The sequence below is a fragment of the Candidatus Eremiobacteraceae bacterium genome (genome assembly GCA_036511855.1).
Classification (GTDB): domain Bacteria; phylum Vulcanimicrobiota; class Vulcanimicrobiia; order Eremiobacterales; family Eremiobacteraceae; genus JABCYQ01.
Genome location: DATCBN010000049.1, coordinates 1 through 43,586, shown reverse-complemented (window position 1 = coordinate 43,586; position 43,586 = coordinate 1). Strand labels below are relative to the sequence as shown.

Sequence of the window (43,586 nt, the reverse complement as noted above, 5' to 3'; positions counted from 1 at the left end):
CCGGCGTCGGCGAAAGGAACCTACTTGAGAAGCATCAGCGTGGCCTCCACTATGGGGCCCGGAATTCGAGTGGATTCCTCGCGGCTGAAGTCGGCCGCTGACGCCGCATAACATAAAGAATTCCGTGGATACGCGAGAGCGTTCCACGAATCGGGTCGTCCGATGACCGCAGGTCGCGCTTCCTGAAATGGAAGCCGTTAAGCCCTAAGTTGGGGCCTGCCGAGGAAGCGATAAGCGAAGAAGATTTTTTTCGCGGGCGCTTTCTTGAGAGATCGAGAGGGCGCCCGCATCATTATCTGAGGAGGTGACACTAGTCTAATGCCAACTGAAAAGAAAGACAAAGCCATCGCGGTTCTGCGCGAGAAGATCGCGCAGAGCTCGAACGTCTTTTTCACGGACTTCCGCGGTCTCACCGTCGGCGAAATGCGCACCCTGCGCACGAGCCTGCGTAAGGCCTCGGCGAGCTACGAAGTGGTGAAGAACACGCTGTTCGGCATCGCGATCGGCGACGAAAAGCGAGCGCAGCTCAAGTCCATTCTCGAAGGGCCCACCGGCGTCGCATTCACGGGACCGGATCCCGTGGGCGCGGCCAAGGCGCTCACGCAGTTCGCGACCGAAAGCAAAAAGCTGACCATCAAGGCAGCGTTTGTTGACGGCGAGTATTTCGATCGTCCGAAGATCGAAGCGCTGTCGAGGGTCCCGTCGCGCGTCGAGCTCTTGACCAGGCTCGTCGGAAGCCTCAAGAGCCCGATTCACGGAATCGTCGGCGTTTTGGGCGGCCATCGAGCCAGGATCGTGCACGTAATCAGCGCGATCCATAGGAAGAAATCGGAAGAACCGGCAGCTTAATTCATCAGCAATTTGCGAAAGGATATCAGGAAAGTATCATGGCGATTCAAGAAATTCTCGATCACATCGACAAACTCACCGTGCTCGAGCTGCACGAACTAGTCAAGACGCTGGAAGAGAAGTTCGGCGTCAGCGCTTCGGCGCCGGTGATGATGGCTGCGGCGCCCGGTGCGGCGGCCGCGGGTGCTCCCGCCGCCGAAGCCAAGACCGAGTTCGACGTCGTGCTGACGGCCGCCGGCGACAAGAAGATCAACGTCATCAAAGTCGTGCGCGAAGTCGTCGCCGGTCTCGGCCTCAAAGAGGCTAAGGATCTCGTCGAAGGCGCGCCCAAGGCTGTGAAGACCGGCGTGACCAAGGAAGAAGCCGACGCGATCAAAGCCAAACTCGAGGCCGAAGGCGCGAAGGTCGAAATCAAGTAGAACGATCGGAACGAAGAGAGGGCAAGCCATGCTTGCCCTCTCTTCGTATTTGTTCGCCGCCTGTCAGGACGGCGTGATGATCACTCTCGCATCCGATCCATTGGACGTGGCCAATCCGCTCTTGGACGTCATCGTGTTTTGCCACTTGCCGAACTGCGCCGGATCGCTATTGAAGAATTGTTGGATTCGAGTGATGCGGTCGTCGGTGGACGGGTGGTCCTGCACATATTGTTCGAACCCCGCGTTGCCGTACAACTTTTGGAGTTTCTGAAAAAACCACTCCATGCCGTAAGGATTGTAGTTGGCTTTGCCGGCGAGGATCACGCCTTCATGGTCGGCTTGGTACTCTTGCGCGCGCGAGAAGTTGAGAAACGCGTAGTTGCCGAGAAGATTCACCATGGTCGCCGTGGTCTGATTGCGGATGAAGATGCCGAGGATGGTGCCGACGACATTGGCCGTCTGTGCCTTGTGCAGTCGATCCATGACGTGGCCGAGCACGAGATGGCCCGTTTCGTGGCCGAGCACGTTCGCGAGCTCGTCTTCGTTTTCGCTGTCGTGCAGCAGTGCTTGGGTCACGTAGATATTGCCGCCGGGCACCGAAAAAGCGTTGGCGTCGGTCCCTTTCACCACGATGAAATTCATGGTATACCAATGCGGCGCCGCAGCTCGGCTTATGTTATCGCCGATCTTGCGCAAGACCGGATAATACGGCGATGAGTCCACGATAAGCCCTTGGCTCTTCTGTTGATTGTAGACTTGCTGTCCTATTTGGCGTTCTTGATCGTGGGCGTCTGCCGCCGCGGGCAGCGCGCCGGCCGGCAGCGCCGCCAGCGCGGCGAACGCGCCGGCGCCGCAGAGCAGGCAACGCCGTGAAAGAGTTTGGGGATCGGTGGGGGTCTGAGCGTTCATAGCAGTTCTATAACGTAAGGGGTCGGGGCGGCGTTTCTGTGGGACATTGGGCAAGCGATGCTTGCCCTCGTACTAGGGTGAGCAACGCTCACCCATCTTTGGGCAAGCGATGCTTGCCGTCGTACTAGGGTGAGCAACGCTCACCCATCTTTGGGCAAGCGATGCTTGCCCTAGTACGATTCAATTAGTGCAAGAACGGGACCAGGAGCAGCGACACGATGTTGAGCACCTTGATCATCGGGTTGATCGCAGGGCCGGCAGTGTCTTTGTACGGATCGCCGACGGTATCGCCGGTGACCGCGGCTTGGTGAGCGGGGCTTTTCTTGCCCCCGTAGTTGCCGTCTTCGATGTACTTCTTCGCATTATCCCACGCGCCGCCGCCAGAAGTCATTGAGATGGCGACGAAGATGCCGGTCACGATCGATCCGACGAGAACGCCGCCGAGCATGAGCGCCGCGTTTTCGCTGCTGATGATGCCGACCACGCCGAGCAAGACGATGAAGACCGGCGTGAGCACCGGGATGAGCGCGGGCACGAGCATCTGGCGAAGCGCGGATGAGGTCACGATGTCCACGCAACGGCCGTATTCAGGCTTGCCGGTCCCATCCATGATGCCTTTGATCTCGCGGAACTGACGGCGGACTTCCTCGACCACCGCGCTGCCTGCTTGACCGACCGCTTCCATGCACAGCGCAGCGAATATATACGGCAGCGCGCCGCCGAGCAGCAACCCGGCAAGAACGTACGGTTTGTCGAGCGCAAAGACGAGCGTTTGGGATCCGATGCCCGCCAATTCTTGTTGGAACGATGCGAACAAGACGATGGCGGCGAGCGCAGCGGAACCGATGGCATAGCCTTTGGTGACGGCTTTGGTCGTGTTCCCGACAGCATCGAGCGGATCGGTGATGCCGCGGATCTCCGGACCAAGTTTCGCCATTTCCGCGATGCCGCCGGCATTGTCGGTGATCGGCCCGTACGAGTCGAGCGCGACGATGACGCCCGCCATCGAAAGCATGGACATCACAGCGATGGCGACGCCATACAAGCCGGCGAGACCGTACGACACCAAAATGCCGAGTACGATCACGATCACCGGCAGCGTGGTCGCCTTCATGGAGACTGCAAGGCCGGTGATGATGTTCGTGGCATGCCCGGTCGTGGAAGCCCGCGCGATCGCTTGCACCGGCGGGAATTGAGTGCCGGTGAAGTATTCGGTGATGATCACCATGAGGCCGGTGATCACAAGACCGACGAGCGAACAGTACCAGAGATTCAGCGGGGTGAAGCGCTCGTCGACCTGAGCCGCATTCTGCATGATGTGGCCGGTGATGAAGTAAAAGGCGATGGCCGAAAGCACGGCCGCGATGGCCAAGCCGACATACATTGCGCCCATGATGTTCTTGTTCTTGACCTTGACGAATGCGGTGCCGATGATCGACGTGATTATCGAGGCCCCACCGAGGACCAGCGGAAACAAAGTGGAGATCAGCTGGAGTTCAGCGTTGCCTTTGAATACGAGAGCGCCGAGCAGCATGGTGGCGATGGTGGTGACGCAATAGGTCTCGAATAAGTCGGCCGCCATACCGGCGCAATCGCCGACGTTGTCGCCCACGTTGTCCGCGATGACCGCTGGGTTGCGCGGATCGTCTTCGGGTATGCCGGCTTCCACTTTGCCGACGAGATCGGCGCCGACGTCGGCCCCCTTGGTGTAGATGCCGCCGCCGAGACGCGCGAACACGGAGATCAGCGAACAACCGAAGCCTAGACCGACCATGGCGTTCAAAGCCGAGGGCAAGTCGTCGCCGTAGACGGAATGCATGATCGCGAAATAGCCGGACACCGCGATGATGCCGAGGCCGACGACAAGCAGACCCGTGATGGCGCCGCCCTTGAACGCGACGTCGAACGCCGCGCCCAGCCCGCCTTTCGCTGCTTCGGCCGTGCGGACGTTCGCGCGCACGGCGACGAACATGCCGATGAATCCAGTCAGGCCGGACAGGATCGCGCCGACGAGAAAGCCGACCGACGCTTCCCAACCTTTGAAGACGACGGCCAGCACGATGGCGAGCACGACGGCTACGACGGCGATGGTGCTATATTGGCGCTTCATGTACGCCATCGCACCTTCTTGGATGGCGGCCGCGATTTCGCGCATCTTGGGATTGCCGTCGGACTTGCGCAGAATCCACGAGATGAGGTACGCGCCGTAGCCGATGGCGAGAAGCCCGCACACGAGCGCGAATCCGATAGCCAGTTGCTCCATCGACATTGACGAATAGTGATTCATAGTGTTGCTTGCATATCTCCGTGAAGCGCGCCGCCGCCGCGCGGCAATAGGGTATACGCATACCTAAAGGCACTTGCTAGATAACCTTGCGGATTTTTCCGGTCCGTCCCGCTCCTCCTGCGCCATGCAGTCAAGATGCTGTGGGAAGGGTCGCTTCGGCCGGAACAACAAAGGCCCTAGGCGCGTGGCGAGATTCTTATTTGCGCGTGCGATCCGCTTCGTGGCCGTGCTGGTCACGATCACCGTTCTCACGTTTTTCTTCTTGCACGAAATCCCCGGGAATCCGGTGCAGATCCTCTTGGGCGAGCATGCCACGCGCGCCGACATCATCCGGCTCACGCAGCAATTGGGCCTCGACAGGCCATGGTACGTCCAGCTTTGGGCATACCTTGTCCAAGTCGCCCACGGCAATCTTGGGGTGTCGCTCGCCGACAACGAGCCGGTCGTCTCGAAGCTGCAGACGTATTTTCCGGCGACGCTCGAGTTGGCGCTTGCGGCGATGTTCGTCGCGGTCCTCGTCGGCATTCCGGCCGGCATCGTCGCCGCGCTCAATCACCGCACCTGGATCGACACCGCGCTTTCCGTCTTGGTTCTCCTCGGCGTATCGGTTCCCGTATTCTGGCTCGGATGGATGATGTTGTGGCTCATCGCGTACGAACCGTCTAAGTTATGGAATCTGGATCTGTTCCCGATCGGCGGACGAATCTCGCTGCGCTACGACGTGACGGCGCACACGCACTTGCTTACCGTCGATGCACTGCTCGCCGGAAATTGGCCTGCCTTCGTCGACGTTCTGCGGCATCTCGCGCTGCCCGCGATCACGCTTGGAACGATACCGATGGCGATCATCGCGAAGATGACCCGCGCCGGCATGCTCGAGGTGATGCAGACGGATTACATCAGGACGGCAAGAGCTAAAGGCTTGAGCTACTTTGCCGTTGTGATGCATCATGGGCTTCGCAATGCGCTGATCCCGATCGTCACGGTCATCGGACTGCAGACCGGACTTTTGCTTGGCGGCGCGGTGCTGACCGAGAGCATCTTTGCATGGCCTGGCGTCGGCAGGCTCGCTTTCGAAGCCATAAGCAATCGAGATAATCCGCTCATCAACGGGTCCATTTTGCTGTTCGCCACCACCTTCGTCGTCGTGAATCTGCTCGTCGATCTGCTCTACGCCGTCCTCAATCCAAAAATCAGATACGCGTGACAGCCTCGTTTGTAACCGCCATCACGCGACGAGCGTGACGCGAGCGTGGTACGATAGGATTCAGCGCGGGTATAAGTCACGGCCGCAATCCACTTCAGGGGAGACGACGATCAGCGACCGAACAACCGACACAACCGAGACCTACCGCCGCTCGCCGGCAACGGCGTTCCCCGGTAGAAGCACACCGCACGACACGCGCATCTGCGCCCGCTGCGAGGCCACCAATAGCCTCGGCGAGACTTTTTGCAAAGTGTGCGGGGACGAATTGCCGGCACCGATCGGCGGCGGAATCCCAACCGCGGTCCCGACGCGGCGCATCACACGTCCGACCGTGGACGGCGAATTGATCGTCCACGAGGACGGGGTTGGAAGCATCGGCTGCGTGGTGAAGCTCGACCGAGACGTGCTCCTTGTGGGCCGCGCGTCGAAGTTGGATCGGGTGTTTCCCGAGATCGACCTAACAGCGGCGGATCCGGAAAGCTACGTCTCGCGCCGCCATGCGCTCATCTTGCGCAGACACGGCGGATTCGCCATCGAGGACTTGGACAGCGCGAACGGGACCTATCTCAACGGGTCGACGCGCGTCGGCGCGCATATATTGGCGGCGCTGAAAGACGGCGACAGGCTGATGTTCGGTCAAACGCACTGTACTTTGCGGCTGTGCCCGGCCAAAGAATCTTAGCTAATTGCGTACTAATAAGATATTCGGGATATTAGGAGCAATACGGTCATTCGCGCAAAAAGGGAAAAAACGGTCCGCTAGGAAAACGGGAGGCGCCGAGCTATTCAGCGTTCGGCTTGAGTGTGCGGATGAGCGAGAGCCTCTATCCGATGGCTCGATTTTGAGTCTTCATGGAAGAAGGCCGCAATGGCAGGCGCACGGCGCGGTAGCGCAAGTCTTGCCGGAATCCCACCCAAGGACTGGATGACGTCCGGCGAAGTCGCGCGTGCCCTCAATATGACAAGGGCGGCTATTCGACGTTGGGCCCGCGAAGGGCTCGTCGATGCGATCAAGACGCCCGGCGGTCAATACCGCTTCCGGCGCGAAGCGCTCGCACGTCTCATGGATGTCAAACGCATAAACCGCAATGGGGCGACCGATTTGGACCGGCGGTCGACCGATCTGGGCCGGCGGTCGAAAACATGAGCTCGCGCACACCGGTCAGGGATCGATGTACGATCGCGGGTCTGACGCTGACGCGCGAAGAGATCATCCATAAGTATCTGCATCTCGTCAAATACGTCGCCGGGCGCATCTCGATCAATCTGCCCTCGCACGTCGAGATCCACGATCTCGTCAACGAAGGAATCCTGGGATTGATCGACGCCATCAACAAATACGACGATTCACGCGGCGTGAAGTTCGAGACGTACGCCATCACACGCATAAACGGTGCCATACTCGATGCGCTTCGCGCGCTCGACTGGGTGCCGCGCGCGGTGCGCCAAAAAGCGCGCGAGATGGAGAGGATCTTCGCGGAGCTCGAAGGGCGGATGGGGCGCGCGCCGGACGATGTCGAGGTCGCGGCCGCGCTCGGCATTCCGCTGAAAGACTACCATTCGCTGCTGCTCAAGGTGCGCAGCACCTCCGTGTTGTCGCTCGAAGAATTCTTGCCGAACGAGCGCGGTCACGATGTCGCGCTCGTCGACACGTTGAAGGACGGCGGCCCCGATCCCACGTTCCTCCTTGAATCCACCGAAATGAAAGGGTCGCTCGCCACTGCCGTCGACAGCCTGCCGCCGCAAGAACGCACGGTGATCTCTCTTTACTACTTCGAAGGGCTGACGCTCAAAGAGATCAAGAGCGTGCTCGATGTTTCGGAATCGCGCGTTTCTCAGATCCATGCCCAGGCCGTCATCCGCCTGCGATCCAAGCTCAAAGCCATGCACGTCGAGGGCACGTTCCGCGAGGGCGACCCCAACGTGAAGCAAAAATACGTGAGAAAGAAGCCGCAAACCGCAAGTTAGGGCCGCCCCGGGTCGGATTCCGACGAGGGGTTCGCCGGCGCCCCGGCATGCAGTAGAAGAACGCGCTGCCGAACGGGCGAAACCGCATGCGATGCAATGGCTCAACTCGTTTCGCGACGGTCTTGAAAAGACGCGCAATCAACTTGAGGGCCATTGGAATTCGCTCATCGGCCGTCAACTGGTGGATGACGCGTTCTGGCAAGAATTCGAAGAGACCATGATCGGCGCCGATTTCGGCGTGCCCACCACGGAAAAAATCCTCGGCCAGCTCAAGACCGCCGCGCAGCAGCGCAATCTGCGCGTCGCGGCCGATGTCGTCAAAGTATTCAAGGAAGATCTGGGCGACTATCTGCGCCACCCAGCGCTTGCCGGCATGATCGAGACCGGCCGGCCCCACGTCGTGCTGGTGGTCGGCGTCAACGGCTCGGGAAAGACCACGACGATCGGCAAACTGGCTGCCAAGGAGCACAAGCGGGGCAAATCCGTCATGCTCGTCGCGGGCGACACTTTTCGGGCCGCGGCAGCGGATCAGTTGGAGATCTGGGCTCGACGGGCCGATGCGGAGATCGTCCGGCGCGCGGAAGGGGCCGATCCGGCTGCGGTCATCTTCGACGGTCTCGCCGCGGCGAAGGCGCGCGGCATCGATGTGGTGTTCATCGACACGGCGGGGCGGCTGCAGACCAAGCACAATTTGATGGAAGAGTTGAAGAAGATGCGACGCGTGATCGCGCGCGAAGTGGCCGGTGCGCCCCATGAGACCCTGCTCGTTCTCGACGCCACCACCGGCCAGAACGCGCTTTCCCAAGCCCGGCTCTTTCACGATGCGACGCAAGTAACCGGGGTCGTCCTGACGAAACTAGACGGCACAGCGAAAGGCGGGATAATCGTCGCGGTGATGGATCAAGTCGATATTCCCATCAAGTATGTGGGGTTCGGCGAAACGGTGGATCAATTGAGCGCGTTCGACCCTCGGTCGTACGTGGACGCATTATTTTGAAGGAGAACGCGGTGTCCGAAAAAGACAAGGCGCTGGAAAACGCTGTCGCACAAATCGAACGGCAATTCGGCAAGGGCGCCATCATGAAGCTTGGCGAGGCGGCATCTGCCATCGCCATCGAGACGGTGTCCACAGGCAGCATCGCGTTGGACATCGCGCTTGGAGTCGGGGGTCTTCCGCGGGGCCGTGTCGTTGAGATCTACGGCCCGGAATCTTCGGGCAAGACCACCTTAGCGCTCCATTGCATCGCCGAAGCGCAGAAGAACGGCGGGGCCGCCGCGTTCATCGATGTCGAGCACGCTTTGGACCCGCTCTATGCCTCGAATTTAGGCGTGAATCTCGACAATCTGCTCGTCTCGCAGCCCGACACCGGAGAACAGGCCCTCGAAATCGCCGAGATGCTGGTCCGCTCGAATGCAGTGGACATCGTCGTCGTCGATTCGGTGGCGGCCCTGGTGCCGAAAGCCGAGATCGAGGGCGATATGGGCGACGCGCACATGGGTCTGCAAGCGCGGCTCATGTCGCAAGCACTGCGCAAGCTCACCGCAGCCATCAGCAAATCGCGCACCACGATGGTGTTCATCAATCAGATCCGCGAGAAGGTCGGCGTCATGTTCGGCAATCCCGAGACCACAAGCGGCGGCCGGGCGCTAAAATTCTACGCGTCCGTTCGCTTGGACGTCCGCCGCCTGGAGACCATAAAGTCGGGCACCGACGTCATCGGCAACCGCACACGGGTGAAGGTCGTCAAGAACAAGGTCGCTCCCCCGTTCCGCGTCGCCGACTTCGACATCATGTACGGCAAAGGCATCAGTAAGACGGGCTCGCTCATCGATGTCGGGCTCGAGTTGAACTTCGTCGGCAAGAGCGGATCGTGGTACACCTATGGCGACACCCGCATCGGACAGGGTCGCGAGAATTCTAAGACCTATCTTGAGGAGCACACCGACACCGCGGACGAACTGGAAGGGAAGATCCGCGCCACGCTGGTCAAGCCCCCTGTAGGGTCCATCGCCGTCGACAACGGCGCGGCCCGATTCGCAGTCGTCGGCGAGTAAGCCCGCTCCGTGGACGGCCATCCGGGCGCGCAGGCGGCGCGACCCGGCGGGAGCACCATCGCCGCAGCCGTGCGCCTGCTCTCAGGACGGCGCATGACCAGGTCGCAGCTCGCGCAGAAACTGCGCGACCGCGGACACGCTGCCGATGCCATCGAAGCGGCGCTCGCCGAATGCGAGCGCCGAAAATATCTCGACGACCGCACGTACGCCCAGTTGCACCTCAAGTCCGTGCTCGACCGCAAAGCGGTCGGTCGATTGCGCCTGTTCCAAGAGCTCGTACGCAACGGCGTCGACGGCGATCTTGCGCGCGAAGTCTTAGACGAACTTGAAGACGACGAGGATTCGCGCATCGAGCGCGCGCTCGCAAAGCTAGAGGCGATGCGGCCTGCCGACGGATACGCGCAGCTCGGCCGCCGGCTCGAACGACTCGGATTCGGAGCGCCCAACATCAGTCGCGCGTTGCGCCGAAGCGCCGAGCGGCGCGGCAACATGCCCGATCAGATCGAGGTGCTCGAGTGAGCGCAGCACTCGAGGCGCTCCAGAGCGAGGATCTCGGAGGCGGATTCCGTTTTGCGGAGCTCCGCGCCGGCGGCACCGTCATCATCGCAGGGGCGCTCGCGCCGCTGGATTTTCATGGGCTCATGTCGGCTGCGTCCGTCAACGCGCGGACCCGCGTCGAATTCCACTCATGGGCCGAGTCGCTATCCCCAGGCGCAGGCGCACGTCTGCGCGGCGTCGACCAAGTGCATGGCGCGGTCATCGCCGGTGCCGAAACGCTGCGCGACGGCCGCCGCGTCGAAGCCGACGGCGTCATCGCCGATTCGGCGCACGATGTTCCCGTCGTCTTGGCTGCGGATTGCGCGCCGGTGTGGCTCATCGATCCTTCGCGCCGAGTCAGCGCGTTGGTGCACGCAGGCTGGCGCGGCATCGTGGCCGGCGTGATCGAATCGGGCGTGCGTGCGTGCGTTGAACGGGGGGCCAGTGCGCGGCAGCTCGTCGCCGCGGTGGGCCCTCACCTCCAAGCCTGCTGCTTCGAAGTCGGGCCTGAGGTCGCGGCGCAATTCCCGGGCCACACGCGCCCGGCTGCGATGCTCGTCATCGAGCGGCATCGCGACGACAGCGTTTCGTTGGACGCCGCGTCGTCCATCGCTGCGCGCTTGAGCTCGGAAGGCGTCCGCACAATCCACGTCGCGCGCGCGTGCACGCGTTGCCGCGCCGACATCTTACATTCGTATCGCCGCAACGGTAAAGGCGGCCCGCTCATGGGCGCCATCTGCGTGACACGCATCGACAAAATAGCGTAGCACGCTAGCGTCCGCAGCGCACTCATACGTGATATACTTTAAAGCTCGTTAGATATTCGTTCCGAAAGGTCGACACTTTTATGGGAACGTCTGTTGTCGTCATATGGCGATCGTCGTCGCTCGTCCGACTACGGGGTCGTCTATGAAATTATTGGCGGCCGGCGAGAAGGCTGTGACTGCGCCCGCCACGCGTGTCGCGCTCGTCGTGGACGACGAACCGGCGATCACGGAATTGGTTCGCGACGCCCTCACCGCCGAAGGCTTTTCCGTCGACTCCGCGTCCGATGGCATGGCGGCGCTGCGCAGCGCGCGCAAACATTCGCCCGATGTGGTCGTCCTCGACATCGGATTGCCGGGACTCGACGGATTTGAAGTGTGCCGTTCGCTGCGCAAAGAGACGAACGCACCCGTCGTCTTTCTCACCGCGCGCGGCGCCGAAGTCGATCGCATCGTGGGATTGGAGCTCGGCGCCGACGATTACATCGTCAAGCCATTCTCCCCTCGAGAACTGGTCGCGCGAGTGCGGGCGGTCCTCCGCCGCTCGGGCGCGGCGCCGCTCGCGGCCGCGGCTCGTCGAATCGTCGGCGCCATTGCGGTCGACGCGCAGCGGCGCGAAGTCACCCTTGACGGCAAACCGGTACGCCTCAAACCGCGCGAATTCGACGTGCTTTGGCTGCTGGCGTGCAACGAGGGCCGCGTATTCACCCGCGATCAATTGATCGAGACGGTATGGGGATTCGATTTCGATGGCGACCCGCGCACGGTCGACGTCCATGTCCGCCGTCTGCGCCGCGCGCTCGGCGACGATGCCCGCTCGCCGCGGTATCTCCACACCATTCACGGCCTTGGCTACAAGCTCTCAACACCCGGAACCGGCTAGGGACTAGAGCGGCATGCCCACGGAGCGGCGCCATCTGCCGTCGCGCATCGCCGACCTTCGTGGCCTCACACCGAGCCTGAGGCAGCTCGCCGAACAGGGCCGCGCGGCTCCTCTCCTCTACCTTGAGATCACCGGGCTGGACGGCATTCGCGGCGGTCAGCGCAGCAAGGCATTGCAGGCGTGCAAGCAAGCAGTTGCGACGGCTCTCGCCGCGTCCGCCGGCAGCGTGCTCCGGCACGGAGACGTCGTCGCGGCTGGTCCGAGCGCCGCATGGTTTGCCGCACTGCTGGTCGGACGGGCGGTCGATGCTCGAGCGCAAGCCGCAGTGGCCGACCCCGACCTGGTGGTGGCGGCGATGCGTTTGCGAAGCGCGGTGCTTCAAGCATTTCGCGACGCCCGGCCCGTGGGAGCCGTTCCGCGTCTCGCCGGCGTGCGCGCGGGCTGGACCGTGATCGAGCCGGTCGACTCGACGTCACCCATGGTTGGACTGCGTCACGCATTGCGCGGCGCCGCAGTGGTGGCTCGAGTGGAAGAGCGGCGGTCCACATTCTTGGCATCGGTCACACACGAACTGCGCACGCCGCTCACCGCCATCGTCGGGTACGTGGAGCGGCTGCAGTCGGCACCTCGACTGGCCGCATCGAAGCGGCGGCACTACCTCGACGTCATCGCCTCTGAGGCGGCGCGGCTCACGCGGTTGGTCGAGGGCCTCATCGACGCGGGTGCTTGGGGTGCGGGCAGTCTGCGCCTGTGCATCGCGCCCGCGGATATCGGCGCCATCGTTCAACGAGCGTGGCGTTCCGTCGAACCTCGATACGCGGAGCGGAGCTTGCGCTTCACGCAAAACGGCCGCGCGGTCGCGCCCGTCGACGGCGAACGGATGCTGCAGGTGCTCGTCAATCTCGTTGACAACGCGGCCCGCCACGCGGCCGGCCGAGTTGAGGTCCGCATCGGCGTACGCGCGGGGGAGCTCCGGATCGCGGTGTGCGACGACGGCGAAGGCTTCGCGCGAGAAACGCTGCACGATTTCGCGCGGCCGTTCATGGTGGGTCCAGGTGGGCAATTCGGACTTGGGTTGTCCATCGCGCGACTGCTCGTCGAAGCCCACGGCGGAATATTGCGCGCGGCAGGACGACGCGGCGGCGGAGCATCGGTCATCATCAAACTTCATATCGCATCCTGATAAGAGATCTCGCAGGAGCGCCGAAACTTTCGCGCAAACAACGATGACGCCGCCTCGAGACAGGGAACGTCGCGCGGCGCCCGTCAGGAGGATTTTGCGTGAGGATCTGGTTGGCCGTTATAACTGCCGCCGCAGTCCTATGCGCCGAAGTCCCCACGCCCACGCAAGCAGCAGAACTCGACGCCATTTCCAAAGCGGCCGCCGGCTATCACGGCGGTAGCCTCGATACCGGCGCTCTCTATCAGCAATGTCTGCTCACCACCATCCAAAACGACATCACCTACGCACCCGACGACACGACGTACGTCATAACCGGCGACATCGGCGCGATGTGGCTGCGGGATGCGAGCGCTGAGGTGCGGCCGTACATATATTTCGCCGACGACCCGGCGGTGAAAGCCATGTTGCGCGGGGTCATCGCGCGCGAAGCGAATGATCTGCTCGTCGATCCGTACGCCAACGCTTTTAACAGCGACTACAAGGTCGCCGAGGAGAAATTCGAGCTCGATTCGCTCGCGTATCCGATTTGGCTTTCGTGGACCTATTGGAAGCACACCGGCGACGACACGGTGTTCACGCCCGAGGTGAAGCGTGCGTACGAAGCGGCGCTTGGAGTCATGGAACTCGAACGCGACCACAGCCTTTCGAACTACCGCCATCAAGCGCTTGTCAATGGGGGCGCAGGCGCACCGGTCGGTTACACCGGTATGGTGTGGACGGGTTTCCGGCCGAGCGATGATCCGGCGCAATACGGCTATAACGTCCCCGACAACATGTTCGCCGTGGTGGCGTTGACCGACCTAGCCGAGATTGAAGCAAACGTTTGGCACGACGACGCCATGCGCGCGCAAACGACGGAGGTTCGCGATGGCATCCGCACCGGCATCAACAACTACGCGATCGTATACTCGGACAAGTACGGATACATGTATGCGTACGAAGTCGACGGCACCGGACACGTCAATTTGATGGACGACGCCAACGTCCCGAGCCTGCTTTCCATCCCGTATATAGGTTACGAAACGTCCACGAACGCGATCTACCAGAACACGCGGCGCTTCGCGTTGTCGGTAGATAATCCGTATTACTACACGGGTGCCGCCGCGAGCGGCGAGGGAAGTCCGCACACTCCGAACGGCTATGTATGGCCGTTGGCGCTCGTGATGCAGGCCCTCACGTCGACGGATCCCGCCGAGGTGTCGACGATCATCGCGCAGTTGCACAATTCCGATCTCGGCGACCACCTGTTGCACGAATCTTTCGATCCGAACGAGCCGGCGCACTACACGCGCTCAAATTTCGCTTGGCCATGCTCGCTGTTCGCCGAGCTGGTTCTCACCCGCGTCATGGCGTACACGGCGCTGCCTACAGCCAACGTCGGTGAAGCGCCGCAAGAAATGGCGAGGGCCGCGTCGGGCTCTCGCTGAACATCGGCGCAGAGTATCATCGTCGTCCTTGAGAGGTAGCCGGCATGCCCGTCAACCTTGTCGTCGGTATTCAGTGGGGTGATGAAGGCAAGGGCCGCATCGTGGACTATCTGTGCGCCGGCGCGCACATCGCTGCGCGCTTCGGTGGAGGTGCGAATGCGGGTCACACGGTCATCGTCGGCGACAAGACGTACAAGCTGCGCATCGTTCCGAGCGGCGTGGTCACCGGTGTCGAGTCATGCATCATCGGCCCGGGCACAGTCGTCAATCCTGAATCGTTCTTGGCAGAGATCGCCGCGCTCGACGCGGCCGGCATCGACACGAGCCGCGTCTGGGTCTCGGATCTCGCGCAGCTCATCCTTCCCTATCACATCGAACTCGATCGTGCCGGCGAACGCGCACGCGGCAAAGACGCCATCGGCACCACCGGCAACGGAATCGGACCGGCCTACGGAGATCGCGTCGCACGATGCGGGATCCGCGCAGGAGATTTGCGCGACCTGGCTCACTGCCGTTCGATCGTCGAGAGCCGCGCTGCCGCGCTCGCGCCGACCGGCATCGAGGTCGACCCCGGCGAGATCATGCAGTGGTTGGACCGATTCGCGCCGCGCATGCTCCGCCACGTCTGCGACACGGTCTCCATGTTGCACGATGCGCTGCGTGCCGGCAAACGCGTGCTCGTGGAAGGGGCGCAAGGAAGCATGCTGGACGTCACGTTTGGCACATATCCGTTCGTCACATCGTCGGTCACCGTCGCCGGCGGCGCGGGAGCCGGTCTTGGCTTCGGCCCGACGTGCGTGGAATCGGTGATGGGCGTCGTCAAAGCTTACACTACGCGCGTCGGCGGCGGCCCGTTTCCCACCGAACTCACCGACCAGACCGGCGAACGGCTGCGGTCGATCGGCCGTGAGTTCGGCGTCGTCACGGGGCGGCCGCGCCGCTGCGGCTGGCTAGACCTAGCCACGCTTCGATACGCGGCGCAAGTGAACGGCGTCACCGAGATCGCGCTCACAAAATTAGACGTCCTCGACGATTTCGACCAGATCAACGTTTGCGTCGCGTATCGATGCGCATCCGACGTTTCCGTGCCGTTCCAGATCGCCGCCGGCGCTCAACCGGAATATCACACATTGGCGGGCTGGTCCGAGTCCACCACCGATGCGCGTTCGTTCGACCGGCTGCCGCCCGCGGCGCAAGCGTACGTCAAGTTCGTCGAGCGCGAGTGCGGGTTGCCGATCACGCTGGTGTCAGTCGGTCCGGAGCGGCGGCAGATCATCGAGCGCGGCGTACGCGCACTCGCGGGGACGGCGCCCGCATGACGCGAACGCGCACGCTTGAAGCGGTGAGCGGCATCGAGCGGCGATTGCGCGCCGCGTCATCGGCCGCCGCCGCACTTGCGCGCGAGGCCGCGCACCATCGGCGGCATAACAGTCTTGCATTTGCGGGGGATATTCACCACTTCAACGCATCCGCGTCGCGAAGCTCGTTCGCGTGCGCTGTGGCGGCGGCCCGGCGGACCATGTTGACGCTTGCCGGCGCTCACCTCGCCGCGCGCCAGCTCGCCGCCGACGAAACGGCTCGTCTCGCGTTCGAAGCAGTGATTCCGTGGTCGCAGATGCGCGCCGGTCTCGAACGGCGCCGCGCGCGTCGGGCCGCGAAGTCTCTCGCATGAGCCGCGTCAACGACGACGACCTACGCCGTCTCGCATCGGCTCTTTCGGCGCCCGAAGGCGCCAAGAAGTTCGTTTCTCGCGACGAGTCGGGCGTTCAACGCGCCGCGTTCGAACGGATGCAGACCGAACTCGGCCAAAAGGCCGGCGAAGATGCGCTTGGCCGTTCACTCACCCAGTTGCTGGCAGCGTATCTCAATCGCCCCGTGCGCGCAGTCGCCGGAGGCGCGAGCGGCGCCATTCCAGGAGCGTGGCACTACGTGGCTCGCAGCGGCCCCGTTCAATGGTGGATCGGATTCGAGGCGCCGCTTGCCGCAAGTCTTGCCGACGCGATGCTCGGAGGGACCGGCTCCTCGGTGAAGTCCGGCGGCGGGCGGCGCGCGCGCGCGCTTGTCGGGAAGGTGGCCGACGTGTTCTTCGAGGGCTTAAGCTCCATCGTCGCCGCATCGCGACCATCGGCGGCTGCTTGGACCGATGCCGCGCTTCCCGAAAACCGCGCACAACTCGCCGGCAGATGCGTCGTCACCACCCAACCGTACGCGTGGCAAGCGGGCGTTGAGTTCATCGGTGAAGCGGCGCAGATCGACGAACTCACGCTGCCACGCCGCCCGAGCCAGGATTTGCGTTCGCCGGAACCGCTCGGCTTTGTTATGGAGAAGCCGGCGAAACGTGCGCCGGACGCGCCGTCGCCCGAAGCCATCCAGCGCGACGTCATGGGCGAGATCCGCGACATCATCGCAGCGGCGTGTGCTGGTCTCTTCGAACTATTGCATTGTCCGGTCGCGGTCGCTTTGCCCACGGTCACGGAGGTCGAAGCGCCTGAAGTGCCAGATGCGGCGCTGCGCCTAGCGTTGACCACAGGGGGCAAAGGCGCGCTCGTGGTCTGTGCGGAGCGCGACGCCGTGGTCGCGTTTGCATCGGGAGCCGTCGGCGCGCGCGTGCCGGAGGCGGAAGAGATCGGCAGCGTGGTCCGCGCGGCCGCCGACGCGGTGCTTCGGGAGATCGTCAATGGCATCGCGGCGCGGCTCACCCGTGTGCCCGGCGCGCCGCAGCGAATCGTCTACATCGCTGCCGATGCGCAACTCGCGCGCACCCAGCATATCTCGGCGGCGATCACGCTCCACGTAGACGGAAATGCAGCGAACCTGCGAGTGCTCGTTCCGCGTTGGATGGCCGGAGCAGCATGATCGCGCCGCTCGCGCGCTGGATCGCTCGGCTCCGGCGAAGTCCGCGCGCCACCATCGACGTGGTGGCGGCGCAACCGCTTGCCGCCGGTCTCGCGGTGTACGTCATCGATATCGACGGTCATCGCACTGTGCTCGCCGCAGGACCGCACGCGATATGCGTGCTTTCGGCCTACCAAGCGCCGCAGAACGGCGCGCCGGAGGGACAGCAGCCCGTTCGCGTCTAACAATAGAGCATATGTTGGATATTTGTTCGCGGTTCGGCGACCGCATGCTAAACCGGCTGAGTAAGGACCTCTCTCGGCGATGAGGCGGATCTATCCGTTCGTGTGGACCGCAGCCTTTTTGGCATCCGCGTTTTGCACGTACTGCCTCATCCGAAATCTTGCCTTGCCCGAAGAACACAATCCCACGCGCGACCGCATCCGCGCGCTGATCGACGAAGCCGACGATCTGCTCCAGACCCTTGACAACCAACGGCGCGCGTAGCGCCGCCGAAGCCGTCGCCGCCCAATCATTCGTCCTCGATGATCTCCTCGAGAACGGTCAGGGCGTCGGCCGCGTCGACGGCCTCGTCACATTTGTCACCGGCGGCCTACCCGGCGAGCGCGTGCGCGTCGCGGTGGACTCGGTCAAGCGGTCGTATGCGAGCGCACACGTCGTCGCGATCGAATCTCCATCGCCGGATCGGGTAGACGCAGGCTGCCCCGTTTTTCCACGTTGCGGCGGATGTCAAACACTTCACTACCGCTATGAAGCGCAGCTTGCGTGGAAACGCAGACTGGTCGTGGATGCGCTCGAGCGGCTCGGCGGACTGCACGGCATCGTAGTCGACGAGACGATAGCGCCCGCAGTCGACCCGCGCGCAGGCTATCGGAACAAGGTCTCGCTCGTCGCCCGCTATGCCGGCGGGGCCATGAGGCTTGGATTCTACGAGGCTCGATCGCACCGAATCGTTCCGGTGGAACGCTGCCCTGTCTTATTGCCCCGGCTCGATGCGGTGGTATCGCAACTCGTGCGTTTCGCGGCGGACGAGCCGGAAGCGTTCTCGGGGCTCGCGCACGTGGTCGCGCGCGCAAGCTCCACGCGCGATGAGATCGTGGTCTCGTTCAACGGCGAGAAGCCGAACAAGCGGCTCGGAGCGCTCACGGACGAATTGCGCAGGCGGATTCCAGGAGTCACTGGGCTTTCGATGAGTTGGGACCCGGCCGGCGAGAACGCCGTGTTCGGACGCCGTTCGGCCACGCTTTGGGGCAGCCCGGTCGTGCGCGAAACCGTCGCGGGCGCCACGTTCTCGTTCGGGATCGCCTCGTTTTTCCAGATCAATGTCGCGACGCTCGAATTGATCGCGCAGCGCCTCATCGAGCGGCTCGACGGGGCGAGCCGGATCATCGACCTCTATTGCGGCGTCGGCACGTTCGGCGTCGTGCTCGGCCGGCGGGGCATTTCGGCGTCCGGGGTGGAATCGTTCGCTCCAGCCGTGGGCGAAGCGGCCGCAAACGCCGCTGAAAATGCCGTGACCAACGCTTCGTTCGAGCACGCTTCGGTCGCCGGGGCACTCGTAGGCGAACGGGGCAAAACCTTGCTCGCGGGTGCCGATGCCGTCATCCTCGACCCGCCCCGTAAAGGCTGTGAGCCGGAGGTGCTCGCGGCGCTGAGCGACAATCGCGCTCCGCGAGTTCTTTATCTCTCTTGCAACCCGGCGACGCTCGCGCGCGACGCGAAAGCGCTGACCGCCTCCGGATACCGGTTGGAACGCGTCACGCCGTTCGACATGTTCCCACATACGGGGCACGTGGAGACGCTCGCCGAATTCGCGCTGTAGCTGCCACTACAAAGATTGAGAGATCATGAGCGACGTACCCATCGATATCGCGCACATCGCGAAGCTCGCCCGCATCGCCCTCACCCAGCCTGAGTCCGAGGCGTTCGCGGCGCAGTTCTCGAGGCTCTTCGATTTCATCGCGGAGCTTCAAGCGCTCGAAGTCGAACACGTCTCCGCCACCGCGCAGGTGATTCCGATCTTCAACGTGATGCGCGACGACGTGGTCCGCGATTCGCTCGACCGTCCGAGCGCGCTGCGGAACGCACCCGATGTCGAGGGTCCGTATTTCAAAGTTCCACGCATACTCGAGTAGGGCAGACGCATGCTGACCGGCCACGACATCCGCGAACGCATCGCGCAGCGGGAGACTTCTTCGGTTGAAGCGGTGCGCACCGCCCTCGATGCCGCCACCGCCGCCGATCCCATCATCAAAGCGTATCTGACGCTCTTGCCCGAGCGCGCACTGAAGCGCGCGGCCGAAATCGATGCACGGCTGGCCCGCGGCGAAGACTGCGGCATACTCGCGGGTGTGCCGGTCGCCGTCAAAGATCTGTTCTGCACCGAAGGCGTCACGACGACGAGCGGATCGAAGATCCTGGCGAACTTCGTGCCGCCGTATTCGGCGACGGTCGTCCGCAAGCTCGAAGCGGCGGGCGCGGTCATCATCGGCAAGACGAACATGGACGAATTCGCCATGGGCTCGTCGTGCGAAAACTCCGCGTTCTTCCCCACACGCAATCCGTGGGATACAGATCGCGTGCCGGGCGGATCGTCGGGCGGCAGCGCGAGCACGGTTGGCGCCCGCTCGGTACCGATCGCGCTCGGAACCGACACCGGGGGCTCTATTCGCGAGCCGGCCTCTTTCTGCAACGTCGTCGGCGTGAAGCCGACGTATGGCCGCGTAAGCCGTTACGGCATCATCGCATTCGCGTCATCGCTCGACCAAGCCGGTCCCATTACGGCCGATGTGCGTGATGCAGCCGATACGCTTGAAGCGATTTCGGGCCACGACCCGATGGACTCGACAAGCATCGACGTGCCCGTTCCGCACTACGCCGATGCGCTGCGCGATGATTTGCGCGGCGTGCGCATCGGCATCGTCCAAGAATTCGAAGCGAGCATCGCCGGCGACGCCAAGCTGGCCGGGCTTTACAAAGCGGCGTACGCCGAACTCGAACGTCTTGGCGCAACTCTCGTGCCGGTCTCGCTCGCACACGCCAAGTACGGTTTGGCCACGTACTATCTCATCGCGCCGGCCGAATGCTCGTCGAACTTAGCGCGGTACGACGGAGCCCGCTACGGCGTGCGCGTCGCCGGGGACGGTGACGTCTATCAGATGTTCGAGCAGACCCGTGCTGCGGGTTTTGGGGCCGAAGTCAAACGCCGGATCATCCTCGGCACGTACGCGCTCTGTTCGGGCTACTACGACGCATATTACGTGCGCGCGCAGAAGGTCAGAACGTTGATGAAGAAAGACTTCGACGAGGCCTTCGTGGCGTGCGACGCGATCGCGTGCCCCGCCGTTTCCTGTCCTGCGTTCCCGCTCGGCGCGAAATCCGATCCCGTTGCCATGTATCTCATGGACTACTTCACGATTCCGATGAGTTTGGCCGGCATTCCGGCGATGTCGGTGCCTGCCGGCTATATCGATGGGCTGCCGGTCGGCTTGCAGATCGCAGCGCCGGCGTTTGAAGAGGGGCGCATGCTCGGCGTGGCTCACGCCTACGAGCAAGCGACGCGCTTCGCGTGGGCTGCATCGCCGAAAGTCGGTGCCGCATGACGATCGAGATGAAGACGTCCGACTACGAGGCGGTCATCGGTCTCGAAGTGCACGTCGAACTCTCCACGGCGAGCAAGATGTTCTGCGGATGCCTCAACGAATTCGGGGGCGAGCCGAACACGCACGTCTGTCCGGTCTGCCTTGGTATGCCCGGCTCGTTGCCCGTCATCAACCGGCGCGCCGTCGAGTACCTCTGCAAGGCCGGCTTCGCCCTCGGCTGTGCGGTAGCGCCGCATTCGAAATTCGACCGCAAGAACTACTTCTATCCGGACATGCCGAAGAACTATCAGATATCACAGTACGATATGCCGCTCACGACCGGCGGAACGGTCAAGCTGCCTTCCGGCAAATCGGTGCGGCTCAACCGCATCCACTTGGAAGAGGACACCGGCAAGAATCTTCACCACGGCGGCAGCATGACCGGGTCGGAATACACGCTGATCGACTACAACCGCGCCGGGGTTCCGTTGATGGAGATCGTGAGCGAGCCCGACCTCGCAACGCCGGATGAGGCCGAGGCCTACCTCGCCGAGCTCAAAGCGGTCTTGTCGTACATCGGCGTATCGGATGTCAAGATGCACGAAGGCTCGCTTCGTTGCGACGCCAACGTTTCGATCCGGCCGCGAGGCGCCGAAGCGCTCGGCACCAAGACCGAAGTCAAGAACATGAATTCGTTTCGCTCGGTGGGGCGCGCCGTGAAACACGAGATCGAGCGCCAGCGGCGTTGCGTCGAAACCGGCGAGCGCATCGTTCAGGAAACGCGCGGCTGGGATGAAAACCGTGGCCTCACCTATTCGATGCGCTCGAAAGAGCAGGCGCACGACTATCGCTATTTCCCCGAGCCCGACCTCGCGCCGATGGCGCTCGATGCGTCTTTGCTTGACGCATGGCGAGCGGAATTGCCCGAACTGCCGGACGCGAAACGAAAGCGGCTCGTCGCGGCGTTCGGTTTGGCGGAATACGACGTCGCAGTCCTGACGACCGAGCGCTCCGATGCCGACTTCTTCGAAGCGGTGGCCGCGCATTGCGGAGATGCGAAGCTCGCAGCGAACTGGCTCATGGGGGATGTCAGGCGAGCACTGCAGGCCGCCGAGCTCACCCTCGCGCAATCGCCGATGACCGCCGCACAGCTTGGAGATCTCATCCTCATGGTCAAAGGCGGCGCGATCACCGGGAAGGCCGCGAAGGAGATCTGCGACGTGCTCGTCGTCGAAGGGCGTGATCCGAAGACGATCGTCGAAGAGCGCGGTCTCGGAGCCGTCACCGACCGGCAGGCCATCGCCGACATCGTCGACCGGGCTATCGCCGCGAATCAAAAATCGGTCGATGCGTATAAAGGCGGCAAAGTCAATGCGTTCGACTTCATCGTCGGCCAAGTCATGAAGGAAAGCCGCGGCAAAGCAAACGTCGATATCGTCAGGGCTCTGCTGAAGGAACGCTTGGGATGACCGCTTCCGAGGCCGCGTTTGACGACGCGGCGCTCGCCGCGCTCGAATTTGACGTCGTGCTCGCACAGATCGCCACGCGCGCCACGAGTGAACCGGGCAGATTGTCCGTGCTCGAACTCAAGCCCACCACCGATCTCGCGGCCGCGGCCGCCGAGCTCGCGCTCGTGGACGACACGCTTACGTTCATCCGGTCGGGCGGCGACTTTGCGCTGACCGGCGTCGTGGATATGGCGGCCACGTTGGAACGAGCGGTGGTCGGCGGCTCACTTTCGGGCGTGGAATTGCGGCGCATCGCGGACAATGAGACGTCGCTCGTCACCGCCTGCCGCAGTATCGCCGGCGCGAAAAGGCAGGGGACTGCAAACCGGTGGTCGCCCCTTTTGGCCCTTGCGCTCACGCTCGCGCCGACCGGCACGCTCATCTCGCGGCTGTCGTCTGCGTTGGAGGAGGACGGCCAGGTCGCGGATAGGGCGTCGCCTGCGCTCGCGAAAATCCGCCGGCAGCAGCGCGCGCTGCACGATGAAGTGCGCGAGCGTTGTCAGTCGATCACTCGCAATCCCGATACGGCGAAGATGCTCTCGGAGCCGATCGTCACGGTTCGCCGCGGGCGCTACGTCGTGCCGGTCCGCGTCGAGTACGCGTCGCAGTTCGCGGGCGTCGTCCACGATCAATCCGCCTCGGGTGCGACCGTCTTCATCGAACCGATGGCGGCAGTGGAGGCCAACAATCGCCTGCGCGGCCTCGAGACCGCGGAAGAACGTGAGGTCGCTCGGATTCTCGCGGAGCTGACGGGCTTGACCGCGGCCCAAGCCGATGCGCTCGCCGCAAACGCAGGCTTGAGCGCTCGCCTCGACTGCGCTGGCGCGCGCGCTCGCTGGGCTGTGTCCGTCGAAGCCGGCAGCCCCTCGCTCTCGGAGCAACGCATCGTGCGGATCGTGCGCGGCCGTCACCCGCTGCTGCGGCGCGTCGCCGTGCCGCTGGACATCGACGTCGGCGATGCTTTCGACGCGCTCATCATCTCCGGACCGAACATGGGCGGCAAGACGGTCATGCTGAAGACCGTCGGACTTTTCTGCGTGATGGCGTACGCCGGCATCCCCCTACCGGCCGCCGCCGGCACGATCATCGGCGCGTTCGACCATATCGCTTGCGTGATCGGCGACGAGCAGTCGATTGCTGAGAATCTCTCGTCATTTTCCGCTCATCTGCGGGCGCTTCGAGCGGCGCAGGCGCGCGCCGGAGCCGGCTCACTCATTCTCGTGGACGAGATCGGCAGCGGCACGGAGCCGGGTGCGGGTGCTGCGCTTGCCCAGGCGTTCATCGAAGCGATGCTGTCTGCGGGCGCTCGCGCGATCGTCACCACGCACTATACGCAACTGAAGATCTTCGCGGCCGATCACGACCGCGTCGCCAACGCATCGATGCTCTTCGATCCCGCGACGAACGAGCCCACGTACCTGCTGCTTGTCGGCGTGCCGGGCCGCTCGCTGGCTTTTGCCCTCGCGCGAGCGATCGGGTTCGATCCCGCGACGATCCAGCGAGCGGAAGTCCTGCTCGGCGCCGAGGCGATGGACCTCGAGCGCGTCTTCGCGTCGCTTGCCGACCAGCGCGAGCAGTTCCGCGCGAAGGTCGAAGACTTGGAATCCCAGCGACGGCGCGCCGTGGAATTGGAGTCCGGTCTACGCGATCAGCTCGCGCAAGCGCAAGCGGATCGTGCCGGCTTCGAGCGCAAGGCGGCTGAAACGTTGGCGCATGCAGTGCGGGAAGTCGAAGAAGAAGTCCGTGCGAAGGCAGAACAAGGCGCCGCCGACACACGCCGTCAGCGCATCAAACCGGTTCCGCAATCCGACGAGGCACTGGACCGAACGTTGACCGAGATGCGGCGCAGTCTTGGCCTAGAACCGCACGAACGCTCGACGTCGCGCGCGGCGGCCACCGATGCGAGTGGCGCAAGCGACGGCGCCCGTCAGCAATTTCGTGTCGGCGATGCGGTGTTTGTGCGAACGTTCGGCACGAGAGGAATCGTCGCCGATGTCTACGACCGCGACGTGCTGGTCACGATCGGCAATGCGAAGACCGTCGTAGCACCCGCGGATTTGTCGCTTGAAGGTCCCGCCGCCGGAGCTCCTGCTCGGCCGCCGGGCAATAAGCGCAGCGGCGAACTTCATGCCGCGGCGGAGCTGGCTTCCACGCGCGTCGATGTGCGGGGTATGCGCGTTGAGGAAGCGATGCCGATCGTGGACAAAGCGCTCGATGACGCAAGCCTCGCGGGATTGCGCGAGTTGCGCGTGTTGCATGGCAAAGGCACGGGCCAATTGGGCCGCGGCATCCGCGAGTTCTTGCGCGGCCACCTGCAAGTGGAAAACACCGCGTTCGCACCAGACCGCGAAGGCGGCTCCGGCGTCACCGTCATCTCGCTGAAGTAATATGGAGGGCAACCGTACTAGGGCAAGCATCGCTTGCCCAAAAAATGGGTGAGCGTTGCTCACCTTAGTACGGGTAGCTCGCCCTCCTACAGGGAGCCAGGGCAAGCAGCGCTTGCCCCCAAACACCAGGCGGATGCTGAGCCCCGATGAACAAGTAGAGATACTCGCCGAACGGTGCGTCGACGTGGTCACGCGCGAAGATCTCGCCGCTCGCATAAGAGACGGACGTCCGTTGCGCGTGAAGCTGGGAATAGATCCTTCGGGCCCGATGCTTCACCTGGGCCACGCTGTGGTGCTCCGTCAACTTCGGGCATTCCAAGATTGCGGCCACAAAGCGGTGCTTGTCGTCGGTGATTTCACCGCTCAGATCGGCGACCCGACCGGCCGCGACAATTCGCGAAAGCCGCGTTCTCGCGAAGAAGTCGAGGCCGACATGATCTCGTATTCCGAGCAGGCCGCGGCCATCATCGACATCGATAGTGCCGAGGTCCGCTACAACAGCGAGTGGCTTGGCAAGCTGACGTTCGCCGAGGTGATCGGGTTGTGTGCGCGCACCACGGTCGCCCGCATGCTCGAGCGCGACGACTTCAGCAAGCGGTATGCCGACGGTGCATCGATCGGGCTGCACGAATTCATGTATCCGATCGCGGTCGCGTACGACTCGGTCGTGCTCGATGCCGATGTCGAACTGGGAGGCACGGAGCAGCTCTTCAATCTACTCATGGGCCGGCGGCTGCAGAGCGATATGGGCAGACGTCCGCAGATCTGCATGACCTTGCCCATCCTTGAGGGCACCGACGGCGTGCAACGCATGGGCAAGAGTCTGAACAATTACATCGCGCTGCGCGATGAGCCGGCGCAGATGTTCGGCAAGATCATGTCGCTGCCCGACGCGCTCCTCGAACGCTACTGGCGTCTCGCAGCCGTGCGCACCAAAGCCGAGACCGACGCGATTTTGAGCGACCTGAGCTCGGGAGCGCTTTCGGCGCGCGATTCGAAGATGTCGCTTGCCGAAGACATCGTGCGGCTCTATCATGGCGCCGACGCTGCACTAGGTGCGCGCGCGCACTTCGAAAAGACGGTCGTCCGAAAGGAGATGCCCGATCAGATCCCATCCTTCGCTCTTCCGGCCGATCTAGGCGGGGCGACGTTGGCGAAAGTGCTCGTGGCGGCCGGCTTCGCCGAGTCGAACCGCGACGCGCAGCGGCTGATCGCGGCCGGCGCCGTCAAAGTGGACGGAACTCGCATCGACGACGCAAAGCACGCCGTCAGCGATTGGCGAGGCAAGGTCTTGCAAAAGGGCAACCATCAATTCGTCAGGCTTACGTAGTCGCGTCCGTGACGATTTCGCGCAGCTCCGTGCGCGAAAAGCGGTAGACGTCGCCGCAGAAATCGCAGCGTGCCTCGGTCTCATCGTCTTGCACGATCATCGATTCGAGCGTCGGGCGCCCAAGCCCGAGCATCGCTTTGATGACGCGCGCGCGGTCGCACGGGCAATCGAATGCGACGTCGTGCTTCCCCGTCGCACGCGGCGAGAGTGCGCCGGCATATGCATCGATCAGCGCCTCGGGAGGCGCGCCCTCGCGGATCATGCCGCTCACAGCCGGCAGCGCAAGTGCGCGCGACTCGAGGTCGCGAATCGTCGTTTCGTCCGCGCCGGGCAAGAGTTGGAGGAGCAAGCCGCCCGACGCCATCACGCCGGCCGGCCCGGCCATCACACCGACCGAGACGATCGTCGGGATCTGTTCGGAGCTGGCGAAGTAGTGGGCTAGGTCTTCGCCGATCTCGCCGCTGACCAGCCGCACCGCGCTCGTATAAGGTTGGAAGTCGCTGAACGTCCGCGTGACATGCAGCGAGCCGCTGCCTACGAGCCCGGCGACGTCGAACTTTCCGCGCGCGTTCAAAGGGACGTCGACATCGGGCCGCTGAGGATAGCCTCGCACGCGGCCGCCCGACATGGCCTCCGCGGTGAGCCTGCGGACGGGTCCGTCGCCCGTCACTTGAAGCGCGATCCGGTCGCGGCCCGACAGCGACGAGCCCATCAGCGCCGCACCGGTGAGAAGGCGGCCGAGCGCGGCAGTGACGGTGGGTCCGCATCCGTGACGAGCCTGTGCGTCCGTGACCACGCGCGTGGTCCGCACGGCGATGACCAGCACCGAATCGCCGGCAGCCATCGCCGATGAGAGATAGTCCGACTCCATGGTGCCGATTTCAGAGCGGAGCGCGACGCGTTCCTGCCGAACCAGCCGCGCCATGAACGCCGCCAACGCAAGAAAATCGGTCGCCGTCATCCACGGGCCGAATCTGAACCTGCTCGGCACGCGCGAACCCGATGTCTATGGCGCCGCCACCTTGGACGACATCGACGCGTCGATCCGCGCGCTCGCCGGGAAGCTCGGCTGCGAAGTCTCGTCATCGCAGCATTCCGGCGAAGGCCAGATCATCGATGCCGTCCACGCCGCGGCCGCGGCCGGTTCGGCGATCGTCATCAATCCGGGCGCGTACGCGCATTATTCGCTTGCGATCCGCGACGCGTTATCCGCTGCGCGCGTCCCTAAAGTGGAAGTCCACCTGACGAACATCTTCGCGCGCGAAATTTTCCGGCGCTCGTCGGTGATCGCCCCGGCGGTGGATGGCGTCGTCGCCGGATTCGGTGCGGAATCCTATCTGCTCGCGCTGCGGGCCGTCGCCGCAATGCTAGACAAACAAAGGGATTGAGCCCGCGCGCGGGGAGGATTGTCCTGCGCGCGGTCTAAGCCGCAGCCTTCGATATATTTCGTGGCATCGCCGGAGGAGGATTCCGATGACCAAGGCCGAGCTCATCGATGCAGTCACAGAGTCGGTTTCCACGGAGAAGGAGACCACCAAACGCGAAGTAGGCTTGATCGTCGACGCGGTTCTCGACCAGATCAAGAAGACGTTGCAAAAAGGCGAAAAGGTCCAACTCATCCCATTCGGCAGCTTTGAAGTGCGCGAGCGTCAAAAACGAGAGGGCCGAAATCCGAAGACCGGTGAGAAGCTCACCATTCCCGCCCGCAAGGTCCCCGCTTTTCACGCCGGTAAAGACCTGCGTGATTCGGTGAATAAAGCGAAGAAACGTTAGCCGGGGCCGGCGCGATGGCGCTTCCCAGCGCGCTCGACGTGGGGCCGATCCGGCCCGATGAGATGGGCGCTGCGGTGGCGGTTTTTCTTGAAGCCTTTCATGAAGGCGCCTCATACATCTACGGTGATCCACCGCGCCCGGAAGCGATGATCGACGTCTGGTCGTTCGCGCGAGAAGTCGAACCGGGCGGGTTTCTCGCCGCGCGCGATGCCGCAGGCACGTTGCTCGGTTACGCGTTTATCACGTCATCCGTGGGCGGCCTGCGACGACAGGCGATTATGAGGCTTGCGCCGCTGCGCTGGGCATGGCGCGCGGTATGCGGGCGATATGGAATAGTTTGGGCGCACGTGCTTCGCCTATTCGGCAACAAAATGGCGTTCTCTCGTACAGCCGGCGAGTTTCGCACGAGTGGCGACGCACAACTCCTGAACATCGCCACCGCCGCAGACGCACGCGGCCGAGGCGTCGCCTTCGCGCTCGTGAGCGCCGGGCTCGCATACCTCCGCGACCGGGGCGTTCAAGAACTGCGATTGGAAGTGCGCCCCGACAACGCGCCGGCTAGGGCTGTCTACTCCCGCGCGCGGTTCATGGAAGTGGGTCGCACCCGCGATCCCGGCGGCGAGTGGGTCGTGATGGTGGGGCGCCCGTAGTTACTGTACCTGATCGACTGCGAGAAATCGAAATCGTTCAACAGATCGCCGAGACCGGGATAGTTCTCGCGTACGTCGGGCCGGTTATCCGGGCGTCCGTCCATCGTGGGATCGATCCGCTGACCACGGAGAAATAGGTCCTCGATAAATTTGTTGTACGCATCGAAGCTCAGCAACTGATGGTCGATGAATCCGTGTTTCGCCCACGGTGAGATCACAAGACCGGGCACGCGGATGCCATACCCGTATGAGTCGATCGTGGGGGGCACCACGTGATCGAAAAGTCCACCGAAATCGTCCCAACTGACGAAGATCGCGGTCGAATTCCAATCGGGCCCCGACATGACGGCATCGACGAGACCCGAGACGTACTTCATGCCGACCCGTGGGTTCGCGTTCGGGTGTTCGCTGGTGTGAAAATCGGGAACGACCCAACTCACTGCCGGCAGTCGGCCGTGTCTCGCGTCGGCGTAAAATCCGCCGCCGTCGACGATGTTGCCGAGCTGATTGTCTTCTGCTACGTCCGTGAATAACGGCAACGGGTTCCAATCGGTGGGAATGGTGGCGCTTTGCGGCACGTAGATGCCGTGGACGCCGTCGTCTTCACCCGGGTTGATCACATCGGGCGACTGGCCTGGGAAAACGTAGTACTTCCAAGACACGCCGGAGCGATGCAGCAGCCACGTGATGTCGGTCCAGGCATTTCCACCGGGCTGAGGCAGGCAGCATGGGTCTGACGATTGACATGAGAGAGGGTCGTTCAGCACGGCGCACGTGGCCGACCAATTTGAGACCAGATAAAGGTGCGCGGGCAAGCTCCACTCCGTGGTCGACGAGAACATGGCGTCTTGCAAGACGTAGTTGTGCGCAAATGCCCAATAGTCGGGGATCTCGCGCGCATCGTGATACGCCATCACCTCCGAGCCGCCAAAATTCTGCCCGATTTTTGCCTGTGCCACGAACCCATCCATCTTCCCGCCGTCCACATCTTTTATCTCGGCCGAGGAGTCGTGCGGGCCGCCGTAGGTTTTCTCCATGTGCTCGTGATAGGAATAGACGCATTGTTTCGTCTGCGGGTCCGGATTGCAGTCGTTCGGCATTCCGTTTTTCATCGGGATGCCGTTCGCGCCGGGATAGGTGCCGAAGTAACTGTCAAAAGACCGGTTTTCTTGCATGATGATGATGACATGCTGGATCTGCGGAATGCTGCTGCTCGCGCTGGCCAAACTCCACGTGAAGAGCTGCGCGCACGCGAATGCTGCGATCGCGGGAAAAATTCTCGACATTGAATCCCATCCATTTTGAAGAAACGTAATAAGCAGGACATTACTCCCTTGCTCCGGCTAAAGCGCGATTACCTTTCACCAATAGTCCCGACGCACGCGCCATAGGCCACAGTAAGGGACGGAGTTGTCCAAAATTTTCAGGTCATATAGCCGAGCATGAAAAACAAAAACCGTTATCGCGTGCGCGCGGCCGCGCGCGATAGTGCGGCGAAGTCGCCGGCATCTCGAATCCCCAAGAATGCCGAGATGAACGGCATCGCCGCTCGCATTCCTCGCGCTGAAGGTTCGTAACCCGGCGTGTTCGCAAGCGGATTCACCCACACGACAGCCGCAGTCCGACGATCGAGCTCGCGCATCGCGCGCGCAAGATCCGAGACTTCGCCGACGTCCATGCCGTCGCTGTAGATCAGTACGACCGTATCGTCGGTCAGCAAAGCCCCGTTATCCCGCACGAACGCAAGAAGACTCTCCCCGATCCGTGTGCCGCCTCCCCAAGCCTCGCCGAGCCGCGTCAATCGGTGTTCCCTGATCCGCATCCACTTGCGCACGTCTCTCGTGACGTCGAGCAACGAAGTGCTGAAAACGAAAATATGTGCGCGTTGCCAACGCCGGCACAGCGCATAGCCGAAGCGGAGCATTAACGTGCCGAACGGCGCCATCGAGCGGCTGCCGTCGATGAGCAAGATGAAGCGCGGGTTGCGTGGAGGGTGGCCGAGCTTTCGGATCACCATCGATTCGCCGCCGGTCTGCAAGCTCGTGCGCAGCGTGCGCCGCAGGTCGAGCCGCGGCCCGACGAGTTGGCTTCGCCAGCGACGCGCGCGCCCAAGGCGCACGCTTGCCACGAGATCGCTCGCCGGACGCAAAAGTGACGTCGAATCTTCGAGCGTCAACGTGGGTGCGTCAGCGCTTCCGGCGAATGGGCTATATCGCGCGCGCAGGGATTCCCAGGCAGCGACGCTTGGCCGCTCGTCGCCGACAGACGTTATCTCAGCGGGCGCCGACTCACCCGGCGCAAGAGCACTCTCATCGGCGACTTCGCTAGATTTGCTGCCGGGCGTTTGTCCGGAATGCGATTCCCGATCTTCGCGCGCGCCCTGTGCGCTTCGCGTATGGCGTGGGGCGTAATGGTCTTGGCGGACACCCCGATCGGGGTGCCGGAAGAACGCGTCGAACGCAGCGTCAAACGCTTGGACTTCTTCAGGCTTCGTGCAGAGCACGAGCCGCATCGCGCGGCGGACGCGAGCGACATCGTGCACCCCGACGACTTCTACGGCCCGAAGCGCATCGTGGGCTTCGTCCTGTCCGACATGGAATCCGAGGTCGCTTCGAAGCGTCCGGCAGAACGCGACGACGTTGGAGGTGAGATCGCCGCCATATTCCGACATGTGCCCGCTCAGCCGCTGTGTGCCTGCACCGAACCCAAGCCGTAGTCCGTTGCGTACGGCGCTTCCTCGCTCGATCCGGGTGGCGCGATCAGCACCTGATAACGGTCGCGCTGCGCCCGCAATTGCTCCCAATCTTCTTGCACTTTGAGGAAGCATCCGCGGGTCTGCTCGATCGTCTTCTCATCGATCGCACCGCGGTGCAGCTGCATGAGGGCCCGCGCCCAATCCAAGCTTTCGGCGATGCCGGGCACTTTCTGAAAAGGCTGCGCGCGAAGGTACTCCATGAATCGCGCTATCTGATCGGCCAACCGCCTGTCGATCTCCGGCAGGCGCGCGCGTAAGATGGCGACCTCGTGCTCGCGGTCCGGATAGTCTATCCAAGAGTAAAGGCACCGCCGCCGGAGCGCATCGGACAGTTCCCGAGAGCGATTGGACGTGAGGATGACCGCCGGCCGGTGACGCGCCCGGATCGTGCCGACCTCAGGAATCGTGACCTGGAATTCGCCGAGCACCTCGAGCAAGAACGCCTCGAAGGCCTCATCCGCGCGATCGACTTCGTCGATGAGCAGAACCGGTGCGCGCTCTTCGGTGATCGCTTCGAGCAGCGGGCGCTTCAGCAGAAACGGCTCGCTGAAGATCTCGGCTTCGCGCGAATCCACCGACGAACCGTCGTTCTCGGTGAGGCGGATGCGCAACATCTGCTTCGGGTAGTTCCACTCGTAGAGCGAAGTCGCGGCGTCCAGACCCTCGTAGCACTGAAGCCGGACGAGACGGGTGTTCAGCACTTCCGCCAGGACCTTAGCGCTTTCGGTCTTGCCGACACCCGCGGGACCCTCGATCAGCAATGGTTTTTCGAGCGCGAGCGAGAGCTCAAGCGCGGTGGCAAGATCGGGCCCCGCGATGTAGCCGCGGCTCGCGAAGCCTTCGCTGATCCGGTCCGAATTCACGGCAGGCTCGTCGAAGCGATCGCGTACTTCTCAGGATCGGCCAAGAAGGCCGCACGGCAGCCCGCACTGCAGAAGAAGATAGTGTTCGCGCGATGCTCGGCCGCGAATCGTGCGCTCCGCACGTCGACGTCCATGCCGCATATCGGATCCGCGGCATACGATCCAAAGTCGGTCTGCTCGGGCGCGCGCGCCGCGCGCTTCGAAGACTCCGACACGATCTCTGCGAGAATCGAGATCGCGACTTCGGTGGCACTGCGCGCGCCTATGTCCATGCCGACCGGATTTCTTATGCGAGCGATCGCTTCGGCGCCGGTGCCCGACTGCGCGAGCACACCGCGGATGGCGGCCGCGCGACGCCGGCTTGCCAAGAGTCCGACGAAGGCCGCAGGTCCGGCGAGAAGCGTTTCCAACGCCGCTTCGTCGTAGTGGCCTTGCGATGCGATGATCGCGACGAGCCGCGAGCGTGCAGCGGGATCGAGCGCCGCCAAGAACGGCTCGAGCGCGCCGAGCGCGAGGACCCTGACGCCGGATATGGTCTCGAGATCGCGCAGTTCTGCATCGATGGCCACTCGCACGACGTCGAACTGCTGCGCCGCAGCGGCGATACGCGCGAGCGCTTCGGCGACCGGCGTATACCCGACCACGAGCAGCAGCCCCGGAGGAACGTGCGGTTCTATGTACACATCGACGGCGCCGTTGGAAGCACACCCCATCGGTACGGTCACCCGTTCCCCATCGGCCGAATCCGGATGTTCGTCGGAATCGTTGTCGGGCCGGATCTGCAGCAGCCGCGGTTTGCCGGTCTGGATCGCACGCAGCGCCTCGCGGCGGACCAAGTCGCGCGAACAGGACCCGCCGACGAAGCCTTCCATCCTGCCGTCCGCGTGCACGACGGCGCGATCGCCGAGATGCGAGCTGACAGGCGAACGCCGCGCCACGACCGTGGCAACGGCAAACGTTGCGCGGGCCTGCTCGAGTTCGGCCGGTCTATCGAAGTAATGCATCCTGCTCTGTGCGCGACACCGTCAGGCGCGCGCCGCCTCCACCGCTGCCGTGTACTATGCAGCCTCGGTCAGCTTCGCTTTGACATTGGCGAATGTCGTGCTGATCACCCGTTGTGCCTGGGCATCCAGCACGCGCCCGCCTACCGTTGCCACCGGCCCTCGCATGGTGGCGCTGGCATTCCAGTCCAAGGTCGTGGAGGCGTCGCCGTTGTCCGTGAGCTCGGCGTTGGCGGTGAGGTCGACGACACTACCAAAACCGCCGCCGCCGATCTTAAGGACGATGTGCCTCCCGTCGGCTTGCGGGTCCAATTGTATCTTGAATTTGAACTTGCCGCGCACGGGTCCGACGGCAACGCGCACCGTCGCGTCGAAGTTGCGCGGGTCGTGCACCGCGATATCCTCGACTTCAGGCAAGCATGACGCGACGCGTTGCGGATCGTTGATGAACGCCCACACTTTGGGAAGCGCGGCCGGCACTCGTTCTTGGCCGTTGAACTTCAGATCCATCGGCTACGCTCGTGGCGCCGGCGCCGAGGATTGCGCGTCTTGGATCGCCCGCCACACCTTATCGCGCGTGAGCGGCATGTCGAGGTGTTTCACGCCCAGCGGCGACAGCGCATCCATGACCGCGTTCACGAACGCTGCCGGCGATCCGACGTTCGGGCTTTCGCCTACGCCCTTTGCACCGAAGGGATGATGCGGGCTCGGCGTGGTCGTCTTGTCGGTCTCCCAGTGCGGAGTCTCGAGCGCCGTCGGAACGAGATATTCGGTGAAGTTGGTGTTGAGATTATTGCCTTCAGCGTCGTACTTGATCTCCTGCATGAATGCGATCGCGAAGCCTTCCGCCAACCCGCCGTGTATCTGCCCTTCGACGATCATCGGATTGATGATATTGCCGCAGTCGTCGATCGCGAGGAACCGGCGCACGCTCACGGTGCCCGTCTCCTTGTCGACATCCACCACTGCGATGTAAGCGCCGAATGGAAACGTCATGTTCGGCGGATCGTAGTAGTACGTGGCTTCAAGGCCGGGTTCTGAATCCGGCGGCGGGTTCGTGTACGCCGCGAACGCGACGGCATTCATCGTGACGTTCTTACTCGGTGCGCCCTTGACTTGGAACTTGTAGTCGACCCACTCGACGTCGGCTTCCGCGACCTCGAGCAGATGCGCCGCGATCTTCTTCGCCTTTTCGCGGATGCGCCGCGATGCCATCGCGAGCGCCGCGCCCGCGACCGGCGTGCTGCGGCTCGCGTACGTGCCGAGCCCGTACGGCGCGGTATCGGTATCGCCTTCCTCGACCATGAGGTTTTGTGGATCTAAGCCGAGCTCCTCAGCGACGATCTGCGCCCACGTGGTCTCGTGGCCCTGGCCTTGGCTCTTGGTTCCGGCCCGCACGATGCCCGACCCCGTGGGATGGATGCGGATCTCCGCGCTGTCGAACATCTTCAAACCCATGATGTCGAAGAACTTGCCCGGTCCTGCGCCCACGACTTCGGTGAAGGCGGAGATGCCGATGCCCATCAGTTCGCCGCGCTTGCGCTTCTCGGCTTGTTCTTTCCGTAATGCGTCGTAGCCGATCGTATTGAGCGCCTTGTCCAGCGTGCCCTGATAGTCGCCGCTGTCGTACACGAGGTTCAACGGCGACTTATACGGGAACTGTTCTTTCTTGACGAAGTTCTTGGACCGCAGCTTCGCGGGATCCATGGCAAGTTCGCCGGCGAGCAGATCCATGCCGCGTTCGATCGCGTACGCAGCCTCGGTGACGCGGAACGAACACCGGTAGGCGATGCCGCCCGGCGCTTTGTTCGTGAAGTATGCGTCCACCTCGGCGAACGCCGACGGAAAATCGTACGAACCGGTGACGATGCCGAAAAGGCCTGCGGGATATTTGCGCGGGTCGGCCGCCGCATCGAACGCGCCGTGATCCGCGGTGGTGGTCACTTTGAGCGCGGTCACGCGGCCGTCTTTGGTGGCGCCGATCTCGGTGTCCATGTGATAGTCGCGCGCGAATCCGGTGGTTGTGAGATTTTCGGTGCGCGTCTCGATCCACTTCACGGGCACGCCGATGATCACCGACGCGGCGGCCGCGACGACGTAACCGGGATACACCGGGACTTTGTTGCCGAAGCCTCCGCCGAGGTCCGGCGAGATGACGTGGATCTTGTCTTCGGGGATGCCTGTCACGAGCGAGACGACCGTGCGGTGCGCGTGCGGCGCCTGCGACGTCAAGTAAAGCGTGAGCCGGCCGGTGGCCTTGTTCATATCGGCGATGATGCCGCATGGCTCGAGCGGCGCGGGGTGGCAACGCTGGAAGTAGATGCGGTTCTTGATGTGGACGTCGGATTTCGAGAGGGCAGCATCGGTTTGATCGCGTTCGCCGACTTCCCAATGGTAGATGTGATTGGTCTTGTTCTCGCGGTCGTCGCGCAGGATAGTCTTGTCGGTCTTGGCGATGAATGGATCGACGACCGGTTGGAGCGGCTCGTAGTCCACTTCAACCAGTGCGGCGCCGTCGTGCGCCGCGTCGCGCGTTTGAGCGACGACGCCGGCCACTTCCTGGTATTGGTAGAGCACCTTGCCGACAGCGAGCACCATCTGTTTGTCGAAGCCGTGGAACGTGGGAATCCAAGCCAGGCCCGCGCCGGCGAGATCTTCGCCGGTGATCACCGCAAGGACACCCGGCACTTTCATCGCGGCGGACTTATCGATGCTCTTCAGGCGCGCGTGCGGATACGGGCTATGCACGAGCGCGAGGTGCAGCATGTTGGGCAGATAGATGTCGTCGACGTATCGACCTCTACCTTGGATGAAACGCGGGTCCTCTTTGCGCTTCATGGAGACGCCCATCGCGTGCCGGTTCGGCTCTGTCACACTCATCGTCATTCCCCCCGTCTACGCCGTCGCGGCTTCGGCAGCCGCCGGAGTCGCGGGCGCCTTCGCGCCCTTCATTTCTTTGGCCGCCTGCTGGATCGATGTCACGATGTTCTGATAGCCCGTGCAACGGCAGAGATTCCCGGAGATGCCTTCCCGGATCTCATGCTCGCTTGGGTCCGGGTTTTGTTGGAGAAACGTATAAGCCGTCATCAGCATGCCCGGCGTGCAGTAGCCGCATTGCAGACCGTGGCAATCCCAGAACGCCTGCTGAAGCGGATGCAGCTTGGCGTCTTTGAGCAACCCTTCCACAGTCATGATCTCGTGGCCGTCGGCTTGGACGGCGAACATAGTGCACGATTTCACGGCTCGCGTGCCGTCGAGGACGACCACGCACACGCCGCAACTCGACGAATCGCACCCGACGTGCGTGCCGGTCAGCCCGATGTTCTCACGCAAGAAGTAAGCGAGCAATGTCCGCGGCTCGACATCGCGTTCGTACGCCGTGCCGTTCACTTTCACGTTGATCTTCATCACTTTAGTCCTCCGACGCCTAGACGCTCGAACGTCGCTTCAAGCGCCCGCCGCAAGAGCACGCCGCTCATCGCCTTCTTGAACTCGACCGATCCGCGATTGTCCGCCGTGGGGTCGGCGATCTTCGTCGCCTCCTCGGCTGCGGCACGGATCAACTCTTTCGTGGGTTTCGCGCCCTTCAGCAGCTTCTCGGCCGCGGCGACACGCATCGCCTTCGGTCCGACGGCGCCGACGGCTACCCCGATGTCGGCGACGCTTCCGTCGGCGGCAAGGGTGATCTGCACGGCGGCCGCAACGGTCGCGAAGTCTCCGACCTTCCGTTCCATCTTTTGATAGGAGCCCGACGTGCGATCGCCCGGTGTGGGGATGCGCACCTCGATGGCAAGCTCGCCTTCCTGCACCGCGGTCGCGAACGAGTCCACGATGAAGTCGTCGATCGCGATCGTGCGGTCCCCTTTGGCGCCCCGAACCAAGATTTGCGCGCGGGACGCGAGCGCGACGACGGGCCAGTCGCCCGCAGGGTCGTTGTGGCAAAGGCTGCCGACGACCGTGCCCATCTGGCGAACAACCGGGTCGGCGATCACCTTCGATGCGTCCGCGATCAAGCGGTATCGCTCGCCGATGATTTTCGAGGTCTCGAGGGCGAAATCGCGCGCGCACGCACCGATGACGAGGCTGCCGCCGGCCTCGCGCAGATAGTCCAATGATTGAATGGGGTTGATATCGATAAGGACGGCCGGCTGCGCGAGCCGGTAGCGCATTGCCGGAATCAGGCTCTGGCCGCCGGCGAGGATGCGGCCATCGGAGCCGGCCTGCGCTAGTGCCGACAGCGCTTCCTCAGTGGATCGGGCGCGCCGATACTCGAACTGTGCAGGAAACACGCGAACCTCCAAGTCTCCGCTGGAGTGCAGTGGGGTCAGGACCGTTCGCGCCCGCGAAATGCTCGACCTCGTAATACTTGCTCTCTGGCTGGAAGATTTCTAACGAATCTGGCTAGCCGGGCGGCAACGGAAAGAAGCGGCGGGGCATCAAATGTCGGCACCGCCTACGTATTGCGTCGCCCGTGGAGTAATGCTGCGATTATGCGAATTGCCCGCCTTAGTGCAGCAACGTGCGCCTGTGTCATTTCAGTCGCCGCAATCATTGTTTCTTCAGGTTGCAGCCAAAATCAAGGCGGCGCCGGCGCCCCTGCAGCTTCGCCCGCGACGACTCCGTTCGATACGGCGGAGAGATGGCCCATGTTCAACGGATCGTACGCGGGCGACCGCTGGCAAGATCTCAACCAAATCAACGTCAGTAATGTGAAGAACCTCAAGGTCGCCTGCAGATTTCCAACCGGCGAGACCGGCGCATTTCAGGCTGGTCCGGTGATCGCCGACGGCATTTTATATTTCACAAGTGTCAACACGACCTACGCGATCGACGCGACCAACTGCAAGTCGATTTGGAAATCGACGTACGTGCCGGCGACGCCGCTGAACTTCAATACCAACCGCGGCGTGGCGCTCGACGGCGGCAAATTGTATCGAGACACGCAAGACTGCCATCTTCTCGCGTTGGATGCGGCAAGCGGCAAGATGCTCTGGAACGTGAACGTTTGCGACTCGACCAAAGGCGATTTTCTGAGCGCAGCGCCTATCGTGTGGAACGACACGGTCTACGTCGGCATCGCTGGGGCCGACTGGGGCGCTCGCGGACGGATGATGGCCTTCGGCGCGAGCGACGGCCATCAAGTCTGGGCTTTTGATTTGATCCCGATGGGCAAGGAAGCGGGCGCCGACACCTGGGGCAAGGCGTCCACGGCCGCGACCGGCGGCGGCTCGACGTGGACGACGTACACGCTCGATCCGCAAACCGGGGAGTTATTCGTGCCGGTCGGAAATCCAGCGCCGGATTTTTCCGGCGACTACCGGCCGGGTGCGAATCTCTACACATGTTCGCTGGTCGTGCTCGATGCCAAAAGCGGACAATTGAAATGGTATTATCAGCTCGTGCCGCACGATGTGCACGACTACGATCTAGGCGCCGCGCCGATGTTGATCACGACGGCGGCCGGGAAAAACCTCGTGGTATTCGGCGGCAAAAATGGATTTGTCTATGGCCTCGATCGAGCGACGCATGCGGTTGTGTTCAAAACAGCGGTCGGAACCATCCTCAATCAAAATTCCGCAGCGACCGTCCAAGGATCTCAGGTATGCCCCGGTTGGGTCGGGGGTGTCGAGTGGAACGGCCCCGCATACGCGCTCGACCGCAACGAGGTGATCGTCGGATCAAATGAATGGTGCGGCAAATACGTGCTGGGTGAAGCGCGCTATGTCGCGGGTAAATTCTTCCTCGGCGGGTCATTCGTGCCCGGGCCGTATGCCCTGTCGCACGGCTGGGTCACCGCCTTGAATGCAGACACCGGCAAGGTCGTGTGGCAAGACAAGACACCGGGACCGGCGCTCGCCGGCGTGTCGCCGACATCGGGCGGCGTCACATTCACCGGCGACATGGGCGGCACGTTCTTCGCGTTCGATTCAAAATCCGGAAAGATATTGTATCAGTCTAAGACGACCGGTGCGATGGCCGGCGGCGTCGTCGCTTATCGTGAGCACGGCAAAGAGTATGTCGTCGCCGACTCGGGCAATGTGTCGCGTTCGATATGGCCAGGCGCGACGGGCTCGGCCACGATCTATATCTTCTCGCTATGAGGAATATCCGGCCTGGGCCGGGGATCGCGGTGGCGGCGATGTTGATCGCTTCATCGGCGTCGATGGCCGCTGGGTTCGAGCCCAAACTTTCGAACGCCGATTTGCTCGCCGCAGAGAAAGCCGGATTTGAGTCGGCGGCTGGACACAACGGATTTCCAGTCTCGATGTATACGGTATTCGCCAGACCTGACGCGCTGACCATCGCGCCCGGAGACGGTTCGGTCGACGCTATCATCGTCGGCACGCCCTATGAACGTGTGAGCTACGCGAGCTACGTCGCGGCTTTTCAAGGTCATGCACCGACGGCGACGGATCTGCAAGGTGCGGCGACGCCGTATTCCATCGACGTCGTCGTTGTCGGACATAGCGCAGGCAAGGATGCGGACGAACAGAATTTTTTAACGAAGTACTCGGGTCCGATATTGGATGTCCGCGGTTTCGGCACTTTGAGGCCAATCTCGAAATCGATTTTTGGACCGACTATTGATTTTTACAACCTGGCGAACAAAAGTCACGTCCTGCGCTGGCTTGGCTACAATGCTTATCGATTCGACCTTCGCCCGCTGACCAAGCGTGGATCTGACATCGCTGGGCTCAAAGCGACCTTGCGGATCACCGATCCATACGGCAGGAGCTACACGGAGCCCGTCGATCTATCGAAATTCAGATAGTCAAGAGCTCACGAAGAGCCCGCAGGCCCACTAAACGCCCCTCTGAAGAAGTGGGAGAAGCCAAGAAAAGCCTAGAACCCAATATCCACGGCATCGGGCCGTAGCGAAGCCTGGTTATCGCGCCTGTCTGGGGGGCAGGAAATCGCTGGTTCGAATCCAGTCGGCCCGACCAAAGAAAAGTCCGCTCCGTAAGGGATTGCGGATTTTTCATTTCCTTGCCATTCGACCCGGTGACCCCCACAGCGCCCCCATTGTAGATGAAGGCGGTCAACTCGCGCTTAGTATCGCGTTCATACGGTCAGCCGACCCGCGCTGCATCGAAGGCGTGACGTGCGAGTAAAGGTCTAGCGTGATTGAGATGCTCGAGTGGCCCAACATTTCCTGAACGATCTTCGGGTGCTGTCCATCGGCCAGAAGAAGCGTGGCCGCCGTGTGGCGCAAGTCGTGGAACCGGATCGGGCTCAGGCCGGCGAGCTTCAGAAGCGGTTGGAACGATTGTACGACGAGCCATCCCTTGGTAAGCGGTTGCCCTGCGGCGTCGCAGAAGACCCAGGGATGAGCCCGCTTGCCGTCTTCGAACGCTCGCTGTTGGTGTCGCCGCAATGATTCGACGGCGACGGCCGGTAGCGCGACCGACCGGCGGCCGGCAGGGGTTTTCGTGTCGCCCCTCACGAGCTCCCCAGACTCGATTCGAGTAAGAGTGTGTCGCACCGAGACTTGCGAGCCCGCGAAGTCGACGTCGGACCAGTGAAGCGCCAACAACTCGCCTTGACGCATTCCCGTAGCCACCGCGAGGCAATAGAGCGCCTCCAGCGGATCGGACGCGGCGGCGGCCAGTAGAGCGCGGGCCTGGTCGCGATTCAGCGGCTTTATGGCCTTGGGGGTGACTTTGGCCTTCGTGATAGGCGCGCAGACGTTGCGGTCGATTATGCCACGGTCGACGCCTTCGGTAAGCGCCATAGATAGCACACCGCGGACGATCTGCCTCATCCGGGCGCCGGTGCCGTTTGTCTTCATGCGTCCGAGCATGAATTCCAAATTGGCCGTCGTGAGCTTGGAAACCGAGATCCGTCCGATCGGGCCGATGTGCTTCTGGATAGCGCCGTCGTATAACTCGTATGTCTTGAAGGCGATCGCGTCCTTTTTGCGCTCAAGCCATTCCGTCAGGTAATCGCTCATCGATGTCTTGAGCGCCTCGACGCGCCCCTGCTTGGAATACTTCACGCGCATCCGGACGAGCTCGTCCGTGACGTCGGCCTTGGTGCGGCCAACGATTTCTTGACGCATCCGGCGCCCATCGCTACCGACTCCAAGCGAAAGGCGCGCACGCCACCGGCCGTCTTTGCGTTGCGAGATGGAGCCCTCGCCGCGTCCACGCCGTCGATTGCTCACCGGATTACCCCCATATACCGTTCGATCGTGGTCTTCAAGAAACGCATGCGACTGCCGACCATGAAGCACTTGAGCCGGTTCTTGCGCCCCATTTCCCGAACTGTCTTCGCATCGCAGCCCAACATTTGCGCGGCCTCTGACGTTGTGAGGACGTCCTCGTTCTTCAAATCGATTGGCTCCGTAGTTGGCGAATCGAGCCTTCGCCGTGGACGCGCCGATTGCTCACCTATGGATACTCCCGTCCGTCGTCGAAAATTCGGGGGTCTATTGAAAGGATAATAAATGTTGAATCGATCGCACACCTGTGAGTGTGCGGGATGCAGTGGGTGCGCCCCGCACAACTCCCGCAGGGTCGTTTTGAAGTGTCGCGCCAGTTTTGTCGGCATTGAGGTGAAGCCGCCCGCCGGCTGGGAATACGGGATGGCCAGGACCGCCGCCGGCGTAAAGTTCACGCTGCTCTGCCCGGTTTGCGAGCCGCACAGCATTAAAGACCCGAAGCCTCAAGCCGACTCAGACCTGAACCCAGAGGGCGACTTGTGATCCCTGTACGTCTGCTTCAACTCGACCACCATCGCACTAGTGGGTTGTCGATGACCGCTGCCGTAAGCTCGAGCAGCGGTCTAATCACCGCTTGAACGGGTCGCCACCAATCAAGTTTGCTTTCGCGGCCAATCGTTCGCGATACGTGCATTTGATTCTCCCCTTTCGCGCCGAGTGGCGCAAGTGACGACGCCGTTACACCATTTATGCCGTCATAACCTTTCGCCTTAAGAACACAAAGGGTAAGCGTCCCGTCACAGGGTATTCCGCCGCATGGCAACAAAGAAGCCTCGCAAGGCCGCACCCGTTGAAAAAGTCAAGACGACCCTGTACATTTCGCCCGAGGTGAAGCGCCGGCTCAGCTATGCCAAGGCCGACCTTCGAGCCAGCGGCATAGCGACTACAGAGAGCCAGATAATGGAGGCTCTGGTCCTAAACGTTGAAACCGATCAGTTGGCGAAGTGGCTGAAATGAGTCGCGTGGTAGCGACCTAACTCAAATAGTGGGTGTTGACGACGTCGAGGTGACAATCGTCGTGACATTTTGAAAATAGCCGCTGTGGCTGCTTTTTAGCTCTTCTTCCGAATTCGCAACGAGGATAACTGCTTCAATCTTGCTACCGGAGTGTGCGGCCTCCAGTTCAATTTTGAAGCGCTCCTTCTGCGCCTCATCTCTGGACGCATAGTCAAACTCTCGAAAGGTGACTAGCTTCTTTGAGGCGCGATCGTATACTATTAAGAACACCTTGGGTGTGTGTGTCATGAGCCCTTTATCCTGATGACCTCGGCGACAAGTTCGTCGCCGTCAGCAATCGCCCTACTTAGAGCTAAATCTTGTAATTCGTCAATATAGTTCTTTCGTTTCGTGGGTTCGCCCCCGCCTACCTGATCTTGCGGAAATAGGGCCAAGAGCGCACTCGTTAGGGCCGTCGGCGGAGTATCCTTGGCGAGTAACGCGGCGGTTGCAACTTGATAAACCAGGTCTAACGTGTGAAGACTATCACTGAACACCTTTAGCTTTCTTTGAATATCGGCGGGCCCCCCGCCATACTTAATTGCAGGGTCCACAACTCTTGAGGTTCGTTCCGCTATGTTTGCCCATGCATTTTGACTTGGCGTTCTGATCTGCAATTCAATCAGTTTTCCATCGATCTTAGAAATGAGGTGGACGGATCTGTATCCGTGACGTGGGTTGTCTCGTTTATCGTCTACTTTGGTATCCGAGAATTCCGCCGATAGTACGCGAATCGCGAAGTCTTGATCGCTAAGCGATGGAACAACAATGCGACAACCTGCCAAGTCTTGCATCCGAGCCAAGTTGGTTTTCTCACGGTTCAGTTTTTCGATGATAGATAGTGTTTGCTTAGCAGGCCGCTCCACGGCCGGCACGTTAAGAAGTTCCATCACGCGCTTCGCCGTACTGTGGCTGATCTCGCCAAATGAAAGCCTGTGTTCCTCTAGCATTCGTAAATCGGACTCTTTTTGAGACACCCTCAGGCGCTCGCCAAGCTTCTCGATTTGACTCTTAGAGTAGGCCACGGAGACGCAATTCTCCACGGCTGTACTGCTATCCGGCAGCAGATTCACGTTATGTTTTAGCGAGCGACACGATCTCGCCTTGAGAGGCCTTCGACACATCGACTGCGTCGATTACGTCGTCGCCCACGAGATGAATGAGCCCGTACCTTTCG

General features: G+C 62.5%; 44 protein-coding genes and 1 tRNA gene. 31 read left to right on the top strand and 14 right to left on the bottom strand.

Annotated elements, in window-relative coordinates; genetic code table 11:
• Positions 1-318: 318 nt before the first annotated feature.
• On the top strand, positions 319-849 hold the full coding sequence (rplJ, locus tag VII69_07350; protein ID HEY5094910.1) for a 50S ribosomal protein L10: 531 nt from the start codon (positions 319-321) through the stop codon (positions 847-849).
• Between the two features lie 38 nt (positions 850-887).
• Positions 888-1,268: a 50S ribosomal protein L7/L12 gene (rplL, locus tag VII69_07345; protein ID HEY5094909.1), complete on the top strand. Its 381-nt coding sequence runs from the start codon at positions 888-890 to the stop codon at positions 1,266-1,268.
• A 63-nt stretch (positions 1,269-1,331) separates the two neighbouring features.
• Here rplL and VII69_07340 read toward each other — a convergent pair whose 3' ends face one another.
• Both VII69_07340 and VII69_07335 read right to left on the bottom strand, forming a co-directional pair.
• The gene (locus VII69_07340) at positions 1,332-2,177 is read right to left on the bottom strand and encodes a M48 family metalloprotease (protein ID HEY5094908.1); all 846 of its coding nucleotides are present in this window, start codon (positions 2,175-2,177) and stop codon (positions 1,332-1,334) included.
• Positions 2,178-2,361: 184 nt separating this feature from the next.
• Positions 2,362-4,464: a sodium-translocating pyrophosphatase gene (locus VII69_07335; GenBank protein ID HEY5094907.1), complete on the bottom strand. Its 2,103-nt coding sequence runs from the start codon at positions 4,462-4,464 to the stop codon at positions 2,362-2,364.
• A gap of 184 nt (positions 4,465-4,648) precedes the next feature.
• Between VII69_07335 and VII69_07330 the strand changes: the two genes are divergently transcribed.
• The 22 genes from VII69_07330 (at position 4,649) to tyrS (ending at position 26,150) form a co-directional block, all read left to right on the top strand.
• A complete protein-coding gene (locus tag VII69_07330; GenBank protein ID HEY5094906.1) occupies positions 4,649-5,671 on the top strand; it encodes an ABC transporter permease in 1,023 nt (340 codons plus the stop codon).
• A 34-nt stretch (positions 5,672-5,705) separates the two neighbouring features.
• Positions 5,706-6,353, top strand: coding sequence for an FHA domain-containing protein (locus VII69_07325; GenBank protein HEY5094905.1), 648 nt, complete (start codon positions 5,706-5,708; stop codon positions 6,351-6,353).
• Positions 6,354-6,539: 186 nt separating this feature from the next.
• Positions 6,540-6,818: a helix-turn-helix domain-containing protein gene (locus VII69_07320; protein ID HEY5094904.1), complete on the top strand. Its 279-nt coding sequence runs from the start codon at positions 6,540-6,542 to the stop codon at positions 6,816-6,818.
• On the top strand, positions 6,815-7,639 hold the full coding sequence (locus tag VII69_07315; GenBank protein HEY5094903.1) for a FliA/WhiG family RNA polymerase sigma factor: 825 nt from the start codon (positions 6,815-6,817) through the stop codon (positions 7,637-7,639). Before VII69_07320 ends, VII69_07315 begins: the two co-directional genes overlap by 4 nt.
• A gap of 91 nt (positions 7,640-7,730) precedes the next feature.
• A complete protein-coding gene (gene ftsY / locus VII69_07310) occupies positions 7,731-8,636 on the top strand; it encodes a signal recognition particle-docking protein FtsY (protein HEY5094902.1) in 906 nt (301 codons plus the stop codon).
• An 11-nt stretch (positions 8,637-8,647) separates the two neighbouring features.
• Complete coding sequence (gene recA, locus VII69_07305; GenBank protein ID HEY5094901.1) at positions 8,648-9,694, top strand: recombinase RecA; 1,047 nt, start codon at positions 8,648-8,650, stop codon at positions 9,692-9,694.
• Positions 9,695-9,703: 9 nt separating this feature from the next.
• Positions 9,704-10,213: a regulatory protein RecX gene (locus VII69_07300; GenBank protein ID HEY5094900.1), complete on the top strand. Its 510-nt coding sequence runs from the start codon at positions 9,704-9,706 to the stop codon at positions 10,211-10,213.
• Complete coding sequence (locus VII69_07295) at positions 10,210-10,998, top strand: polyphenol oxidase family protein (protein HEY5094899.1); 789 nt, start codon at positions 10,210-10,212, stop codon at positions 10,996-10,998. Before VII69_07300 ends, VII69_07295 begins: the two co-directional genes overlap by 4 nt.
• 142 nt (positions 10,999-11,140) lie before the next feature.
• Positions 11,141-11,878, top strand: a complete 738-nt coding sequence (locus tag VII69_07290; protein ID HEY5094898.1) for a response regulator transcription factor — start codon at positions 11,141-11,143, stop codon at positions 11,876-11,878.
• A gap of 13 nt (positions 11,879-11,891) precedes the next feature.
• Positions 11,892-13,061 carry an ATP-binding protein gene (locus tag VII69_07285; protein HEY5094897.1) on the top strand — a complete coding sequence of 390 codons (1,170 nt, stop codon included), beginning with the start codon at positions 11,892-11,894 and terminating at the stop codon, positions 13,059-13,061.
• Positions 13,062-13,159: 98 nt separating this feature from the next.
• Complete coding sequence (locus tag VII69_07280; protein HEY5094896.1) at positions 13,160-14,488, top strand: glycoside hydrolase family 125 protein; 1,329 nt, start codon at positions 13,160-13,162, stop codon at positions 14,486-14,488.
• A gap of 44 nt (positions 14,489-14,532) precedes the next feature.
• On the top strand, positions 14,533-15,807 hold the full coding sequence (locus VII69_07275) for an adenylosuccinate synthase (protein ID HEY5094895.1): 1,275 nt from the start codon (positions 14,533-14,535) through the stop codon (positions 15,805-15,807).
• Positions 15,804-16,160 carry a hypothetical protein gene (locus tag VII69_07270; GenBank protein HEY5094894.1) on the top strand — a complete coding sequence of 119 codons (357 nt, stop codon included), beginning with the start codon at positions 15,804-15,806 and terminating at the stop codon, positions 16,158-16,160. Before VII69_07275 ends, VII69_07270 begins: the two co-directional genes overlap by 4 nt.
• Positions 16,157-17,344 (top strand): hypothetical protein, encoded by a 1,188-nt coding sequence (locus tag VII69_07265; protein ID HEY5094893.1) that lies wholly within the window; start codon positions 16,157-16,159, stop codon positions 17,342-17,344. Before VII69_07270 ends, VII69_07265 begins: the two co-directional genes overlap by 4 nt.
• Positions 17,341-17,568 carry a flagellar biosynthetic protein FliO gene (locus VII69_07260; GenBank protein ID HEY5094892.1) on the top strand — a complete coding sequence of 76 codons (228 nt, stop codon included), beginning with the start codon at positions 17,341-17,343 and terminating at the stop codon, positions 17,566-17,568. The genes VII69_07265 and VII69_07260 overlap by 4 nt, the downstream gene beginning before the upstream one ends.
• A 79-nt stretch (positions 17,569-17,647) precedes the next feature.
• On the top strand, positions 17,648-17,830 hold the full coding sequence (locus VII69_07255; GenBank protein ID HEY5094891.1) for a hypothetical protein: 183 nt from the start codon (positions 17,648-17,650) through the stop codon (positions 17,828-17,830).
• Complete coding sequence (gene rlmD, locus VII69_07250; protein HEY5094890.1) at positions 17,808-19,166, top strand: 23S rRNA (uracil(1939)-C(5))-methyltransferase RlmD; 1,359 nt, start codon at positions 17,808-17,810, stop codon at positions 19,164-19,166. Before VII69_07255 ends, rlmD begins: the two co-directional genes overlap by 23 nt.
• Positions 19,167-19,191: 25 nt before the next feature.
• Positions 19,192-19,479 carry an Asp-tRNA(Asn)/Glu-tRNA(Gln) amidotransferase subunit GatC gene (gene gatC, locus VII69_07245; GenBank protein ID HEY5094889.1) on the top strand — a complete coding sequence of 96 codons (288 nt, stop codon included), beginning with the start codon at positions 19,192-19,194 and terminating at the stop codon, positions 19,477-19,479.
• 9 nt (positions 19,480-19,488) lie between these two features.
• Positions 19,489-20,946, top strand: coding sequence for an Asp-tRNA(Asn)/Glu-tRNA(Gln) amidotransferase subunit GatA (gatA, locus tag VII69_07240; protein HEY5094888.1), 1,458 nt, complete (start codon positions 19,489-19,491; stop codon positions 20,944-20,946).
• Positions 20,943-22,394 (top strand): Asp-tRNA(Asn)/Glu-tRNA(Gln) amidotransferase subunit GatB, encoded by a 1,452-nt coding sequence (gatB, locus tag VII69_07235; protein ID HEY5094887.1) that lies wholly within the window; start codon positions 20,943-20,945, stop codon positions 22,392-22,394. The genes gatA and gatB overlap by 4 nt, the downstream gene beginning before the upstream one ends.
• The gene (locus VII69_07230) at positions 22,391-24,820 is read left to right on the top strand and encodes an endonuclease MutS2 (GenBank protein ID HEY5094886.1); all 2,430 of its coding nucleotides are present in this window, start codon (positions 22,391-22,393) and stop codon (positions 24,818-24,820) included. Before gatB ends, VII69_07230 begins: the two co-directional genes overlap by 4 nt.
• A gap of 133 nt (positions 24,821-24,953) precedes the next feature.
• Positions 24,954-26,150: a tyrosine--tRNA ligase gene (gene tyrS, locus VII69_07225; GenBank protein HEY5094885.1), complete on the top strand. Its 1,197-nt coding sequence runs from the start codon at positions 24,954-24,956 to the stop codon at positions 26,148-26,150.
• Here tyrS and hslO read toward each other — a convergent pair.
• Entirely contained in the window at positions 26,143-27,075 is a 933-nt protein-coding gene (gene hslO / locus VII69_07220; GenBank protein HEY5094884.1) for an Hsp33 family molecular chaperone HslO, read from the bottom strand. The genes tyrS and hslO overlap by 8 nt on opposite strands.
• Here hslO and aroQ point away from each other — a divergent pair.
• The 3 genes from aroQ to VII69_07205 all read left to right on the top strand — a co-directional run bounded on the left by aroQ (position 27,074) and on the right by VII69_07205 (position 28,573).
• The gene (gene aroQ / locus VII69_07215) at positions 27,074-27,538 is read left to right on the top strand and encodes a type II 3-dehydroquinate dehydratase (protein HEY5094883.1); all 465 of its coding nucleotides are present in this window, start codon (positions 27,074-27,076) and stop codon (positions 27,536-27,538) included. The two genes, hslO and aroQ, sit on opposite strands and share 2 nt — an antisense overlap.
• Positions 27,539-27,623: 85 nt before the next feature.
• Positions 27,624-27,923, top strand: a complete 300-nt coding sequence (locus VII69_07210; GenBank protein HEY5094882.1) for an HU family DNA-binding protein — start codon at positions 27,624-27,626, stop codon at positions 27,921-27,923.
• 14 nt (positions 27,924-27,937) lie between these two features.
• The gene (locus VII69_07205; protein HEY5094881.1) at positions 27,938-28,573 is read left to right on the top strand and encodes a GNAT family N-acetyltransferase; all 636 of its coding nucleotides are present in this window, start codon (positions 27,938-27,940) and stop codon (positions 28,571-28,573) included.
• Here the strand turns inward: VII69_07205 and VII69_07200 are convergent.
• The 8 genes from VII69_07200 to VII69_07165 form a co-directional block, all read right to left on the bottom strand.
• Entirely contained in the window at positions 28,492-29,859 is a 1,368-nt protein-coding gene (locus VII69_07200; GenBank protein ID HEY5094880.1) for an alkaline phosphatase family protein, read from the bottom strand. The genes VII69_07205 and VII69_07200 overlap by 82 nt on opposite strands.
• A gap of 173 nt (positions 29,860-30,032) precedes the next feature.
• On the bottom strand, positions 30,033-31,244 hold the full coding sequence (locus VII69_07195) for a VWA domain-containing protein (GenBank protein HEY5094879.1): 1,212 nt from the start codon (positions 31,242-31,244) through the stop codon (positions 30,033-30,035).
• A gap of 8 nt (positions 31,245-31,252) precedes the next feature.
• On the bottom strand, positions 31,253-32,191 hold the full coding sequence (locus VII69_07190) for a MoxR family ATPase (protein HEY5094878.1): 939 nt from the start codon (positions 32,189-32,191) through the stop codon (positions 31,253-31,255).
• Entirely contained in the window at positions 32,188-33,195 is a 1,008-nt protein-coding gene (locus VII69_07185; GenBank protein HEY5094877.1) for an XdhC family protein, read from the bottom strand. The genes VII69_07190 and VII69_07185 overlap by 4 nt, the downstream gene beginning before the upstream one ends.
• A 54-nt stretch (positions 33,196-33,249) precedes the next feature.
• Entirely contained in the window at positions 33,250-33,702 is a 453-nt protein-coding gene (locus VII69_07180; protein ID HEY5094876.1) for a carbon monoxide dehydrogenase subunit G, read from the bottom strand.
• 3 nt (positions 33,703-33,705) lie between these two features.
• Positions 33,706-36,072, bottom strand: a complete 2,367-nt coding sequence (locus VII69_07175; protein ID HEY5094875.1) for an aerobic carbon-monoxide dehydrogenase large subunit — start codon at positions 36,070-36,072, stop codon at positions 33,706-33,708.
• Between the two features lie 15 nt (positions 36,073-36,087).
• Entirely contained in the window at positions 36,088-36,600 is a 513-nt protein-coding gene (locus tag VII69_07170; protein ID HEY5094874.1) for a (2Fe-2S)-binding protein, read from the bottom strand.
• Positions 36,600-37,481 (bottom strand): xanthine dehydrogenase family protein subunit M, encoded by an 882-nt coding sequence (locus tag VII69_07165; protein HEY5094873.1) that lies wholly within the window; start codon positions 37,479-37,481, stop codon positions 36,600-36,602. The genes VII69_07170 and VII69_07165 overlap by 1 nt, the downstream gene beginning before the upstream one ends.
• A gap of 357 nt (positions 37,482-37,838) precedes the next feature.
• On the opposite strand from VII69_07165, the gene VII69_07160 reads away from it, so the two are divergent.
• The 3 genes from VII69_07160 to VII69_07150 all read left to right on the top strand — a co-directional run bounded on the left by VII69_07160 (position 37,839) and on the right by VII69_07150 (position 40,136).
• Complete coding sequence (locus tag VII69_07160; GenBank protein ID HEY5094872.1) at positions 37,839-39,293, top strand: PQQ-binding-like beta-propeller repeat protein; 1,455 nt, start codon at positions 37,839-37,841, stop codon at positions 39,291-39,293.
• Complete coding sequence (locus tag VII69_07155) at positions 39,290-39,964, top strand: hypothetical protein (protein HEY5094871.1); 675 nt, start codon at positions 39,290-39,292, stop codon at positions 39,962-39,964. Before VII69_07160 ends, VII69_07155 begins: the two co-directional genes overlap by 4 nt.
• Positions 39,965-40,058: 94 nt before the next feature.
• A tRNA-Pro gene (locus VII69_07150) sits at positions 40,059-40,136 on the top strand.
• Positions 40,137-40,231: 95 nt separating this feature from the next.
• Here VII69_07150 and VII69_07145 read toward each other — a convergent pair.
• On the bottom strand, positions 40,232-41,251 hold the full coding sequence (locus VII69_07145; protein ID HEY5094870.1) for a tyrosine-type recombinase/integrase: 1,020 nt from the start codon (positions 41,249-41,251) through the stop codon (positions 40,232-40,234).
• A 918-nt stretch (positions 41,252-42,169) separates the two neighbouring features.
• On the opposite strand from VII69_07145, the gene VII69_07140 reads away from it, so the two are divergent.
• Positions 42,170-42,370: a hypothetical protein gene (locus tag VII69_07140; GenBank protein ID HEY5094869.1), complete on the top strand. Its 201-nt coding sequence runs from the start codon at positions 42,170-42,172 to the stop codon at positions 42,368-42,370.
• A gap of 21 nt (positions 42,371-42,391) precedes the next feature.
• Here the strand turns inward: VII69_07140 and VII69_07135 are convergent, their stop codons facing one another.
• Both VII69_07135 and VII69_07130 read right to left on the bottom strand, forming a co-directional pair.
• Complete coding sequence (locus VII69_07135; protein HEY5094868.1) at positions 42,392-42,658, bottom strand: hypothetical protein; 267 nt, start codon at positions 42,656-42,658, stop codon at positions 42,392-42,394.
• Positions 42,655-43,482: a RelA/SpoT domain-containing protein gene (locus VII69_07130; GenBank protein HEY5094867.1), complete on the bottom strand. Its 828-nt coding sequence runs from the start codon at positions 43,480-43,482 to the stop codon at positions 42,655-42,657. Before VII69_07130 ends, VII69_07135 begins: the two co-directional genes overlap by 4 nt.
• Positions 43,483-43,586: the final 104 nt, after the last annotated feature.

What these genes read in the sequence shown, in the direction of transcription:
- VII69_07160 (HEY5094872.1), top strand. Translation starts at nt 37,839, where the DNA reads ATGTTCAACGGATCGTACGCGGGCGACCGCTGGCAAGATCTCAACCAA.
- VII69_07170 (HEY5094874.1), bottom strand. Translation starts at nt 36,600, where the DNA reads ATGAAGATCAACGTGAAAGTGAACGGCACGGCGTACGAACGCGATGTC.
- VII69_07195 (HEY5094879.1), bottom strand. Translation starts at nt 31,244, where the DNA reads ATGTCGGAATATGGCGGCGATCTCACCTCCAACGTCGTCGCGTTCTGC.
- VII69_07155 (HEY5094871.1), top strand. Translation starts at nt 39,290, where the DNA reads ATGAGGAATATCCGGCCTGGGCCGGGGATCGCGGTGGCGGCGATGTTG.
- gatB (HEY5094887.1), top strand. Translation starts at nt 20,943, where the DNA reads ATGACGATCGAGATGAAGACGTCCGACTACGAGGCGGTCATCGGTCTC.
- VII69_07285 (HEY5094897.1), top strand. Translation starts at nt 11,892, where the DNA reads ATGCCCACGGAGCGGCGCCATCTGCCGTCGCGCATCGCCGACCTTCGT.
- VII69_07335 (HEY5094907.1), bottom strand. Translation starts at nt 4,464, where the DNA reads ATGAATCACTATTCGTCAATGTCGATGGAGCAACTGGCTATCGGATTC.
- VII69_07205 (HEY5094881.1), top strand. Translation starts at nt 27,938, where the DNA reads ATGGCGCTTCCCAGCGCGCTCGACGTGGGGCCGATCCGGCCCGATGAG.
- rplJ (HEY5094910.1), top strand. Translation starts at nt 319, where the DNA reads ATGCCAACTGAAAAGAAAGACAAAGCCATCGCGGTTCTGCGCGAGAAG.
- VII69_07270 (HEY5094894.1), top strand. Translation starts at nt 15,804, where the DNA reads ATGACGCGAACGCGCACGCTTGAAGCGGTGAGCGGCATCGAGCGGCGA.
- VII69_07275 (HEY5094895.1), top strand. Translation starts at nt 14,533, where the DNA reads ATGCCCGTCAACCTTGTCGTCGGTATTCAGTGGGGTGATGAAGGCAAG.
- VII69_07230 (HEY5094886.1), top strand. Translation starts at nt 22,391, where the DNA reads ATGACCGCTTCCGAGGCCGCGTTTGACGACGCGGCGCTCGCCGCGCTC.
- gatA (HEY5094888.1), top strand. Translation starts at nt 19,489, where the DNA reads ATGCTGACCGGCCACGACATCCGCGAACGCATCGCGCAGCGGGAGACT.
- VII69_07175 (HEY5094875.1), bottom strand. Translation starts at nt 36,072, where the DNA reads ATGAGTGTGACAGAGCCGAACCGGCACGCGATGGGCGTCTCCATGAAG.
- ftsY (HEY5094902.1), top strand. Translation starts at nt 7,731, where the DNA reads ATGCAATGGCTCAACTCGTTTCGCGACGGTCTTGAAAAGACGCGCAAT.
- VII69_07140 (HEY5094869.1), top strand. Translation starts at nt 42,170, where the DNA reads ATGGCAACAAAGAAGCCTCGCAAGGCCGCACCCGTTGAAAAAGTCAAG.
- VII69_07255 (HEY5094891.1), top strand. Translation starts at nt 17,648, where the DNA reads ATGAGGCGGATCTATCCGTTCGTGTGGACCGCAGCCTTTTTGGCATCC.
- VII69_07340 (HEY5094908.1), bottom strand. Translation starts at nt 2,177, where the DNA reads ATGAACGCTCAGACCCCCACCGATCCCCAAACTCTTTCACGGCGTTGC.
- VII69_07290 (HEY5094898.1), top strand. Translation starts at nt 11,141, where the DNA reads ATGAAATTATTGGCGGCCGGCGAGAAGGCTGTGACTGCGCCCGCCACG.
- VII69_07185 (HEY5094877.1), bottom strand. Translation starts at nt 33,195, where the DNA reads ATGCATTACTTCGATAGACCGGCCGAACTCGAGCAGGCCCGCGCAACG.
- tyrS (HEY5094885.1), top strand. Translation starts at nt 24,954, where the DNA reads ATGCTGAGCCCCGATGAACAAGTAGAGATACTCGCCGAACGGTGCGTC.
- VII69_07315 (HEY5094903.1), top strand. Translation starts at nt 6,815, where the DNA reads ATGAGCTCGCGCACACCGGTCAGGGATCGATGTACGATCGCGGGTCTG.
- VII69_07200 (HEY5094880.1), bottom strand. Translation starts at nt 29,859, where the DNA reads ATGTCGAGAATTTTTCCCGCGATCGCAGCATTCGCGTGCGCGCAGCTC.
- rplL (HEY5094909.1), top strand. Translation starts at nt 888, where the DNA reads ATGGCGATTCAAGAAATTCTCGATCACATCGACAAACTCACCGTGCTC.
- VII69_07145 (HEY5094870.1), bottom strand. Translation starts at nt 41,251, where the DNA reads ATGCGTCAAGAAATCGTTGGCCGCACCAAGGCCGACGTCACGGACGAG.
- VII69_07265 (HEY5094893.1), top strand. Translation starts at nt 16,157, where the DNA reads ATGAGCCGCGTCAACGACGACGACCTACGCCGTCTCGCATCGGCTCTT.
- VII69_07180 (HEY5094876.1), bottom strand. Translation starts at nt 33,702, where the DNA reads ATGGATCTGAAGTTCAACGGCCAAGAACGAGTGCCGGCCGCGCTTCCC.
- VII69_07320 (HEY5094904.1), top strand. Translation starts at nt 6,540, where the DNA reads ATGGCAGGCGCACGGCGCGGTAGCGCAAGTCTTGCCGGAATCCCACCC.
- aroQ (HEY5094883.1), top strand. Translation starts at nt 27,074, where the DNA reads ATGAACGCCGCCAACGCAAGAAAATCGGTCGCCGTCATCCACGGGCCG.
- hslO (HEY5094884.1), bottom strand. Translation starts at nt 27,075, where the DNA reads ATGGCGCGGCTGGTTCGGCAGGAACGCGTCGCGCTCCGCTCTGAAATC.
- VII69_07135 (HEY5094868.1), bottom strand. Translation starts at nt 42,658, where the DNA reads ATGACACACACACCCAAGGTGTTCTTAATAGTATACGATCGCGCCTCA.
- gatC (HEY5094889.1), top strand. Translation starts at nt 19,192, where the DNA reads ATGAGCGACGTACCCATCGATATCGCGCACATCGCGAAGCTCGCCCGC.
- VII69_07260 (HEY5094892.1), top strand. Translation starts at nt 17,341, where the DNA reads ATGATCGCGCCGCTCGCGCGCTGGATCGCTCGGCTCCGGCGAAGTCCG.
- VII69_07210 (HEY5094882.1), top strand. Translation starts at nt 27,624, where the DNA reads ATGACCAAGGCCGAGCTCATCGATGCAGTCACAGAGTCGGTTTCCACG.